Here is a 57,671-nt window from a genome sequence, read left to right as displayed (position 1 = left end):
ATGTATCGAATTATTGTGATTGGAAAAAACTAGCCTTATTCGGAACAATTTCGGTTTAGCTAATAAGAAAGAATAAACTTTCAAGGCTAATTAGGAAAGTTTATTCTTTTCTATCACGCATAAGGGCAACTACGCCTCTGTCTTCGCTCTTTGGGGCTTGCCAGTCGGCGAGTTTTCTTAAGAAAGAGATAAATAATAGAGCCGCAATAAAAGCGGCTTTTTGGGGGGATAAACATGGGTCATCACCACCATCATGGACATTCACACGGTCACTCACACGGACATTCACATACAGGAAACAAAAAAGCATTATTAAGTTCTTTCATCTTAATTGCCGCATTTATGGTCGTCGAAGTCATCGGCGGTTTCCTAACAAACAGTTTGGCTTTGCTATCTGATGCCGGCCATATGCTGAGTGACGCCGCTGCGCTTGGATTAAGCTTTTTCGCGATAAAGCTTGGGGAAAAGCAGGTTTCACAAGAAAAAACGTATGGCTACAAACGGTTTGAAATCATTGCCGCTGCGCTAAATGGATTAACGTTACTCGTCATATCCTTGATTATTTTCTATGAAGCCATCCGACGTTTTTTCTCTCCTCCGGAGGTGCAGAGCGCAGGGATGCTGGTCATTTCTGTCATAGGATTACTTGTAAACATCATTGCTGCCTGGATTTTAATGCAAGGTGATAAGGATGAAAACTTGAATGTTAGAAGTGCGTTTTTACATGTACTAGGTGATATGCTTGGGTCAGTTGGGGCCATCGTCGCCGCCCTCTTGATCATGTTTTTCGGTTGGGGCATTGCGGACCCCATTGCCAGCGTTATCGTGGCCGCCTTAATTCTTGTCAGTGGATTCAGAGTTACAAAGGATTCTTTTCACATCTTGATGGAAGGTGCTCCGACACAAATTGATTTCAGTCAGGTCAAGAAGGAACTGGGGAAAATTCCATTAGTGAAGGAAGTCCATGACTTGCATATTTGGACAATTACCTCTGGTTATCCGGTCTTAAGCTGCCATGTAACCATTTCTGATGAAGGGATTCATGATGAAATCCTGTCGCAATCGCAGCAGATTCTCCATGATGAATTCCAGATCGAGCACAGCACGATTCAGGTTGAAAAAGAAGCCAATGGCTGCCCAAGTCCGCATGGGACTTGTAACTAGTTTTTTGAAGGTCTTGTTTTCGCAGTTCGTGGAATTAAAGTAAATATCAGCAAAATACTAAGGGATCATCCAAAGGTTGATAAAATTTTTTGACCAAGGGCATCTAATCGAGGATGTCCTTTTCTGTGGAAAAGGGGCGGAGCGCCGCAAAAATGAATCACTTAAACCAGTTAAAGTGAAATACCCATTTCACTAGACGAAGGATGTGAAGTCTAGCTTTGCTCTCACCGCCTTTATTAGGTGACTACGGCTTGTTCTCTAAATTTATTTCCATGGTAGGGTTGGGAGTTGAGGCTCATGATAGTTTTTTATGGGTTTCAATATATTTCCAACAAGATGGTTAATCAACTAATTGAAACTATGGAAAAATTTTATTGATATAATAGTAGTACTGTTTTATAATTTTTACCAGTATTGGTAAAAATGGTCCTTAAAGGAAAAGGATATGAAGTCATATATAGCTATATTTCATATAAACATCATGTGAGGTACAGGAAATGGAACTGAAACTGAAAAAGATCACATTTATACTATTCTTTTTAACGAGTACTCTATTATTGTTTAACACCTCTGCAAGTGCAAAAGAAAATAGGAAACAGAGTGGTATCCCTATACTCCTATATCATAATATTTTAAAAAAGAATGAGAACTATTCTCCAAGAAATTCAAACATTATTAACCTAGATGCCTTTGAAGAGCAAATGAAATATTTACATGATCAGGGGTACTATACTGCCAGCTTATTTGAATTAGGTGCATATCTCCGTGGAGAAATGACTTTTCCAGGTAAAACAGTAGTGCTTACATTTGATGATGGACATAAAACAAATTCCGTTTATGCCTATCCCATTTTAAAAAAATACGGATTTAAAGCTACAGGCTTCTTGATTACAGACCGTATTTCCAATACCCCGGTACCTTTCGATGCGAAGGAATTACAATTTTTAAGCTGGTCAGAGGTCGATGCGATGAAGGACGTTTTTCAATATGGAAGTCATACTAAGGGCCTGCACCGTTTTATCAATGGAAAAGCAGCACTATTAACAGAATCTGAAGAGGTCATTTTGCAAGACTTTGAGACTAGTAGAAATTTATTAACTACTGATTACTTTGCATATCCGTTTGGAACTTATAATAAGCGAACAATCGAACTATTAAAAATGACAGGATATAAATATGCTTTTACAACAGTGGCTGTAAATGCCAAGATAGGAAATAATCCATTTGAGCTTGGAAGAAAGTCCGTAGTGCCATCTACATCATTGAAGGAATTTAAAGAAATGGTAAAAGGCGGCACTTCAATCGGAGGCTGGTCAAAGGTAAATAACAAATGGTATTACCTGGATGGAAGTGGGACAAAGAAGACAGGTTGGTTAAAGTTAGGGCAAAGCTGGTATTATTTTGATGAAAAAGGAGTTATGAAGACAGGTTGGACTAAGTCAGGAAAGTCCTGGGTTTATTTGGATAGTAGCGGAGTTATGAAGACGGGTTGGTTAAAATCAGGTAACAACTGGTACTATTTTGAGGAAAGCGGCGAAATGAAAACAGGCTGGTTAAATAAGGGCGGCAAGTGGTATTTCTTTGAATCGAGTGGCTCCATGAAGACCGGATGGCTTTCAAAAAGCGGGAAATGGCATTATTTTGATCAATCAGGTGTGATGAAAACAGGCTGGATATCTAATAAAAGTAAATGGTATTACTTTGATGAAACCGGAATGATGAAAACAGGTTGGTTTCAATCTGCTGATAAGTGGTATTACCTAACTGCTGATGGGTCGATGAAAACAGGCTGGACTTCCCATAAAGGTAATTGGTATTTCTTTGAGAATAGTGGAATCATGAAAATAGGCTGGCTGGACCTATCAGGGAAAAAGTATTTTCTTAACAATGATGGAGTTTTGGCAACCGGTTGGAATGAAATAGAAGGCAAAGGGTACTTCTTCTACAAAGAAGGACTAATGGCAGCCAACACTGTGATTGATGGTTATCAGTTAGGTAAAGATGGAGCGCGGATTGAAGTGTCTGCCTGACACCCTTCGTGGACAAATCCCCTTTTTGTCCGTATGGCGTGGACACCCTGATAAACGGAAGTGTCCACTCCACACGGACAAATTGCTTGAAATGTCTTTCTGTGGTGCCTGACACCACTTTCTTTAAAACCCTATTGAGCTGTGTCACGTGTATCGGGCACATCTTAATAGGTTTTTTTGTGCAAAATTCTTTAACAATCGTGTATGTTTGGTAAAATGTTCATTATTCGTTAAAAATAACGTGATTACATTTTTGAGGAGGCATACGGTTGAAAAAAACAGTTCATCCGTTGGATAAGCGTTTTAAGATTGCCCATAGAGAAGCATTGATCGGGGTTATCCTTGTATTAATCAATTTTATCTGGTGGTATGGTTTTGGTTATGGACTCGGTTCAGGAAAGGTTGAAAATTATACGTACATATTTGGATTACCGGCATGGTTCTTTTATAGCTGTGTTGTTGGATTTATCGTAATGGTTATTCTAGTGATTCTGACAGTAACATTCCTGTTTAAAGAAGTTCCCTTTGAAGAAGAAGAGGGGGATATCAAGTGAACTGGGCAGTTATTACACCATTGATTATTTTCCTCATGATTATTTTTGCAGTCGGCTTTTGGTCCAATAAATTTGTCATCAAATCCAATTCCTTCCTCGAGGAATATTTTTTAGGTGAGCGGCAAATGGGTGGCTTCATCCTGGCAATGACCATGGTAGCGACTTATGGTAGTGCCAGCAGTTTTATCGGAGGGCCAGGAGTTGCCTATACACAAGGGCTAGGCTGGGTTCTGCTGGCGATGGCCCAACTGGCAACGGGTTATTTCACGTTAATGGTGTTAGGGAAGAAATTCGCCATCGTTGCTCGTCAGTACAAGGCCATCACCTTGATTGACTTTCTAAAAGAACGCTATAAAAGTAAAACCGTTGTGCTATTATCGGCTGCAAGTATCATTATTTTTCTTTTTTCATCAATGGCAGCACAATGGATTGGCGGAGCGCGGCTCGTTGAAAGTTTAACAGGCCTGCCTTATACGGTTGCATTATTGATTTTCGCCTTTTCTGTTCTCGTATTTGTCATCGTCGGTGGCTTTCGAGCAGTGGCCTTAACGGATGCCGTTCAGGGTGTTGTAATGTTTATAGGGACATTAATTCTTCTCGTGGCAACGATTAAAGCAGGCGGGGGCATCCCAAGGATCATCTCCGATTTAGCGGCGGAAAATCCAAATTTAATTAGTCCGTTTGGGGCTGATAGAAGTTTAACACCCGCCTATGTTTCCTCGTTCTGGATATTAGTGGGGATTGGAGTTGTCGGTCTGCCGCAAATTACAGTAAGGGCGATGTCCTATAAAAATTCAAAGGCGATGCATAGTGCCATCATTATCGGGACGATTGTCGTCGGCTTTATTATGCTCGGTATGCACCTTATTGGTGTGTTCGCAAGGCCCGTGCTTCCTGGTATAAAAATTGGTGATACCGTCATGCCATTGCTGTCGATGAAAGTGCTGCCGCCATTTGTTGCCGGAATCGTCCTTGCGGCGCCGATGGCGGCCATTATGTCCACGGTAGATGCCTTACTTATCCTAGTAAGCTCGGCTTTAGTCAAAGATGTCTATTTAAATTACATTAAGCCCGATGCCGGGGATACTCATGTGAAAAAGGTCAGTTTCAGTGTCACAGCGATTATTGGCATCCTCGTTATACTGCTGGCTTTAAGTCCGCCAGATTTAATTGTTTGGCTGAATTTATTTTCTTTCGGTGGCTTGGAGTCCGTCTTTATTTGGCCAGTAATCCTAGGACTTTATTGGCGTAAAGGCAACAAATATGGCGCAATCACCTCGATGATTTTAGGAATGGGTTCCTATATATTATTAGACCGTTATTACCCAAATGCATTCGGGCTCCACACAGTGGTTGTGCCAATTGTGCTCTCATTGCTTGGCTTCGTGCTGATTAGCTTGATGACCCATCAAACACAGCAGCTTTCAAACTCGAAAAATAACTCTACCATTCAATGAGTGAGGACTAGAAAAAGAAACTTTTTGTTGCAATTTTGTTGATTAATTTCTAGAATTAATTAACAGAAAGCAATGAATGAGGTGTACCCATTGGTAGTGGTTATTGCATACTTGTCGGGCTTTATTTTGCCAGGGTTACTAGTTTTACTTTTTACACGGGTCACTTACAATCGATTCATCGGCCTTGTTTTAACCGTTGCCCTTATCGCGGCGTCTGTATATAAAGGTTATACCAACTCGTTCGTACTCATTGTAATTGACGCCTTCTCCTTAACCGCAGGGTTCTGGCTGGCAGCAAAAATGAAGCAGCGAGCGGCAAAAAAAAGTTAGTAATCCAGAGTCTGCCCGTTTGTGGCAGACTTTTTTTGATTGCGACGCAAATCTCCTTCGGGAAATTGGGACAAAATGTTAAAAAAGCCATAACTCCTAAAAAATGAGCCAATAATTTATAAAAATGAGCCAATCTTTCCAAAAAATGAGCCAAACCCTAATTTCTAACCATCGTTACAAACAAAAAGTCAACCTGAAAACCTTATTTTTCTTCTAAAAAATACAAAATCCCTTATTAATAAAAAAAACGAATACTAGTTCGCATATTGTTGGTTTGTTATTGGTTGAATGTGGTAGAATGTTAATATGAATTTTTACGATTCACTTTCCAGCGTCATCTCGGTCCATAAACAAGGTTATTAAGCTGAAAAGTGTCAACAAAATAGATTTGATTTTTTTTAAGCGGGGAGGAAACTATTTGTGAAGGACCAATTTGAATTAGTTTCAAAATATTCACCCCAAGGGGATCAGCCGGAAGCTATCAGGCAATTAGTCGAAGGCATCAACCAAAACAAGCGCCATCAGACACTCCTTGGTGCCACAGGTACAGGCAAGACGTTCACCGTTTCAAACGTGATTAAAGAGGTAAATAAACCAACGCTTGTTATTGCCCACAACAAAACACTGGCCGGACAGCTTTATAGTGAGTTCAAGGATTTTTTTCCAAACAATGCGGTTGAGTATTTTGTTAGTTATTATGATTACTATCAGCCTGAAGCCTACGTGCCACAAACCGATACATTTATTGAAAAAGATGCCAGCATTAACGATGAGATTGATAAACTACGTCACTCCGCAACCTCTTCCTTATTTGAGCGGAAGGATGTCATCATTATTGCCAGTGTCTCCTGTATTTATGGTCTCGGTTCGCCAGAAGAATATCGGGAAATGGTGTTGTCGCTTCGAACAGGAATGGAAATCGAGCGCAATCAACTGCTTCACCGTTTAGTTGACATTCAATACGAACGAAACGATATCGATTTTAAGCGAGGGACATTCCGAGTCCGCGGCGATGTTGTTGAAATTTTTCCAGTTTCGCGTGATGAGCATTGTGTACGTGTGGAATTTTTCGGTGATGAAATCGACCGCATTCGTGAAGTCGATGCGCTCACAGGTGAAATCATCGGCGAACGCGAACATGTCGCTATTTTTCCAGCCTCCCACTTTGTTACAAGGGAAGAGAAGCTGCGTGTTGCCATCGAGAATATTGAAAAAGAACTCGAAGAACGGCTTGCCGTGCTCCGTGAAGAGAATAAATTGCTTGAAGCACAAAGGATTGAACAGCGTACACGATATGACTTAGAAATGATGCGGGAAATGGGCTTTTGCTCAGGAATAGAGAATTACTCGCGCCATCTCACACTACGACCTGCAGGCTCGACACCATACACGCTGATCGATTACTTTCCAGAGGATTTTCTATTGATCATTGATGAGTCGCATGTTACCTTGCCACAGGTAAGAGGCATGTTCAATGGCGACAAAGCACGGAAACAGGTGCTTGTGGACCACGGCTTCCGTTTGCCATCGGCCCTTGATAACAGACCGCTCACCTTTGATGAATTTGACAAGCATGTTCATAATGCTATCTTTGTTTCGGCAACACCTGGTCCTTATGAACTGGAGCACACCCCGGAAATGATCGAGCAAATCATTCGGCCAACAGGACTTCTCGATCCAACGATTGAAGTTCGTCCAATTGAGGGTCAGATTGATGACCTAATTGGTGAAATTCAAGACCGGGTGAAGAAAAATGAACGAGTCCTTGTTACGACGCTAACGAAAAAAATGTCCGAGGACTTAACCGATTATCTGAAGGAAATCGGCATCAAAGTCCAATATTTGCATTCAGAAGTCAAAACGCTCGAACGGATTGAGATTATCCGTGAGCTTCGTCTTGGAAAATATGATGTTCTCATTGGAATTAACCTGCTCCGGGAAGGACTGGATATTCCTGAGGTTTCGCTCATTACTATTCTTGATGCCGACAAAGAAGGCTTCCTCCGCTCGGAACGTTCGTTAATTCAAACAATTGGCCGTGCCGCCCGGAATGCCAACGGCCACGTGATTATGTATGCCGACCGCATCACCAATTCCATGGAGCTGGCGATTGGCGAAACGAAGCGGCGCCGTGAGATTCAAGAGGAATACAACCTTAAATACGGAATCACGCCCCAGACGATTCAAAAAGAAATTCGTGATGTCATTCGCGCTACTCATGCGGCCGAGGATCAGGAAGAGTATAAACCAGCAGCATCATTTGGCAAGATGAGCAAAAAGGAAAAAGAGAAACTTATTGCTACCATGGAAAAAGAAATGAAATTTGAAGCCAAGGCCCTTAATTTTGAACGAGCCGCAGAGCTTCGTGATTTAATTTTGGAATTGAAAGCGGAAGGATGACGTATACAGATGGCGATGGAAAAATTAATTGTTAAAGGCGCCAGGGCCCATAATTTAAAAAATATCGATGTCACGATTCCGAGAGATAAGCTTGTCGTTTTGACGGGACTTTCCGGTTCGGGGAAGTCCTCGCTCGCGTTTGATACGATTTATGCCGAGGGACAGCGACGTTATGTCGAATCACTTTCGGCCTATGCACGGCAATTCCTTGGTCAAATGGATAAGCCCGATGTCGATGCGATTGAGGGTTTATCCCCAGCGATATCGATTGATCAAAAAACAACAAGCCGCAACCCGCGCTCAACGGTCGGGACGGTGACAGAAATTTATGATTATTTACGATTATTATTTGCGAGGGTCGGACACCCGACCTGCCCGATTCACCATATCGAAATCTCCTCACAAACGATTGAGCAAATGGTTGACCGGATTCTTGAATATCCTGAGCGGACAAAAATGCAAATCCTTGCCCCAGTCGTTTCCGGTCGTAAAGGAACTCATGTTAAAGTTTTCGAAGACATTAAAAAGCAAGGCTTCGTCCGTGTCCGCGTTGACGGAGAAATGGTCGATCTCGGAGACGACATTGAGCTTGAAAAAAATAAAAAGCACTCCATTGAAGTGGTCGTCGACCGGATTGTCGTCAAGGATGGGATTGCTGCCAGGATTGCAGACTCTCTTGAAACGGCTTTGAAGCTTGGAGGAGGAAAAGTCATCGTCGATGTGATGGGCGAAGAAGAGCTGTTATTTAGTGAAAATCATGCTTGTCCTCACTGCGGTTTTTCCATCGGGGAGCTAGAGCCACGAATGTTTTCCTTTAACAGTCCGTTTGGTGCCTGCCCAGAGTGTGACGGACTAGGTTCTAAACTTGAAGTCGATGTCGATCTTGTCATTCCCAATAAGGATTTAACGTTAAAGCAGCACGCAATTGCTCCTTGGGAGCCGACCAGCTCGCAGTATTACCCGCAGCTACTTGAGGCAGTTTGCAATCATTTCGGCGTTGATATGAATATTCCAGTTAAGGACATTCCAGAGAATCTTTTGGAGAAAGTTCTCTATGGTTCTGCTGGCGAAAAAATTTACTTCCGCTATGAGAACGATTTCGGCCAAATTCGCGAGGGACATATTGAATTTGAAGGTGTCATCCGCAATGTCGAGCGCCGCTATAAAGAGACAAGCTCTGATTATATCCGTGAGCAAATGGAAAAGTACATGGCCCAGCAACCATGCCCAACCTGTAAAGGCTACCGTTTGAAAAAGGAAACCTTGGCAGTTCTAATTAATGGTCACCATATTGCACATGTGACTGACCTTTCCATCGAAGAAGCGCAGCAGTTTTTTGCCGACTTAAAGCTTTCAGAAAAAGAAATGCAAATTGCGCGGTTAATTTTCCGTGAAATTAGTGAACGCCTTGGCTTCTTAATTAATGTCGGCCTCGATTATTTAACCCTTAGCCGTACAGCTGGCACACTTTCAGGTGGAGAGGCCCAGCGGATTCGCTTGGCAACACAAATTGGTTCAAGGCTTACGGGTGTGTTGTACATTTTAGATGAACCATCAATTGGACTTCATCAACGTGATAATGACCGCTTAATCGGGACACTACAAAGCATGCGCGATATCGGCAACACCCTGATTGTCGTCGAGCACGACGAGGATACAATGCTCGCAGCCGATTATTTGATTGATATTGGCCCAGGTGCTGGCGTACACGGTGGGGAAATTGTCTCAGCGGGAACTCCTGAAGAGGTGATGGCCGACCCGAATTCGCTGACGGGGCAATACTTGGCGGGTAAGAAATTTATTCCCCTGCCTTTGGAACGCCGAAAGCCGGATGGCCGTTATATCGAAATCAAGGGTGCTTCCGAAAATAATTTAAAAAATGTCAATGCAAAACTTCCACTAGGTATGTTTATAGCGGTGACCGGAGTGTCTGGATCAGGAAAAAGTACACTCATCAATGAGATTCTTCATAAATCGCTGGCACAAAAGCTTCATCATGCGAAAACCAAGCCTGGTGAACATAAGAGCATCAAAGGAATTAATTATTTAGAAAAAGTCGTTGATGTCGATCAGTCTCCAATTGGCAGAACGCCGCGCTCGAATCCGGCAACCTATACTGGAGTCTTTGATGATGTTCGTGATGTGTATGCTTCAACAAACGAAGCGAAAGTCCGAGGTTATAAAAAGGGTCGCTTTAGCTTTAATGTGAAAGGTGGACGTTGCGAAGCCTGCCGCGGTGATGGGATTATCAAAATCGAAATGCACTTTTTACCCGATGTTTATGTTCCTTGCGAAGTGTGTCATGGAAAACGTTATAACCGTGAAACGCTAGAAGTGAAGTACAAAGGGAAAAATATATCCGACATCCTTGATATGACCGTTGAAGCAGCAGTTGAATTTTTCGAAAACATTCCAAAAATCAGCCGTAAGCTGCAAACGATTTTGGATGTCGGACTTGGTTATATCAAGCTCGGTCAGCCAGCGACAACATTATCCGGGGGAGAGGCCCAGCGTGTCAAGCTTGCTTCCGAGCTGCACCGCCGGTCCACGGGCAAATCATTTTATATTTTAGATGAGCCGACAACGGGCCTGCATGTTGATGACATTTCTCGTTTGCTCGTTGTTCTGCAACGCTTGGTTGAAAACGGCGATACCGTTCTAGTCATCGAACACAACCTCGATGTCATTAAGGCAGCTGATTATCTTGTCGACCTTGGACCAGAAGGCGGAGATAAAGGTGGAACCATTGTTGCAACGGGAACGCCCGAAAAGGTCGCGGAAGTCCCAGCGTCCTACACAGGCAAATACTTAAAACCAATCCTTGAACGTGATCGCTTACGAATGAAACAGCAAATTGAAGAGAAAGAAATGACCGTAAAAAGCTAAAACCTTGTGTTTTAGCTTTTTTTTCGGCCTATGGAACGCCCTCGTTCTAAACTATATAGTGAATGCATGGCCTGTAATGCCGCTTTGTTTTTATGACGAAAGCTGACCTGATAGGGACTTTGGCTTCTTCCCGCTACCCCTGCCTCTGTGCTTTCCTTCAGTATCTAACCGTTTTTCCAATGCTCTGGCCACAAGCGATAAGGCGTAATTTACGATGAAATAAATTATGGCTACTAATAGAAAAAGTGGGATAACAAAGTTGAAATTTCCGTTGTAAATCCCTTGGGCGTTATGGAACATTTCCGGCAATGTAATCACGACGGCCAGTGAAGTATCTTTTAATAAGGAAATAAACTGACTTACCAGCGGGGGAATCATCCGCTTTAATGCTTGCGGAAGAATAATGTGCCACATGGTTTGGATGTAGGTTAATCCAGAAGATCTTGCTGCTTCGATTTGCCCTTTTTCAATCGAGTTCAAGCCGCTTCTTACGATTTCAGAAATCATCGCTGATTCGAAAATTGTTAATGCCATGATGGCGGCAGGAATAATTTCTAGCTTTAAGCCAACTTCACGCAAACCAAAATAAACGAAAAAAATAATAAGTAATAAAGGCAAATTACGGATTGTCTCGACAATAACTGCCACTACTTTTGAAAGAACAGGTATTTTAGCATAACGAATGGTCCCTAAGAGGCTGCCGATTAGAAAGCTTAAGATGATGGAAATAACAGCGACCTCGAGTGTGATTAGGAAACCTTTAAATAAATACCCAAGATTGCCGGATGAGTATGCACCAATAAAATCCATTTTTCATCTCCCCTTTTAATAGCTTCTCGCCAATCTTCGTTCCAAATAATTGACAAATAAGCTTAATGGGATGGTTAACACTAGATAAAACATCGCTGCAAAAATATAGGTATCAAAAGTTACATAGGTTTTTTCATGAATGTAATCGGCAAAATACATTAATTCCATCCCGGCAACAACCCCTAATATCGAGGAGTTTTTTACAAGGTTAATAAACTGATTCCCAATCGGAGGAATCACTATTTTTACCGCCTGGGGCAAAATCACGTATCTCATCGCTTGAATATATTTCAAACCTGAGGAACGAGCGGCTTCCATTTGCCCCTTATCAACAGACTGAATCCCTGCACGAACGGCCTCGGCAATAAAGGCAGCTGTATAAATTGACAGTCCAATCGTTCCCGCGGCAAACCCGCTTAAATTGATATAAACACTTAATCCGTGATAAAAGAAAAACACAATAATAATCAGCGGAATATTCCTGATAAACTCAACAAAACATGTCCCGAAATAGTTTAAGATTCGCAGCGGAGCAATGCGCATGACTGCGACAATAACTCCCAGGATAAAACTGCAAATCAGGCCAATAATACTGACCTCTATCGTCGTTAGGAAGCCTTTGAAAAACAAATCATAGTATGTTGTTAGTATGGAGAAATCAAGCATTTGCATCCTCCTCGTTCATTAAAGAGGATGGGGTATTTAAGCCCATCCTCTATTATGATAATCTTACTCTTTAATCCACTTTGCCTTAATTTTGGCGTATTCACCGCTACCTTGTAGATCTTTCAAAAATTTATTTACATAGTCAACAAATTCTTGATCGCCTTTTACCATCGCAATTCCGTATGGTTCTTCTGTAAAGGTACTGCCAACTACTTCATAATCTGAATCTTGAGCGGCCATCCCGTATAAAATTGAGTTATCAGTTGTAAGGGCATCTCCCTTACCGGATTTTAAGGCCGTAAACGCTTCAGCATAGTTTTCAAATTCTAATAGTTCTGTCTCAGGGGCTGCTTTTTTAACGTTATCACCAGATGTTGCTCCTTTAACGGCGATTACCTTTGTCCCTTTTTTCAAATCATCGACACTCTTGATTGAGCTGCCTTTTTTCACTAACAACGATTGACCGGCATCAAAATACACATCTGAAAAATTAACTTCTCTTTTGCGGTCTTCCGTAATCGTCATCGTCGCAATAATCGCATCAATATCCCCATTTTTTAGCTTCGGTATCCGCGTTTTCGATGTGATTTCTACTAATTCTACTTTCTTTTCGTCCCCTAAGATTTTCTTTGCAAGGGCCTTAGCAATATCGATATCAAAGCCGGTGACATCCCCTGATTTTGGGTCTTTATATCCGAATAAGTACGTATCGTATTTAACACCGACGACAAATTTTCCCCGCTCCTTAATTTTTGCTAAGGTGCCGTCACTCTTACTGCCTGAGGATGACTTCCCGCAACCAACCATCAAAGCCGCGATTAATGTAAAAATGACCCCTATAAACAACCATTTTTTCATACCAATTTCCCCCTTATTTAATGATTTAAGACACGTTTTAAAAAGAGCTGGGCTCGCTCAGCTTGCGGTTGGGCAAAAAACTCGCTTGGCCTTCCTTCCTCAACAATTTTCCCTTCATCCATAAACACAACACGATCGGCGACTTCTCGGGCAAAGCCCATTTCATGCGTGACTACTACCATCGTCATTCCTTCTGTTGCCAGCTGCTTCATTACTTCCAAAACTTCGCCTATCATTTCCGGGTCTAAAGCTGAAGTAGGCTCGTCAAATAACATGAGCTTCGGCTTCATTGCGAGCCCTCTGGCAATCGCGACCCTTTGCTGCTGTCCCCCTGATAATTGCGAGGGATATGAATTTGCTTTTTCAGGAATTCCGACCTTTTCCAAATAGAAAACGGCTGTCTCTTGCGCCGTTTTCTCATCCACACCCAGTGCTTTAATAGGTGCTAATGTAATATTTTCTAAAACTGTCTTATGAGGGTACAAGTTAAAATGTTGAAACACCATCCCGATATTTTTGCGAAGGTCGTTAATATCAGTTTGTTTTCCATTTACATGGATGCCACTGACAACCAATTCGCCGTCAGAAATTGTTTCTAAGCGGTTAATACATCGCAGCATCGTGCTTTTGCCAGAGCCTGAGGGTCCAATGACGACAACAACCTCGCCTTGATCCACTTCTAAACTAATATCCTTTAAAACATGAAAACTACCATAATGCTTATTTACATTGCGGAATGATATCAAAACAACCCCCTCCAAAACGTAAGAGTAGTTAAAAGTAAATTCTCTTTACACTATGAATAGGGGACAAGGTTTATTCAGTTTTCTCCTTATGAATGTAAATATGGTCGGTAATCCCTAGGTGATTATTCCTATTTAATATACAGGTTGGCGAGATCCAAAAGCTGGCGGAATCCCAGCTCAAATCGGCAATATTCCCCCAAAAGACCAACGTGAACCCCAGATGGCCACCGCTATACTATTTTCAAAAAAATCTTTACGCGAAATTATTTCGCAAAATTGAAAAAATTTTGAAATATTAGTAGAATGATAGGAGAATACCAACAAAAGGAGATAAAAAGATGGTTTTGCGTTCTATTTTCCAACAGACACTATTGTGGTTGATTACAATCATTCTGTTCCTATCATTGCTTCTCTTACCCCGCTCTACCACCTATCAAACTGGGGCAGGCGGGATGTATGTAAGTGCATCCTATAATTATTCCGTTGATGCGCATCTGAAACAATTTAAGGATTTTTTTCAATATATTAAGGATAAAAAAGGACTTGGCACTGTAAATAATGGATACTCGTTAACGGAAAATGTTTGGCGCACATTCCAAAAAAGCATGCTGATTACCATTCCAGCCCTACTTTTAGGCTTTTTCCTAGGAGTTGCCAAAGGAATTTTCGACTATCGAATTCGCAACCGTAGAGGGAGGTTGTTCGGTGTCAGTACGACTAGATTCTTCCTCTCGATTCCAGATTTATTTTTAATAATTGCCCTACAGTTGCTGATCATGGAAGGCTTTGAGGCCGGACTGCTTCCCCATATTATCGTTTACGGCAGTGACCAGCCTAGTGTCGTTCTACTAGATATTATCTTTTTATCGATTTATCCGCTATTTTACATAGCCAATATTACCTTTTTCAGCATCCGTGACGAGCAGGGGATGGATTACATCCGAACAGCTTTTTCCAAAGGAACATCCTCCTTTAAAGTATTGTATCGCCATGTCTTGAAAAATTGTTTTGTGAAAATATTGAGCCATACGAATACAATTACCCTTTATACGCTATCAAACTTATTTATTGTCGAGTTCCTGACAAATTACCGCGGGGCGGCTTTCTTTTTTTACGAAACGGTTATGTCCCCGAAATATTTCATGGTTGGTCAGGATTTCACAATCGGGGTTTACCCTGCAGCGGGGTATGTTATCCTCTTTACCGCAGTTATCTTTCTGGCGAAGGTCCTTAGTGTAATCGGCAGAGGATTGGTATCTCCGTTGGAAAGGAATGAATAGAATTGAAGAATTGGAAGCTCTGGATTAGTTCACTTTTTTTGCTCATTTTGTTGTTTTTCGTTTTTGCTGGACCGTCATTGCCATTTGTAGATAGTGATTTAAAAGAAACGGGAGTAATAAAAACGGAGAAAGGGAGCTTTCTCCTGCCGCCTTTTGCCCCAAGGGAAGGATACCCGCTGGGAAGTAATCACAAAGGTGTTGATATCTTAAGCCTTATTATTATGGGAGCGAAAGAAACATTGACCATCGTCGTCTTGGTCATTGTTATTCGTTATGTATTGGCCATTCCGTTAGCCATTGGCGGGTTCTATTCGAAACTGCTTGAAAAAATACTACAGGGCTGGCAACAGCTGTTTTCCTTTATGCCGCCAATCTTTTTTGTTACCTTTTTCGTGACACTGCCCTTAATCTTTTTTTCCAAGGATAGAGGATTGTGGGTTATTCTTATTCTTGCTGTTCTTGAAACGGGAAGGGTGGCTGAAATTATTCTGCAAAACATGAAGGAAACAAAGAAAAGACCGTATATTGAAGCGGGAATTGTCGCTGGTGGTACACCATTTCGAATGTTTAAAAACTATTATATGCCTGTCGTGATTCCGCATCTTATTATTTTAATTATCAATGATTTAGGTAGGGTGCTTTTCTTGCTTGCACAGCTTGGTATTGTCCATGTTTATGTTACCCATAAGTTTATTACGAATGAGTGGGGTGCCTATGAAGTGGTGAATACCTCCCTTGCCTGGCCAACGATGTTTTCGACGATTACGGCTGATATTTTTACCTATCAGTGGATTCCGTTTTCCGTTATTGCGGCGATTGCCGTGACAATATATAGCTTTAATATGTTTGCTGATGGCTTGCAAAAGTTTTTTGAACTAAAATATCGAACCTCTCGCGCTGATTTATAAGGTGAAACTTCCTTTTGTGGGGTTGTCCTTCATCCCCTGCCGATGTTAGTTGTCCCCTAACTATATTTTTCCCGAAATGTCTTCATTTGGGGGATTTACTGCCCGTTAATGCGGGATAAATACATAGTCGTTAGGCGAAGATAGGTATGACAGTTTAAAAAACAAAAATAATACGAAACTTTCAACCTGTCATTTCGTAAATTAAAGATAGAGGTGATGAATGATATGGATTCAAGAAAAGTTCTTTCAGGATTGTGCTATTTTAGTATATTTTTTGCGGGGTTTCTTTTTCCACTGGCTGTGTATTTTGCGACTGGGGATGAAATGACAAAGCAGCATGCGAAAAAGGCGCTGTTATCGCATTTAATTCCGCTGATTCCGACACCGTTGATTGTTTTTGCTGTCTGGTATGATTTTGCTACAATTCAAGACCAGATCCCTGTTTTTACCATTATTAGTATTGTTGTGTTAGTTCTCATTTGGATAATTGTCCTCATTTGGAATATTGTAAAAGGCGTAAAGGTCCTAACAGCTGAATAAGATTTAAGAGGGAAAAATTTTTATATCTGAGGTGGAGACGATGAAAGAGGAACGAAAACGAATTTTAAAAATGGTCGAGGAAGGAAAACTGGCAGTTGATGAAGCGTTAACCTTGCTGGATGAGTTGGAAAAGGCTCAGAAAACAATGGAAGAGAAGCAGGAGCAAATTGTTAACGAGCTGTCGACGGCCGTTCAATTTGAGGAAGCGAAAAAGGAGGACCCTTTTCAGGCGAAATACCAATCGACAAAGGATAAAATTTTTGACTTTGTCGATGGTGCTTTGAAAAAAATTAAAGACCTTGATTTTGACTTAAACTTCGGACAATCCGTGGATATTTCCCATATTTTTCAGCATGGGAATGTCGATTTGAAAGATGTGGATATTGATGTGGCGAATGGTTCGGTGAAGCTTGCTGTCTGGGATCAACCAGACGTAAGGATTGAGTGTCAGGCAAAGGTTTACCGGGTAGAAAATCAGGACCAGGCGCGGCAAAACTTTTTAAGAGATGTCATTTTTTCGGTGGAAAACCAGAAGTTACGATTTATGACCCAGCAAAAATGGATGAAGGTAGAGACAATCATCTATGTACCAAAGGCGCAATATGAGCGAGTTCGTATTAGAATGTTTAATGGTGCGGTTACCAGTGAAGAAATGAATGTCCAAGATTTGCGGGTGAAAACCGCCAATGGAAAAATAACTGTTAACCGTTTGAATGGGCAAAAGGCAGAGTTGGAAACCGCGAACGGAAAAATCAAGATGATTAGCAGTCTGTTCGATGATATTGAAGCAGAGACCATTAACGGTGCGATTATGCTTGAAGGTGATTTTAAAAGGGTTGAAACCCAGTCGTTTAACGGAAATATTAGCTACAACGTTCGCGGAAATCGATGCGAATTGCTTCAAGCAAAAGCAACAACGGGTGGCATTGACTTGTTTGTCCCAGAGAGTGCACCTGTCAATGGCGAATTCAGGACCAATCTTGGCGGCTTTAATTTGAACCTTGTCGGCGTCCAGGTTCTTGAGGAGAAAAGTGAAATGATTCAAAAATCGCTCCGCTTCCAATCCGTCAACCATCCTGATAAAATGGTAAGAATCGTTGCCGATACCAAAACAGGTTCGATTTCGATTCAAAAATCACATGAGGAATAAGTAGGAGACGGTAAAATGAGATGGCTGATTGGATGTTTGATTAATGCGGTTTTGTTTATGGCACTTGCGGGCTATTTTCACGAAAGCTTTTACATTACAGGGTTTATGGCCGCATTTCAGGCGAGCATTTTATTATCCATCTTAAATGTTCTGGTGCGCCCGCTCCTCATTCTCTTTACCTTACCAGTGACGGTCTTAACGATGGGTCTGTTTCTATTTGTCATCAATGCAATGACCCTCGAGCTGACGGATTGGTTAATGGGGGATGCCTTTGAGATCCATGGCTTTGGCATGGCCCTGTTTTTTGCGGTACTGATGTCGCTCGTCAACTTAGTGATTCAAAAAACAATTCTCGATCCATCAAGAAAATCGAAGCATTAAATAATCCGGTGCGCGCTGCTACTTAGTGGTGCGCATCTTTTTTTATTTGTCATTTTGAACAACTTCCTTTTGGTTCTTTTTCAAATAATGCTAAAATAAGAGATATGAATTTTTTTGAATCTTTTTCTATGGTAAAGGGGCAGAGCGTCGCAAACTTGATCAGTTTATCTAGTAATTGTTGACCCATATACTTTTTTCACTGAGAATGAAGTAAAGATCAGCTTTGCTCATACCGCCTTTATTATGTTGCTGTTCTCCTCCTATCTAGTTCATTTTCATGATTGGGTTGAGAGCTGGAACTCAAGATTTTTATTAAAAAAATTTAGTCTGTTTGAGGAGGAAGATTCTTGCCAAAAGTACGTACCAAAGATATATTGGAAAAATTCCAGCTTGAATTGGTCAGCGGTGAAGAGGGAATTAACCGCCCCATCACCACGAGTGATATCTCACGGCCAGGAATTGAAATGGCTGGTTATTTTGAATTCTATCCGGCTGAACGGATCCAGCTTTTAGGGAAAACAGAGCTGTCCTTTTTTGAAGAGCTACCTGAAGGTGAACGCATTTCCAGAATGGAACGGTTATGCACCGATATTACTCCGGCAATTATCGTCACGAGAGATATTGAAGTGCCGGTGGAGTTAATAGAAGCAGCGGAACGCGAATCTGTACCTGTTTTAAGGACGAGTATGAAGACCACCCGTTTTTCAAGCCGTCTAACCAATTATTTAGAAAGCAATCTGGCACCAACAACAGCTGTCCATGGCGTCTTGGTTGACGTTTATGGAATTGGTGTGTTAATTACCGGAAAAAGCGGCGTCGGAAAAAGTGAAACCGCCTTAGAATTGGTCAAGCGCGGTCATCGCCTTGTCGCCGATGATTGCGTAGAAATTCGTCAGGAGGACCAGGATACATTAGTCGGTACCTCTCCGGAATTAATCGAGCATTTATTGGAAATTCGCGGCTTAGGGATCATCAATGTGATGACACTTTTTGGTGCTGGTGCCGTTCGCAGTAATAAGCGCATCACGCTCATCATGGATTTAGAAATTTGGGATTCCAAAAAGCAGTACGACCGCCTTGGTTTGGATGAAGAGAAAATGAAAATTATTGATACTGAGGTAACAAAACTGACGGTTCCTGTCCGTCCTGGACGAAACCTGGCTGTTATTATTGAGGTTGCGGCGATGAACTTCCGTTTAAAACGAATGGGCGTGAATGCAGCACAGCAATTTACAGAGAGACTCTCTGATGTGATTGAAGACGTAGATCAGGAAGATATCTAAGAGGAAAGGTGATAGAGAGATGAACGAAAATATTCAGCCACTGAATCCAATTGCCTTTTCACTTGGCCCGATTGAAGTGCATTGGTACGGAATAATTATTGGCTCAGGTCTCGCACTGGCATTGTTTCTTGCCATTAGAGAAGGTGATCGCAGGGGACTCCCGAAAGACATCTTTGCCGATTTGATGCTTTGGGCGATTCCAATTGCGATTATCTCAGCGCGCATATACTATGTGATTTTTGAATGGAAGTATTATGTTAATCATCCGGTTGAAATTCCGCAAATTTGGAATGGTGGAATTGCCATTCATGGCGCCTTGATTGGTTCCGTAATAACAGCGCTTGTTTTTGCGAAAAAACGAGGAATTTCTTTTTGGAAAATTGTTGACATCGCCGCCCCAAGTATTATTCTTGGTCAGGCAATCGGTCGCTGGGGAAATTTTATGAACCAGGAAGCCCATGGTGGTGAAGTAACAAGGTCTTTTCTTGAAAACTTGCATTTACCGGACTTTATTATCAATCAAATGTATATTAACGGAGCCTATTATCATCCAACGTTCTTATATGAATCCGTTTGGGATTTTGCCGGCTTTATTCTATTAATTTTGCTTCGACGTGTGAATTTACGTCGCGGGGAACTCTTTCTTTCCTATGTCATTTGGTATTCAGTCGGCCGCTATTTCATTGAAGGATTAAGGACGGATAGTCTAATGCTAGGTAGCATGCGAATGGCGCAAATGATTTCGCTTGCCTTGATTGTTGGAGCAGCGGCGATTTTACTTTACCGCCGCCAAAAGAAACTTGCTGATGCACATTACTTAGATCAAGCGAATTTGTAGCAAATAGGGGGAACTTTGGGGATGCTGCAAAACTCATTGAAAAAGGGGTTATTGGTTGGCTTTAAGACTACGTGGACGCTAGGGAAAGTTATTTTTCCAGTTACCCTCATTGTGGCAGTGCTGCAGTATACACCAGTTTTGCCATGGGTAATAAAAATGATTTCCCCGCTTATGAAATTGCTAGGTTTGTCCGGGGATGCCGCGATTCCACTTGTTCTCGGGAATTTCCTCAACCTGTATGCGGCAATTGGTGCCATCTTGACGTTCGATTTTTCGGTAAAAGAAGTGTTTATATTAGCCGTAATGCTTTCCTTTTCCCATAATTTATTTATTGAATCAGGCGTTGCTTTGAAAGCAGGCGTGAAGCTGTGGGTGGTCCTGATCACAAGGCCTGGACTTGCGCTTCTGTCTGCTGTCGTGATTAATCTTGTTTGGCATGGAGGCAGGGAGACTGCTCAATATGGCTTGATTCAGCCGAGTGCGCAACATGCTGACGGAATCGCGGCCATCATAGTTGAAGCCATTCAAAAAGCGGGGCTGGGCATATTACAGTTAGCGATGATTGTCATCCCGCTAATGGTTGTGATTCAAATTTTAAAGGATTTACAATGGTTAAATAAGTTTTCAAGAACGATGGCCCCGGTCACGAAGACACTCGGAATGAAGGAGAACACCTCAACGACGATGGCCGCCGGTTTATTATTCGGCTTAGCTTATGGTGCCGGTGTGATGATCCAAGCCGTTAAGGAAGATGGAGTAAGCAAAAAGGATATTACGCTGGCGTTTATTTTTCTAATGGCCTGCCATGCGGTTATCGAGGATACGTTAATTTTTGCTCCGCTCGGCATCCCCGTTTGGCCGTTGTTTTTAATCCGGCTGGGGGTCGCGATTGTGTTAACTTTAGTTGTCGGCACCATTTGGAAGCGCTCGGGGCTAGCGAAAAGAAAGGATGCAACCTATGAACAACAAAATTACGACAATACTCTTTGATTTAGATGGAACGTTAATTGATACAAATGAATTAATCATTTCGACTTATTTGCATACGCTTGAAAAATATTATCCAAGCAAGTACCAGCGCGAGGATGTTTTACCATTTATGGGGCCCACCTTGCAAGAAGCCTTTAGTACAGTTGATCCGGACCGTGTTGAGGAAATGATAGTGGAATATCGTGCATTTAATCTCGCAAATCACGATGCACTGGTGAGAGAGTTTGAAGGTGTTTTCGACACGGTTCAAACTTTATTCGAAAAAGGTTACAAACTCGGAATTGTCACCACGAAACGTCATGACGTCGCCTTGAAGGGTCTGCGCCTGATGAATCTTGATAGCTTTTTTGAAGTGATTGTCGCACTTGATCATGTGACAAAAGTTAAGCCAGATCCGGAGCCCATTTTACATGCGCTTGAGCAATTAGATGCTGCTCCTGAGGAAACACTTATGGTCGGCGATAATTACCATGATATTTTAGCCGGGAAAAATGCCGGCACGCTGTCTGCAGGTGTGGCCTGGTCCATTAAAGGAAGAGACTATATTGCCAAATACGAACCGGATTACATCCTAGAGAAAATGGCTGATTTATTAACTGTTCTCGGAGTGTGAGAAGAATGAGAGATACGACTCGCTACCCAGTTGAAGGGGCGAACTCTTTATGGCATGTCTATAAGACTGTGCCATTTTGGAAGGTAGTCAAAAATTTTATTGTGATTCAGCTAGGACGTTACACGCCATTTTTGGGGATGAAGAATTGGCTTTATCGGGTATTTCTAGGACTTAAGGTTGGGGAGCAAACCTCTTTCGCGTTAATGGTCATGCTGGATGTGATGTTTCCTGAAAAAATTAGCGTTGGCCGTAACACGGTTATCGGCTATAACACGACCATCCTGGCGCATGAGTATTTAATTAAAGAGTATCGGCTCGGCCCTGTTTCGATTGGGAGCGAAGTAATGATCGGTGCCAATTCGACGATTCTTCCTGGAGTGACGATTGGCGATGGGGCGATTGTATCGGCCGGAACGCTTGTCCATAAGGATGTTCCTGCTGGGGCATTTGTCGGTGGCAACCCAATGCGGGTGATTTACTCGAAGGAAGAACTGACTAAGCGCTGGGCGGATGACCCGATTTATGGTGGGAAAAATAACATATGATGTTTGAATGGAGCCTGGTTTGCTGAAACCCGGGCTTTTTTTTATGGAGTTTTTTCGGGCTGATGAGTAATTTGTGGAGTTGGCGGAAATCCAGTCCGAGTTGGCGGAATACATTCAAAAACCGGCGGAAAAAAATCGCATTCGCGCGGAATAAATCCAAAAAATTAGCGGAATAAATCCAAAAAATTAGCGGAATCTATCCACATTCGCTCGGAATTCACCTTCAGCAGCATGTCCCATCCCTGGCGCATGATGATTTTTTCATTGACGAAAAGATTATCGAGGGGTAAAATACAACTAATTAACTTTAACTCACTACCGATTTATCAGACTAAAGCAAAATGAAAAAGGATGAGCATAATGAGTCGCTTGTTTATGTTTGAAAAGCCTTTAGGAATGCGCGATACGTTGCCAGAGTTATATGAAAAGAAGCTTCGCGTTCGGTCAGTCATGGCAGAAACGATGAAACTTTGGGGCTATCAATTTATCGAAACACCCACACTTGAATACTACGAGACTGTCGGGGCGGCATCGGCCATTGTCGACCAACAGCTTTTTAAATTGCTCGACAAAGAGGGGCATACGCTAGTACTCAGACCGGATATGACGGCTCCAATCGCTCGGGTAGCAGCCTCCAAGCTATTAGATGAGGATCTTCCAGTAAGACTAGCATACTCTGCTAATGTTTTCCGGGCCCAGCAGCGGGAGGGAGGGCGACCTGCTGAGTTTGAGCAAATTGGTATTGAATGTCTGAACGAGGATACCGTTTCTTGCGATGGCGAGGTTATTGCCTTACTGATTTCTTCCTTAAAAAAAGCGGGACTGAGGCAATTTCAAGTTTCGATTGGTCATGTCGGCTTTGCCCAGGAGTTGTTCATGCAAATCCTCGGAACGAACGGACGAGCAACAGCGCTACGAAAATTTTTATATGAAAAAAATTATGTCGGCTATCGAGAGCATGTGAACTCCCTCCAGCTATCATCAATCGATAAGCAGAGACTATTAATGCTACTCCAATTAAGGGGTGGTGAAGAGGTTATCGGCAATGCCCTCGATCTTATTGAAAATGGCAAGGGCAAGCAGGCCCTCCTCGAACTGAGGGAGCTTTGGGATGTTATCAAGGATTATGGCGTGGAGGAGCAGGTGAAATTCGATTTTTCAATTGTCAGCCATATGAGCTATTATTCTGGCGTTTTATTTGAGGCGTATGCTGGGAATGTCGGATTTCCTATCGGAAATGGCGGCCGTTACAGTTTAATTGAGAAGTTTGGAAAAAAAGCAACGGCGACCGGGTTTGCGGTTCGGCTTGATATGCTGCTCGAAGCCTTAGGAGAACTAGACGTAAAAAATTCCACTCACTGCATTTTTTTCAGCCAGGAGCGGAGAAAGGAAGCCTTTCAACTAGCCAAAGAAATGCATAGGCAAGGTAAGTCTGCCTTGCTTCAGGACATTACCGGTGTAAAAAATTTAGATGCCTTTACAAAAAAATTTGCCGGGACGACCTATTTAATCGGAGGACACACAGATGAGTAACATCCTAACGATTGCAATGCCAAAAGGGAGAATTTTTGAAGAAGCAGTGGGCTTACTGAGAAAAGCAGGCTACAGGCTGCCGCCGGAATTTGACGATTCAAGAAAATTGATCATTGAGGTCGCCGAGGAAGGCCTCCGATTTATTTTAGCCAAGCCAATGGATGTTGCTACCTATGTTGAGCACGGTGTTGCTGATGTGGGAATTGCCGGGAAGGACGTGCTGCTTGAGGAGGAGCGCGATGTTTATGAACTGCTTGATCTCAAGATCAGCTATTGCTATTTGGCGGTTGCCGGTCTTCCAGATACAAATATGAATGATGTGGCCCCAAGAGTCGCGACCAAATATCCGAATGTGGCGGAAGCCTATTTTCGCGAGCAAGGGGAACAGGTTGAAATTATCAAATTGAATGGCTCCATCGAACTGGCTCCATTAATCGGCCTTTCCGACAGAATCGTTGATATTGTCTCAACTGGCCGGACATTAAAGGAAAATGGGCTCGTGGAATACGAACGAATGGTTGATGTGACATCGCGCCTGATTGTCAATCCTGTCAGCTATCGAATTAAAGACACTCGGATTGACGAATTGGTAACAAGGCTACATGAAGTGGTTTCATAGGGAGGGCAAAATATGAAAATAGTTAAAGTGTCTGACCAGGTATCGCTTAAACGTTCGATTGAAACTGGCACCTTTGAACAGCAGTCTATCGTCAAAAACATTATCGCTGATGTACGTACTCATGGTGACGCAGCTTTAAGAACGTACACAGAGAAATTCGATCGCGTCAACTTGTCTTCTTTTTCCGTACCAGAAAAAGAAATTGAAGAGGCCTATGGTCAGATGAAGGATTCATTTGTGGCAATTGTTCGAGAAGCGGCGGATAATATCCGCTCCTTTCATGAAAAGCAACTCCGGCCATCGTGGATGACAACGGAAGAGAACGGAACAATTCTGGGACAAAAAATAACCCCGCTTGATTCGGTTGGAGTATACGTGCCAGGCGGTACGGCTGCCTACCCCTCATCGGTGTTGATGAACGTAATTCCAGCAAAAGTGGCCGGTGTCAAACGAATTGTAATGGTGTCGCCGCCTAACGTCCATGGGAAATTGCCAGCAGCGGTGCTCGTTGCGGCAAGGGAAGCGGGCGTCGAGGAAATATATAAGGTTGGCGGGGCGCAAGCAATTGCAGCCATTGCCTATGGAACGGAATCGATTGCCGCTGTTGATAAAATTACCGGCCCTGGAAATATCTTTGTGGCATTGGCGAAACGTGAGGTATTCGGCGATGTCGATATTGATATGATTGCCGGACCGAGTGAGATTGCGATATTAGCAGATGATACAGCAAGGGCTGACGAGGTTGCGGCCGATCTGTTATCACAGGCAGAGCATGACCCCCGAGCCTGTAGCGTTCTAGTTACTCCGTCGCTAGAATTGGCAGAAGCTGTGTCGTTAGAAGTCGAACAGCAGTTAGCATTGCTGCCGCGTAAGGAAATTGCGACACGGTCAATTGCAGATTACGGAGCCATCTATGTAACCGTTGATCTCGACGAAGCGATTGATATAGTTAACCAATTAGCGCCCGAACATCTTGAAGTTATCACTGAAAATGGACTTGAGCTTCTCGGGAAGATTCGTCACGCTGGAGCCATTTTTATCGGCCGATACAGTTCCGAGCCTGTTGGCGATTATTTTGCAGGGCCAAACCATGTGCTACCGACAAACGGAACGGCCCGTTTTTCAAGTCCACTTAATATCGATGATTTTCAAAAGAAATCGAGCGTGATCATCTACAGCAAAAAGGCTTTAACCGACAACGGAGCGAAGATAGCTGAATTTGCCAGAATGGAAGGGCTTGAGGCACACGCCCGAGCTGTCGAAATAAGACTCAACAACGATAAATAGCTTCTTTGCATGTCATGTTTGTAGGTTAATAAGGGCTCTTAAGGACAAGATACCTCAACAGAACAGGAAAATTGTCTATATCATTTTTTATTTTTGGAAATACATTCCAACCCAAAGAGTCTATAAAAGAAAGTAATCATTCAAGGAGGGCAGCTTCATGGAAAGAGTGGCAAGCATCGAACGGAAAACAAATGAAACAAAAATTCAACTATCGTTAGCAATTGATGGGGATGGCCAGTCCAATCTTGAAACAGGTGTCCCATTCTTAAGTCATATGCTGGATTTATTCACTAAACATGGCCAATTTAACCTGACTGTTGACGCCCAAGGCGATATCGAAGTTGATGATCACCATACAACGGAAGATATCGGTATTTGTCTGGGCCAGGCACTGCGCGAAGCACTTGGAGATAAAAAAGGCATTAAGCGTTACGGGAATGCGTTTGTACCGATGGATGAAGCACTAGCCCAGGTAGTGGTCGATCTCAGCAACCGCCCGCATCTCGAAATGCGAGCGGAGTTCCCAGGACAGAAGGTGGGTAGCTTTGATACCGAGCTTGTCCATGAATTTCTTTGGAAGCTTGCCCTTGAGGCGCGGATGAACCTCCATGTGATTGTTCATTGTGGAAAAAATACCCATCATATGATCGAGGCAGTTTTTAAAGCACTTGGCCGGGCACTCGACGAAGCAACCACGATTGACCCGCGCATTAACGGCATCCCATCGACTAAAGGGATGTTATAGAAGAAAGGCACCGTTTTTTCAAAATAAGAAAGTATAAAATTTTCGACTTTGAGAATTGTCCAGCTCCAGCGCCCAGCGGCTAGTGTACTTTGCCCTTTTCCCTACGATAAGTCAACATCGGAGCGCTAACGCTTTCCGTGTTTCCTTTAGCTAATCAGAATTTATTCCCTAAATTCTGAACGCATAAATTCAACTAAGCCTCTGTCTTCGCCTAACGGCTTGCCAGTCGGCGAGTTTACATTTATCTCAGTCAAAGTGCTCCAGTCCATACGCCGCTAAACGGCCGCTTCCGCTTTTCTTAAAATCGACAAAATCCGGGCGGTGTCAGGCACCGTACCAAAAAGGTGGTAACAACATGATTGGTATTGTTGACTACGGCATGGGAAATCTCTTTAGCGTAAGCAAGGCGTTAGAACGACTCGGTGCCGAATATTTTATTTCTGCTGATAAACATAAATTATGTCATGCCGATGCCTTGATTCTCCCAGGAGTAGGTGCCTTTCGTGATGCGATGGAACGGCTCCCAGGAGAAACGATTAAGGAATTTGCGGCAACGGGGAAACCGCTGCTCGGAATTTGTCTTGGCATGCAGCTGCTGTTTGAGCAAAGTGAGGAAAATGGCTTAACGGAAGGCCTAGGATTATTGCCGGGAAGTGTTCATCGTTTTCCGGGGCGAACGCTTGCAGGCATTCCATACAAAGTTCCACACATGGGCTGGAACCGGCTTGAATTTGTCCAGTCGTCACCTCTTTTGAACAATTTACAAGAGGATTATGTTTATTTCGTCCATTCTTATTTTGTAAATGCGGAAAATTCCGATGTACTCCTGGCAAAAACAGTTTACCATGAACAGGTTTCAGCAGTAGTAGGAAGAGACAATGTATTGGGGATGCAATTTCATCCTGAAAAAAGTAGCAAACTTGGGATGGCCCTTCTCGCAAATTTTTTAAAAATAGTTGAAGAAAGGAAGGCGGTTCGATGAGCTTCACGATCTACCCGGCGATTGATATGCGGGGCGGCAATTGTGTTCGTCTTCTTCAAGGGGATTATCGTAAAGAAACGATTTATGGAGAGTTGCCATTTGATATGGCTCGAAGCTTTGCAATTGACGGCGCTGAATGGATTCACATGGTCGACCTTGATGGTGCAAAGGATGGCAAGCGAGTCAACGACCGTTTTGTGATTGAGGCCGCGCAAAAACTAAAGACAAAAATTCAAATTGGTGGCGGTATTCGCTCCGAGGACGATATTCTTCACTATCTGGAAAATGGCGTGGACCGAGTGATTATTGGGAGCATTGCTGTTTCAAAGCCTGAATTTGCGATCGAAATGATTAAGAAATTTGGTAAAAAAATTGCAGTGGGTATTGATGCCAAAGATGGCTATGTTGCCACCCATGGCTGGCTGAATTCTTCAGAGTTAACAGCGGTTGAACTAGGCCAACGTTTTGCTGATGCTGGGGCTGAAACATTTATTTTTACCGATATTGCCACCGATGGAACCCTAACAGGCCCGAATATTGCAGCTGTTTGTGAAATGGCTGAAGTAACTGGAAAAAATGTCATCGCCTCAGGCGGGGTAAGCAGTCTTGCAGATTTACAGGCTTTAGCTGCAGCAAAAGGTGTAAACGGAGCAATTGTTGGTAAAGCCATCTATGAAGGTCGCTTTACATTAACGGAAGCATTGGAAGAGGTGGCTCCGATATGACATTAACAAAGCGAATCATTCCCTGCCTTGATGTAAAGGATGGTCGTGTCGTAAAGGGGATTCAATTTGTCCAGCTTCGTGATGCCGGTGATCCCGTTGAGCTTGCACGGTTTTATGATGAGCAAGGGGCAGACGAGCTTGTGTTCCTTGATATTTCTGCTTCCGTCGAGGGCAGGAAAACAATGGTTGAAGTCGTCAAGGCCATTGCCTTTGAGCTGGCAATTCCATTTACGGTTGGAGGAGGCATCAATTCTTTGGAAGACATGAAGAAAATTCTTCGCTCTGGAGCTGATAAAGTGTCATTGAATACAGCAGCTGTTCTAAATTCGGAGTTGATTAAGGAAGGTGCTGGCTATTTCGGTTCGCAATGTATCGTAGTGGCGATTGATGCTAAATTTGATGAAGAGTTAGGGACATGGCGAGTATATACCCATGGAGGACGGAAGCCTACTGATAAAAAAGCAATAGAGTGGGCAGTGGAGGCGGCCGATCTTGGTGCCGGAGAAATTTTATTAACTAGTATGGATAGCGATGGCGCGAAAAACGGATTCGACATTGAGCTAACGATGGCTGTAAGTGAGGCGGTACCGATTCCGGTAATTGCTTCAGGTGGTGCCGGGAATGCCGAACATTTTGAAAAAGCCTTTTTGGATGGAAAGGCCGATGCTGCACTCGCAGCCTCTATCTTTCATTATAAAGAAACTTCAGTCCATGAAGTAAAAGGCTATTTGCGGGAAAAAGGAGTTGTCGTTCGATGAACGTGAAATTTGATGAAAAAGGGCTTGTTCCAGCCATTATCCAGGATGCCGAAACAATGGAAGTACTAACGCTCGCCTACATGAACGAGAAATCTCTTGAGAAAACACTGGAAACTGGGGAAACGTGGTTTTTCAGTCGCTCACGTCAGGAGTTATGGCATAAAGGAGCGACTAGCGGGAACACCCAGTCAGTCGTTAGTATCCAGTACGACTGTGATCAAGATACAGTGCTCGTGCTTGTTAACCCTAGGGGCCATGCCTGCCACACGGGTGCGGTCAGTTGTTTTTCGAAAGGGGGTTTAGAGCGTCCTCCTAGCATGAAGGACTATCAAATATTATCAACACTTGAGAAGGTTATTTTGGAGCGCAAGCAGGAGCGTCAAGAGGGTGCTTATACCAGCTATCTTTTTGAAAAAGGCGTCGATAAAATTTTGAAAAAAGTCGGGGAAGAAGCAGCCGAGGTGATTATTGCAGCCAAGAATCGCGATCATGAAGAGCTGAAGTGGGAAACGGCCGATTTGCTTTATCACCTGCAAGTATTATTAGTGGAGCAAGGGCTACCATTTAAAGAAGTATTGCGTACTTTAGAAGAAAGACACAAAGACCGGTCCTAAAGAGGGGCTGGTTTTGTTGTGGGCTGTTGTATTCAGGAGGAATTTGTAGATACCCCCAAAAAATTGCAGATATTCTTCAAAAATTTGTAGATATCCCCAAAAAATTGCAGATACCCTTCAAATAGGTGTAGATATCCCCAAAAAAATTGCAGATATTCTTCAAAAATTTATAGATATCCCCCAAAAATTGTAGATATCCTCCAAATAGGTGTAGATATCCCCAAAAAATTGTAGCTATCCTTCAAATATGTGTAGATATCCCCAAAAAAATTGTAGATATCCATCAAAAATTTGTAGATATCCCCAAAAAAGGTGAAATATCCCCGAAAAATTGTAGCTCTCCTTCAAATATGTGTCGATATTTTCCCTGAATATGTTGATATCCTTACAGAAGTGTGGAAATAGGTCCCACAAAAATTTGCCATCAACAACCATACTGAATCCCTTCTCGTACAACCCCCAAATATGATATACTAGATTAGTTATGTTGAAAATTTGGAGGACTTCATGGGAAAGAAAGCGGAGGCAAGAATGCATAAGGGAAAGATACTTTCATTTGTTCCTACGGGGGAATATTATTTCACGAAGGGTTTAAAGGCATACCATCGACGTGATTTTATCAAAGCAAAAAAATATCTTGGGCGAGCGATGCAGCTTGAGCCGGGTGAACCGATGATTACATGCCAGCTGGCCATTGTGTCAACAGAACTTGGCGAGTTTGAAAATTCTAACCGACTCTTGCATCACATCCTTGAAGAACTAGACTCCGAAATGGTGGAGTGCCATTATTTATTGGCCAATAATTATGCCTATATGGGATTTTTTAAAGATGCTTATCACCATGCCAAGCTATATTTACAGCTGGATCCGGATGGTGATTTTTCGGAAGACACGGAGGATTTGCTTGAACTGCTTACCTTTGAATCAGAAGAGTTGGAGGATGAGCTGTTTTTACAGCAAGACGACCTGATATACAAACAAGAGCAGGCTCGCGATCTGTTAGAGTCAGGCTATTTTCCAAAGGCGATTGAGTTGTTAAAGGATGTCGTCAAGGAATATCCGGAATACTGGTCGGCTTACAACAATTTAGCACTCGCTTATTTTTATTTAGGCAAGTCGGAAAAAGCAGAATCTATCTTAGATGATGTGTTGGAGCGGAATCCGGGGAACCTGCATGCCCTCTGTAACAGGCTTGTATTTGCCCATTATCAGGGGGAAGTGGAAAATGTCACCAATTTACTTACGATATTAAAAAAAATTCAACCTCTTCTTAGTGAGCATCAATTTAAGCTTGGTACCAGTTTTGCTTTGGTAGGGGAATATGAGCTTGCTTATTTATGGTTAAAAAAATTATATAAACAAGGCTTTGATGGTGATGGACCGTTTTATTACTGGCTTTCCTATTCAGCTTATTTCACTGGCTATGAAAATTTTGCGAAAAGTATATGGAAAAAGGTGCTGGAAATCACTCCTGACAAAGAGGGCTCTGAACCATGGAATGGTGAAAAGGCATCAGTAAATGGGTTTGAAGATCATTCTGGATCAATTTTTCAAAAGCTTGAGAGCGAATATGTTGAGGAGCGATTATTTGCGCTGTTCCTCACGACTGTTTCGAAGAAAAAAGAGGAAATCATTACATCGAAGCGTCTTTTTCAAAATCAGAAATTGACGACTTTAGAGAAAGAATATATCTCGTTAATCAGGTCAGGAAAACCATCTATAACGTCCGATGCACAGGAAATTGCCGAGCTTTTTTATGAGAATCATCAACCGATTGGCGCAATTGAATCTGGTTTGTATTTAATGTGGTTCTCTGTGTTTGTGGAAGTTTCCAAAGCCAATATCCACTTGAAAAATAAACGTGCTTGGGCGGGGGCAGTTGAGTATGTGTGGCACAAGCTACGCCATGAAAAGGTTTCCCAGCAGGAGGTTGCCACTCGTTACGGATTGTCCATTGGGACGATTGGGAAATATGTCAAGATTGTGAATGATATACTGAATTGAATTGTAATAACTATCTAGCTATAGCACCGAGCAACTGGTGTAGTGCACGCTAAGGGAGCGTGCTTTCATATTTTTGAGCAGATATTTGAGCAGATATTTGGACTATAATACGATTGTTTAATACGATTAAGTAGGGAATGTTATACTTAATCGTTTTTTTTATATATTCTAGCTGTAGCGCCTAGCCCTTTGAGAGCAAATAACCTCGTCTATATGAAGTCAAAGTGTATATTTCGTATACTCGAGAACATTTGTTTTCGGGGCTGCCCAGGGCAAGGTGCTTCCGCTTTTAAAATAAGGAGTGAAACCAACAATGTCTGAAGAGAAAATTTATGATGTCATTATTGCCGGGGCTGGACCTGCGGGGATGACGGCGGCAGTTTATACATCACGTGCCAATCTTTCAACACTGATGATTGAGCGTGGCATGCCGGGCGGGCAAATGGCCAATACCGAGGATGTTGAAAACTATCCGGGCTTTGAGAGCATATTAGGACCTGATTTATCAACGAAAATGTTTGAACATGCGAAAAAATTTGGCGCCGAATATGCTTACGGCGATATTAAGGAAATCGTTGATCATGGTGACTACAAACTCGTTACCGCTGGATCGAAGCAATATAAAGCTTACTCTGTCATTATCACTACTGGTGCCGAGTATAAAAAAATCGGCGTTCCAGGCGAAAAAGAACTGGGCGGCCGCGGTGTATCTTATTGTGCCGTTTGTGATGGCGCCTTTTTCAAAGAAAAACAACTATTTGTCATCGGTGGTGGCGATTCTGCTGTTGAGGAAGGCGTTTATTTAACACGTTTTGCTTCCAAAGTTACCATTGTTCATCGCCGTGATCAGCTGCGCGCACAAAAGATTCTTCAAGATCGTGCTTTTGCCAATGAAAAAGTGGACTTTATCTGGAGCCATACGATTAAGTCGATTAATGACAAAAATGGCAAAGTCGGCAGTGTGACCCTGGTTTCAACGCAAACTGGAGAAGAACAAGAACTGCCGGCAGATGGTGTTTTCATTTATGTCGGAATGCTGCCGCTTTCGAAGCCATTTGTAAGCCTTGGTATCACGAACGAAAATGGATATATTGAAACAAATGAACTTATGGAAACGAAGGTGCCTGGTATTTTCGCAGCCGGTGATATTCGTGAAAAAACCCTGCGCCAAATTGTTACAGCCACTGGGGACGGCAGCATTGCAGCGCAAAGTGCCCAACATTTTGTCGAAGAGCTTAAGGAAGAGATGAAACTAAAGAAATAAACAACAATTGAATAATATGGGTCACGGATTGTTAATTTTCTTATGCGTTTCATTTACAAAAAAGTAACTCTGTTTTAATTCTTCTGTAACAAAAGTGAAATAAAGATAGGGTATGATTAAGTAAATTGACCCCCTTTAAAATATATACCTTATGGTGCACAAGCCCAGCAGCTTGTGCCATTTTTTTTGGGCTAAATAGAAACGTAATAAAAGCAACGGATCAATGTGTCTTTTCGACTTAAACGCTAGCCAATCAGTGAGGTTTCCATATCCATGGAAGAATGGAAGCTAACCAAGCTACATAGGAAAAAATTTTAACAGAAATATCAATTTTGTATTCATTGTGACTGTATCTTAAAAATAGTATAATGGATAGAATAAATTATTTGTTAGACTGGGGTTTTGTCATTCTAGTTTAATACCAAGGCATTATGCTTTTTAAAGAGGGTGAGTGTTGTGCAGCGGGTCACCAATTGTGCATTGATAAGAAATAATCAAATGTTGTTGCTGCAAAAACCGCGTCGGGGCTGGTGGGTGGCTCCAGGTGGAAAAATGGAGCCGGGCGAATCGGTACGGGATTCCTGCATCAGGGAATACCGTGAAGAGACGGGTATCTATCTAAAAAACCCACAACTAAAAGGAATATTTACGATGATTATGATGGAAGGCGACGAGCTTCTTTCCGAGTGGATGATGTTTACCTTTACGGCAACGGATTCAGATGGCATTGATTTAGTTGAATCTGAAGAAGGAAAGCTGGCATGGCATCCGATTGAACAGATAAATAGTCTGCCAATGGCTGGCGGTGATTATCATATCATTGATTACATGATTCATGGAAAAGGGATTATTTACGGTACTTTTACCTATACAAAAGATTTTCAACTAATCAGTTACCGATTAGATCCGAGTTAATTAATATAATAGGGGGAATTGAAGTGAGTACCGGTGCGATAAGTGAAACCCAGATGGTGATTATTACCGGTATGTCTGGGGCTGGAAAAACGGTAGCCATTCAAAGCTTTGAAGATTTAGGATTCTTCTGTGTCGATAATTTGCCGCCGACGCTGCTCCCAAAATTTCTTGAACTTATGAAGGAATCTGGGAATAAAATGAATAAAGTTGCTTTGGTTATGGACCTACGCGGTCGAGAGTTTTTTGACCATTTATTTAAGGGACTAGATGAACTGGCGGAAACTTCATGGGTGACGCCGCAGATATTATTTTTAGATGCGGATGATTCAACATTAGTCCGTAGATATAAGGAAACAAGGCGGTCCCATCCGCTAGCCAAGTCAGGGCTGCCTCTAGAGGGCATCACGCTTGAGCGGGAGCTGCTGGAGGAATTTAAGGGCAGGGCCCAATTAATTTACAACACTTCCCAGATGAAACCACGTGAATTGCGTGAGAAGATATTAACGGAATTTACTGCGAATAAACAAATAAGCTTTACTGTCAATGTCATGTCCTTTGGCTTTAAACATGGGCTTCCCATCGATGCGGATCTTGTTTTTGATGTGCGCTTTTTGCCGAATCCTCATTATATTGAACATATGCGGCCAAAAACAGGACTGGATGAAGAGGTTTCCAGCTATGTTTTAAAATGGAACGAAACGCATAAATTTTTGGAAAAAGTAACAGATTTGTTAAGCTTCATGCTTCCTCATTATAAAAGGGAAGGGAAAGCACAGCTGGTGATTGCGATTGGATGTACAGGTGGGCAGCACCGCTCTGTTGCTTTAGCTGAATATCTAGGACGATTTTTCCAAAATGATTATAATACATGTGTATCCCACCGTGACATTGAGAGGAGAAAGGATAAAACTACATGAGAGAGTTAGGACAGCCTCGTATTGTCGTCATTGGTGGAGGAACAGGATTACCTGTGTTATTACGCGGATTGAAACAGTATCCTGTTGATATTACCGCCATTGTGACAGTCGCGGATGACGGCGGCAGCTCTGGACGCTTGCGCGATGACCTGCACATTCCTCCTCCTGGTGATATTCGCAATGTGTTAGCATCACTGTCAGATGTGGAACCGTTGGTTGAGGAAATGTTTCAGCATCGTTTTAAAACGTCAAATGAACTTTCTGGACATTCGCTGGGTAATTTAATCCTGGCTGCGATGACCTCCATCACCGGAAACTTTGTTCATGCCATTCAAGAGATGAGCAAGATTTTGAATGTCCGTGGAAAGGTGTTACCTGCCGCTAATCAAAGTGTCGTTCTGCATGCTGAAATGGAGGACGGTGCGATTGTTTCTGGGGAATCGAAAATTCCTTATTCAGGGAAAAAAATTAAAAGAGTTTTTTTAACGTCAAAAAGTACAATTCGCGCCTTGCCAGAGTCGATTCAAGCGATTCGTCAGGCGGATTTAATCATTATTGGCCCTGGAAGCTTGTATACAAGTATTCTGCCAAATCTGCTTGTTCCGCGTTTAGGGGATGAAGTGTGCCACTCCCAAGCGAAAAAGGTGTACATTTGTAATTTGATGACACAGGCTGGCGAAACGCACGGCTATACCGCGAGCGATCATGTGAAGGCCATTTATGATCATATGAACTATACGTTTATCAATACGATTCTTGTGAATAACGAAGAAATTCCACAGCATATTCAGCTTCGCTATAATGAAGAGCTGGCCGACCCAGTGATATACGATTTACCACAGCTTTTTGAGCTTGGACTTGAAGTAGTTCATGCAGATATTGCTTATCAGGAAAATGGCGCCCTTCGGCATGACCCAAAAAAAGTGGCGAAAATTTTATATAATATACTGTTAGATGAAACCAAAAAGCGGTATGAAGCGTAGATAGTAGTGTGCAGTTAATAAACGTTATTTTGATAGTGTCTTTAGAAAAAACAAATAGTGGGTTTTTATAAAGGGGTGAAGGGATGTCTTTCGCTTCGGAAACGAAAAAGGAATTAACCAATTTGGAAGTGAAAACATGCTGCATTCAAGCAGAGCTTTCGGCTTTAATCCGCATGAACGGTTCCCTTTCCTTTTCAAACCGTAAGTTAGTCGTAGATATTCAAACGGAAAATGCAGCAATAGCGAGAAGAATATATACATTATTGAAGAAGAGCTATGAGATACAGGTAGAGCTGCTTGTCCGAAAAAAAATGCGCCTTAAAAAAAACAACGTCTATATTGTCCGTTTATCTCAGGCGGCCAAGGAAATTCTTGAGGACACGAAAATCCTTGGTGAAGGATTTACCATCATTCACGATATTTCGCAGGACCTTGTAAAGAAGAAATGTTGTAAGCGTTCTTATTTACGCGGTGCTTTTCTAGCAGGAGGATCCGTCAATAATCCGGAAACATCCTCTTATCATTTGGAAATTTCTTCGCTCTATAAAGAACATAATGATTCTTTATGCGAATTAATGAATACATTTGGTCTTAATAGCAAAACGCTTGAGCGTAAAAAAGGCTTCATTACTTATTTAAAAGAAGCCGAGAAAATTACCGAATTTTTAAATATTGTCGGTGCTCATAATGCCCTGCTCCGTTTTGAAGATGTCCGGATTGTTCGGGACATGCGGAACTCAGTTAATCGCTTGGTAAACTGTGAAACCGCCAATCTGAATAAAACCATCGGCGCTTCTATCAGACAGGTTGAAAATATCCGGTTGATTGATTCGACAGTCGGTCTGCAAATTTTACCTGATAAGTTAAGGGAAATTGCCGAACTTCGGGTGCAATATCCGGATGTTACTTTAAAAGAACTTGGTGAAATGGTTTCTGGTGGTGCCATTAGTAAATCAGGCATTAATCACCGCTTGCGAAAGATTGATGAGATTGCGGAGAAGCTACGTGCCGGGGAAATAGCCCCGAGGAATTAGCGGAAGCGGCAATGATTGCCCAAAGTATTGCCCTTTATTAGGGTCGAGTAGAGTTAACTTTGTGAAATGATGAATTTGTTTTAAGAATATAGAATTAAAACATAGGGAGGAAATGTGTAATGTTGGAGAAACAGGTAGAAGTAAAATTGAAAACGGGTCTTCAAGCCCGCCCAGCCGCACTTTTTGTGCAGGAAGCGAACCGCTTTTCAGCTGATATTTTTCTAGAGAAAGATGGCAAAAAGGTAAATGCAAAAAGTATAATGGGATTAATGAGCCTTGCAGTCGGCTCAGGAATCGTGATTAATATTATCGCAGACGGTGATGATGAGGATAGAGCCATCAACGTTTTATCTGACTTTATTCAAAAAGATCATTAATTAGGAAGGGTTTGGCTCAAATTTGAGGGCAAACCCTTTTTTAGTGTGAATGAACAGAGGCATCGGTCAAGGAGTGTTTATTTTTTTTGTAATAAATGGTAAAACAGCCGTAACATACGAAAAATGAGCCAATAAAGTGAAAAAATGAGCCAATAAAGTGAAAAAATGAGCCAATAAAGTGAAAAAATGAGCCAATAAATTGATAAAATGAGCCATAACTCATAAAAAATTGAGCCATAACTCATAAAAAATTGAGCCATAACATAAGAAAAATATGCCAATCCCCCCAAATAGGGGAGGTAATCCGTAAATTTACCGCTAAAAAAGAAAAAAGCAACCGGCCCGGAAGCCGATTGCTGTATTCATTACTTTTTATCAGTAGTTTCATTAGGTTTACGAGTGATGATGCTGTCAATAAGGCCGTATTCTTTTGCTTTTTCAGCAGTCATGAAGTTATCACGATCGGTATCTTTTTGAATCACTTCAAGTGGCTGGCCAGTGCGCTCTGATAAAATTCCATTCAACTTTTCACGAAGGAACAAGATCCGCTTTGCAGCAATTTCAATTTCGGTTGCTTGCCCTTGAGCACCACCAAGTGGCTGGTGAATCATGACTTCAGCATTAGGTAGCGCAAATCGCTTTCCTTTTTCCCCTGCGGCAAGTAGGAAGGCACCCATAGATGCAGCCATTCCGATACAAACGGTTGATACATTTGCTTTAATATATTGCATGGTATCGTAAATCGCCATTCCAGCTGTGATGCTTCCGCCTGGGCTGTTGATGTAAAGTGTAATGTCTTTTTCGGGATTTTCCGCTTCTAAAAATAATAATTGTGCTACAATACTGTTGGCAACATTATCATCAATAGCGCTGCCAAGCATAATAATCCGGTCTTTTAACAGACGAGAATAAATGTCATATGCACGTTCACCGCGGTTTGTTTGTTCAATAACTGTAGGAATCAAATTCATATTTCTTCCTCCTCCTGAGTGTGAAAGTTAAAAATAATATGTATTGTTATCATACACCGATGGTCAATAAAGGTCAAACAATTCAACTTCTAAATGTTCGACAACTTTCCCTATTTCAGCATAACCATTCCAGCCAACTTTAAAACCTATTCTTTACTTGCCAAGTGAACAAATCTGGCATATAATATGTAAGTCGCTAATATTTAGCGCTCGTGGTGCAACGGATAGCACGTAAGATTCCGGTTCTTAAAATGGGGGTTCGATTCCCTCCGAGCGCGTCATGAAAGCCTCCTGTTTTGTGTAAACAGGGGGTTTTTATTTTATTAATATTATTACTAAACAAACTAGATATCAATTTCCATTACCCGAAAACCCTTCTTTCATGTAAAATAGGATCATAGGGGGGAGACAAATGAACTTGAAGGCGAGTTTATGGCAGCAGCAAACATTGAAATTGGCGATGACGCAGGAGTTATCACAGGCGATTGCCTTATTGCAGTATTCGGCTCAAGAACTTGCTGATTTTTTAGAAAATAAGGCACTCGAAAATCCCCTTATGCAGATTGAGAGTGGGAATGTTCAGCCGATGAATCCCCTCATTGACCGTAATCGAAGGAAGCACCGCAAGGCGGAAAATGACTGGATTGAGCAAATTGCCGATAAGCCATTTTCACTGGAAGATTATCTAATTTCGCAATTAAATATAGCAAACCTATCGGCGGAGCAATTAAAGGTTATCCGCCATCTTATTCAAAACCTTGATGAAAACGGTTACTTTTTTGGTGATCTTGCCAATATTGCTGAAAAACTACGGGTATCAGAGGAATTGGTAGAAGAGGGCCTTGCCGTTATTCAAACACTTGAACCTGCGGGAATCGGTGCAAGGAACCTTCAAGAGTGTCTGTTAATGCAAATTTATTATAAAAATCCAGATAACGAGCTTGCCCAAAACATAATTTCCAACTATTTCATCCCGTTTGCCGAAAAGAAATGGAAGCAAATTTCGAAGGAATTACAGGTATCACTTAAGGAGATTCAAAATGTATCTGACGAAATACAATTGCTTGATCCAAAGCCTTGTGCCATCTTACGTACAGAGTCCACGACGTATATTATTCCCGATGCCATCGTGGAACAGTCGGCTTCCGGTCTAACGGTCCGCATGTTTGATGATGCCCTGCCAAGGATAAGCTTTAATGAGCAATATTATAAAAAATTCAAGGACCAGGATCAACAGGTCAGTAGCTTTTTACAGGATAAGCTCCAGGATTATCAATGGATTATAAAAAGTATTGAACAGCGAAAAGAGACATTAACAAGGGTTGTTGCTAAAATCGTTGAAAAACAAACATCCTTTTTTCAAAAAGGCTTGCAATATTTAGTTCCGATGACGATGAAGGAAGTCGCCGCGGAACTCGATGTTCATGAATCGACTGTCAGTCGAGCAGTTCGGGAAAAATATGTGCAAACCCCAATTGGGACCTTTCTATTAAAATCATTTTTCACTAGCACCATCCAAACGGTCTCCGGGGATGAAAATACCTCATCGACACAGGTGAAGAATACAATTAGACAATTAATAGACCAAGAGAAAAAAGAAAAACCGCTTTCTGATCAAGAAATTGTCGAACAATTGAAGATGGAACAGGGAATTGTTGTCTCAAGGAGAACCATCGCTAAGTACCGCGACCAGTTGGGGATCCCCTCTTCTTCTAAAAGAAAAAGGTTCAACTGAGAAAGGAACAGAACAATGGCGCAAACAATTATCACGTTATATACCAGAAATCGTTGCCCGCTATGCGATAAAGCAAAAGCGACACTTCTGGAACTGAAAGAGGACTGGAATTTTCGACTGGAAGAAATTGATATTGAAACAAGTGATGAATTAACCGAACACTATGGATTAATGATTCCAGTCGTTCATATCGACGGGGAAGAGGTCGGATTTGGCTTTGTTGACAAATTTGACATAAGTAATCGTTTACAAGAAAAAAACGGATAAATTTAGGTTGAAATAGGTTGAAATAGGTTTTTACTCCTGCTACAATGAAAATTGTAGTAGGGGTGATTTTTTTTAGAGTAGGCGGGACATAATATGTCTACGGTGGACATTTTACGACCAACTACACAGAATAAAGGAGCTTGCGATTCATGCAGTCATTTATCGATATCCAAAAAAGATTATTACCCGATCTACTTCAAGTCTTGCAAAAAAGATATTCCATCCTTAGGTACATAGGATTTATGCAGCCGGTGGGAAGAAGGAGTTTAGCTGTTAGTCTTGGATTTACAGAAAGAATCCTTCGTAGTGAAGTAGACTTCCTCAAAGAGCAAAACCTTATTTACCGTAATAATTTGGGGATGATTTTAACCTCGGAAGGAAAAAATTTACTTGAGGATTTGGAAGGCTTAATGCGCGAGTTAAAGGGTATTGATGTAATGGAATTAGAATTGAAGCATCTGCTCGGTATTAAGAAAGTCGTTATAGTACCCGGTGATAGCGACGAATCAGCAATGGTTAAAGGTGAACTTGGCAAAGCTAGTGCTATTTGCATGAAAAAGCTGCTAAGCGGGAAAAATATCATCGCTGTTACGGGTGGTTCAACCATGGCTGCTGTCGCAGAAAGATTAACGCCAGAGTTGAATCAGCAGGAGTTACTTTTTGTTCCAGCACGAGGCGGAGTTGGTGAAGATGTTGCTAATCAAGCAAACACGATTTGCTCGAATATGGCGAAAAACACCGATTCTAAACATCGCGTTTTCTACGTTCCCGATCAGGTCAGTTCAGAAATTTATCAATCTCTGATTAGAGAGCCTGATATTCATGAGGTTCTAAAGCTAATAAAATCAGCAAGCATGGTTCTCCATGGAATTGGAGATGCTATCACAATGGCTGAGCGGCGAAAAACCAACCCCGAAATCAAAGAAAAGCTTGAAAGTGGGGAGGCAGTCGGCGAAGCTTTTGGCTATTATTTTAATGAACAGGGCGAGATCGTTCACAAGGTATCAACAATTGGACTTCAGCTTCAAGACTTGGCCCACATTCCAAATGTCATTGCCGTTGCAGGCGGGACCTCAAAAGCAAAGGCTATCAAGGCATACTTTAAACAAGCACCAGCATCGACGATTTTAATTACCGATGAGGGTGTGGCAAAAAGGTTATTGAAAGGGTAAATCCTTTTAAAATAATACATCTTTACCCAATAAAAGGAGGAATTTTATCATGGCAGTAAAAGTTGGTATTAATGGATTTGGACGTATTGGTCGTAACGTATTCCGTGCGGCTTTAAACAATAGCAATGTGGAAATCGTTGCAATCAATGACTTAACAGATGCAAATATGCTTGCACATCTTTTAAAATATGATACTGTTCACGGAACTCTTGCTGAAGATGTTACGGTTGACGGTGAATACTTAGTAGTTGGTGGTCACAAAGTAAAGGTTATCGCTGAGCGTGACCCTGCACAACTTGGCTGGGGCGACCTTGGTGTTGAAGTAGTGGTTGAATCAACAGGCCGTTTCACAAAACGTGAAGATGCCGCGAAACACCTTGAAGCAGGTGCGAAAAAGGTTATTATCTCTGCACCAGCATCAAACGAAGATATCACAATTGTAATGGGTGTTAACGAAGATCAATATGATGCAAATAACCACCACGTATTATCTAACGCTTCTTGTACTACAAACTGTCTTGCACCGTTTGCAAAAGTGTTGAATGATACTTTCGGAATCAAGCGCGGTATGATGACAACTATTCACTCTTATACAAATGACCAACAAATCCTTGACTTGCCACACAAGGACTACCGTCGTGCTCGTGCAGCAGCTGAAAACATGATCCCAACATCAACTGGAGCTGCAAAAGCAGTTGCTCTTGTTTTACCTGAACTTAAAGGTAAATTAAACGGTATGGCAATGCGCGTTCCAACTCCAAACGTTTCTATTGTGGACTTAGTTGTAGAATTGGATAAAGAAGTAACAGCTGAAGAAATTAATGCAGCATTGAAAACAGCTGCTGAAGGTCCATTAAAAGGAATTTTAGCATACAGCGAACTTCCATTAGTTTCTAGCGACTACAACGGTTCTACTGTTTCTTCTACCATTGATGCCTTATCAACAATGGTTCTTGAAGGCAACATGGTAAAAGTACTTTCTTGGTATGATAACGAAGTTGGTTACTCTAACCGCGTTGTTGACCTTGTAGATTACATCGTTTCAAAAGGACTTTAATCTTCTAGTTTAAATTGGTTTTTTATCTAGAATATGATTATAATGAAATGGTATTTCCAAAGGGGAGTGGGGAGGATTCCCCCTCTCCTTTTTTAATGTAGTTTTCCACAATCCAATACATTAGGAGGATCCTTTACAATGAACAAGAAAACACTTAAAGATGTTGATGTGAAAGGTAAACGCGTTTTTTGCCGGGTAGATTTTAACGTGCCAATGCAGGATGGGAAAATTACCGATGAAACGAGGATTCGTGCAGCGCTACCAACGATCCAATACTTAATGGAACAAGGCGCGAAAGTGATTTTAGCAAGCCATTTTGGTCGTCCAAAAGGCAAAGTGGTTGAAGAAATGCGCTTAACTCCAGTCGGCATCAGACTTGCTGAACTTCTTGGTAAAGACGTGAAAAAGGCAGATGAAGCTTACGGTGATTCTGTGAAATCCTTGATTGAGACGATGAAGGAAGGTGACGTGCTTCTTCTTGAAAACGTCCGCTTCTATCCTGGTGAAGAAAAGAATGACCCAGAGTTAGCGAAATCATTCGCTGAGCTTGCTGATGTGTATGTGAACGACGCATTTGGAGCTGCTCACCGTGCCCATGCCTCAACGGAAGGAATTGCTCACAATCTTCCTGCTGTTTCCGGCTTCTTAATGGAAAAAGAACTTGAAGTACTTGGTAAAGCCCTTTCTAATCCGGAACGTCCATTTACAGCGATTATCGGCGGTGCTAAGGTAAAGGACAAGATTGGTGTTATTGAAAATCTGTTAGAATTAGTCGACAACTTAATCATTGGCGGCGGTCTTGCTTATACGTTTGTTAAAGCGCAAGGCCATGAAGTCGGGAAATCGCTGCTTGAAGCAGACAAGATTGACCTTGCTAAATCATTTATTGAAAAAGCAAAAGAAAAAGGCGTTAATTTCTATATGCCAGTTGATGCGGTAGTAGCCGATGATTTCTCAGCAGATGCCAATTCTAAAGTAGTGGCAATCGAAGAAATTCCTGCTGATTGGGAAGCACTCGATATCGGACCAAAAACAGCAGAAATTTATCGTGATGTCATTCAAAAATCAAAATTGGTTATTTGGAACGGACCGATGGGCGTGTTTGAAATTGATAAATTTGCCGACGGAACAAAAGCTGTTGCCGAAGCACTTGCCGAAGCGGAAGGTACATATTCAGTAATTGGCGGCGGCGATTCAGCAGCAGCAGTCGAAAAATTTGGCTTAGCAGATAAAATGAGTCATATTTCCACAGGTGGCGGCGCTTCCCTTGAGTTTATGGAAGGAAAAGCATTGCCAGGCGTAGTTGCTTTGAACGACAAATAGTTTTTTTCGTAAAAATAATTTATATTTGTAAATTTAATGAGATATCTACAAATTGCATAGCGAATATCTACAATTTTCAGAGCGATATCTACAAATTGCGTTTTAACAACCCATGAAAGGATGTGCCACTCATGCGTAAACCAATCATTGCAGGGAACTGGAAAATGAACAAAACACTCTCCGAAGCAAAGAGCTTTGCTGAGGAAGTAAAAGGACTTGTGCCTGCCGCAGACAAAATGGAATCTGTCATTTGCGCGCCAGCTTTATTTTTACAAAGCCTTGTGGAAGCAGCCCAAGGTAGCGATGTGAAAATTGGTGCTCAAAACATGCACTTTGAAGAAAGCGGTGCGTTTACAGGTGAGATTAGCCCGAAAGCACTCGAGGACCTCGGTGTTCAATATGTTATCATCGGTCACTCGGAGCGTCGGGAAATGTTTAATGAAACAGATGAAGCTGTTAACAAAAAGACGCTTTCTGCTTTTAAATACAATCTAACACCAATCGTTTGCTGTGGTGAAACTCTAGAGCAACGTGAAAATGGCGAAACCAATAACCTAGTCGGTGACCAAGTTGCAAAGGCACTAGCAGGATTAACAGACGATCAAGTAAAACAAACGGTGATTGCCTATGAACCAATATGGGCAATTGGTACAGGAAAATCGTCGACATCGAAGGATGCAAATGATGTTTGTGCCCACATCCGCCAAGTTGTGGTCAAACAATTTTCCCAAGATGTTGCTGATGCCGTACGAATTCAATATGGTGGCAGTGTGAAACCAGAAAATATTAAAGAATACATGGCACAATCTGATATTGATGGTGCGTTAGTGGGCGGAGCCAGCCTAGAACCACAATCATTTTTACAATTACTGGAGGCAGGTAAGTATGAGTAAATCTCCAGTTGCTCTCATCATCCTTGATGGCTTCGGCTGCAGGGGTGAGACAAAAGGGAACGCGGTGGCACAGTCCAAAAAGCCAAATTTTGACCGTCTTTGGAACACCTATCCCCATTCTCATTTAACCGCATCGGGTGAGGCAGTTGGTCTTCCAGAAGGACAAATGGGTAACTCGGAAGTAGGACATTTGAATATCGGTGCCGGACGCATAGTTTACCAAAGCTTAACCCGCGTCAACATTGCCATTCGTGAAGGCGAATTTGAAAAAAATGAAACATTCACTGGTGCAATGGAACATGTAAAGAAACACGGTACAGCCCTTCATTTATTTGGCCTACTTTCAGACGGCGGTGTTCACAGCCATATTCAACATATGTTTGCCTTGTTGAAGCTTGCAAAAGAAGAAGGCATTGAAAAGGTATATGTCCATGCCTTCCTTGATGGCCGCGATGTTGGTCAGAAAACAGCAGCAACATATATTCAGCAAACACTGGATAAAATGAAGGAGTATGGCGTTGGCGAATTCGCTACCGTTTCTGGCCGCTATTACTCGATGGATCGAGACAAGCGCTGGGAACGTGTGGAAAAATCATACCGTTCGCTGGTGTATGGCGAAGGTCCTGCTTACAATAATCCATTAGAGGTTGTTGAAGATTCCTACTCACATGGCATTTTTGATGAATTCGTCATCCCGTCTGTGATCACAAAAGAAGATGGCCAGCCAGTGGCAACAATTAAAGATAACGATGCAGTTATTTTTTACAATTTCCGTCCAGACCGTGCCATCCAGATTTCGAATACGTTCACAAACAAAGACTTCCGCGCGTTTGACCGCGGACCGAAGCATCCAAAGGATTTATTCTTTGTCTGCTTAACACATTTTAGTGAAACAGTTGATGGTTATGTTGCCTTTAAACCATCGAACTTGGATAATACTTTAGGTGAAGTTCTTTCACAAAATGGGCTGAAGCAATTAAGAATTGCTGAAACAGAGAAATATCCGCACGTCACCTTCTTTATGAGCGGCGGCCGTGAAGAGAAATTCCCTGGCGAAGAGCGGATTCTAATCAACTCACCAAAGGTTGCGACTTACGACCTTCAACCTGAAATGAGCGCTTATGAAGTAACGGATGCCTTATTGAAGGAAATACAAGAGGATAAAGTTGATGCCATCATTTTAAATTTTGCTAACCCTGATATGGTTGGCCACTCAGGCATGCTTGAACCAACGATTAAAGCGATTGAAACCGTGGATGAGTGCTTAGGAAAAATTATTGATTTAATCCTTGAAAAAGGTGGCTCAGCGATCATCACTGCTGACCACGGAAATGCCGACGAAGTTATTACACTAGAAGGCGAGCCAATGACCGCGCACACGACTAATCCGGTACCAGTAATTGTCACCAAGCAAGGTGTGGAATTACGTGACGGCGGTATCCTTGGAGACTTAGCTCCAACTATGTTAGACTTATTAAAGCTTCAACAACCAGCAGAAATGACTGGAAAATCATTAATTAAATAATCATATTATTTTTAAGGAGAGATTTGAATGCCATTTATTGCAGATGTATACGCTCGTGAAGTATTAGATTCCCGTGGGAACCCAACAGTTGAAGTTGAAGTATTTACAGAATCAGGCGCTTTTGGTCGCGCATTAGTTCCAAGTGGTGCTTCTACTGGTGAATATGAAGCAGTGGAACTTCGTGACGGTGACAAAGGACGCTACCTTGGTAAAGGTGTTCTTAAAGCAGTAGACAATGTAAACGAAATTATTGCGCCATATCTTGTTGGCGAAGAGTTCAGTGTGTTAGATCAAGTTTCAGTTGATCACGCGTTAATCGAGCTTGATGGAACAGACAACAAAGGTAAATTAGGTGCCAACGCTATCCTTGGTGTGTCCATGGCCGTTGCACATGCAGCAGCAAACTACCTAGATATTCCTTTATACCAATACCTTGGCGGCTTCAATTCTAAACAGCTTCCAGTACCAATGATGAACATCGTTAACGGCGGCGAACATGCTGACAACAACGTTGACATTCAAGAGTTCATGGTTATGCCTGTTGGTGCACCAAACTTTAAAGAAGCACTTCGCATGGGTGCGGAAATTTTCCACACTTTAAAAACAGTTCTTAAAGGCAAAGGTCTTAATACAGCTGTTGGTGACGAAGGCGGTTTTGCACCAAACTTAGGCTCAAACGAAGAAGCACTGCAAACAATAGTGGAAGCAATCGAAAAAGCAGGTTACAAGCCTGGCGAAGAAGTTATGCTTGCAATGGATGCAGCATCTTCAGAGTTTTACAATAAAGAAGATGGTAAATACCATCTTGCAGGTGAAGGTGTTGTGAAAACTTCTGCAGAAATGGTTGATTGGTACGAAGAGCTTGCTAATAAATACCCTATCATTTCAATTGAAGACGGTCTTGATGAAAATGACTGGGAAGGTCACAAGCTTTTAACAGAACGTCTTGGTAAAAAAGTTCAATTAGTTGGTGATGATTTATTCGTTACGAACACGAAGAAGCTAGCTGAAGGTATCGAAAAAGGAATTGCAAACTCCATCCTCATTAAAGTTAACCAAATTGGTACTTTGACTGAAACTTTCGATGCAATTGAAATGGCAAAACGTGCTGGCTACACTGCCGTTATCTCACACCGCTCTGGTGAAACTGAAGATAACACGATTGCTGACATCGCGGTGGCAACAAATGCAGGTCAAATCAAAACGGGTGCACCATCTCGTACAGACCGTATCGCAAAATACAACCAATTGCTTCGCATTGAAGATAATTTAGGTGAAACAGCTCAATTCAACGGAATTAAATCTTTCTATAACTTAAGCAAATAATTTTTGCATCCAAAGGGCACTCAGCATATTGAACTGCACCCTCATTGTTGGACACATTCTAACAATGAGGGGTGCAGTTCACAAATGAGTGCCTTTTTTCTACCACAATCCTCGATATTGTGGTATTTTTTGTATAAAGAGGAGGCGAAAAATATGAAACGTTTGTTAGATTGTACAGCATCTGATTTTGAAAAAATGAATGGAAGGGATTTGCGGCAATCGATCCTCGCATCGGAAGGAAGAACGATTGTTGCTGAGGTAATCGGTGCTGTTACCCCTTATTATCCTGCGGTAACCAACGCGGAAATGGCTGCTGCCTTTGGTGCCGACCTTATTTTACTAAACTACTTTGATGTATTTAACCCGAGCATGGAGGGATTAGAAGTTGAGGTGCCTGACACCCTGGTTCAGACCTTGAAAAAGCTTGTTGGACGTCCAATTGGTCTTAATTTAGAGCCGGTTGATGTGGATGCTGAGACGGTAGAAGCCTTAAATAAGCTCCCAGAGGGTAGACTGGCAACGGAAAAATCACTGCAAAAAGCGAAGGACCTCGGGTTTGATTTTGTCTGTTTAACAGGAAATCCGAAAACGGGTGTCAGCAATGCGGAAATAACAAAGGCAATTCAGAGGACACGGAGGATTTTCGGTCCAGAGGGCTTGATCATCGCAGGAAAAATGCATAGTGCTGGAGTGGCTGGCGAGGTTGGCAGTAGCCTTATGTCCACGGAGACACTGCATTCGTTTATCGAAGCAGGAGCGGATATTATCCTTATCCCTTCACCGGGAACAGTTCCGGGCTTCACCGTCGAAAAAACGGCAAAATTAGTAGACGTAGTTCATGAGAAGGGCGCGCTGGCCATTCTGACAACAGGTACGAGTCAAGAAGGCGCGGATGAAGCGACGATTAAGCAAATTGCCTTAAATAGTAAAATGGCTGGGGCAGATTTATTTCATGTAGGTGATGCTGGTGCCGCAGGTATGACGATTCCAGAGAACATTACAGCCTATTCGATTGTCGTAAGAGGCAAGAGACACACATATGTAAGGATGGCAGCCTCGATTTTACGATAACCAATAGGGATTATCACATCATTCTTATAGCCTTTTACAAATAACTCTATTGTTAAAAGGGAAATATTATGGTAAATTTAATATACTGTGAAATGTACGTCTAACAGGAGGTGGCCTTCATGCATACATTTATCGTAATCTTATTAGTTATTGTAAGTATTGGACTTATTGGGGTTGTCTTACTTCAATCAGGTAAAAGCGCTGGATTATCCGGTGCCATTTCTGGTGGTGCTGAATCCCTATTCGGCAAGCAAAAAGCACGAGGTATTGACTTGATTCTACATCGTATTACGGTTGTATTATCAGTATTGTTCTTCCTTCTTGCCCTAGCCGTTACTTACTTTAAAATCTAATATTAGACAGTTAAAACCCGGCCGCGAGCCGGGTTTTTGTTGTTGTGGATCGTTTTTTGCTGTGATACCTAAGGGGATTTTAAGCGTTGGGATAAGTCTTAGTTGGCGGAATCCCATCTCGGGTTGGCGGAATAAATCCGATAGACGGCGGAAATAATCCGAGATGGCGGAATCCCGTCCCGAGTTGGCGGAATCCCGTCCCGAGTTGGCGGAATATATCCAAAAGTTGGCGGAATAATCCCCAAAGTTAGCGGAATCCCGTCCCAAGTTAGCGGAATCACAACACATACCAGCGATATCTAAATTTCAATCTGTTTTGAAAAATAATTTTCAGCAGAACATATCTCCGTCAAAAGTCTTTTTTCTAGCATGTTCACCACTTCATTGCTTAAACTAAAATAAGCTAATAGTAATTAAGGGAGTTTTTTTACATGAAAGTCACTATACCGAAACCATTTACTTTTAAAGGAGGAAAAAGGGCAGTCCTCTTGCTTCACGGTTTTACTGGCAATTCGGCAGATGTCCGGATGCTTGGACGTTTCCTTGAAAAAAAAGGCTACACCTGCCATGCACCTCATTACAAAGGTCATGGAGTACCTCCTGAAGAACTTGTACATACTGGCCCTGAAGACTGGTGGCAGGACGTCATAAATGGATATGAATTTTTAAAAAATAAAGGCCATGAAGAAATCGCTGTTGCTGGACTCTCTCTTGGCGGCGTATTTTCCTTGAAATTGGGATACACTGTACCTATAAAAGCAATTGTACCGATGTGCGCACCCATGCATATAAAAAGTGAAATAGTTATGTTTGAAGGAATTCTCGAATATGCTCGTGAATTTAAAAGTCGAGAAGGAAAAACGGACGAGCAAATCGAAATGGAAATGAATGAGTTTAAAAAGACACCAATGAAAACATTAAAGGCACTTCAACAATTAATCGCCGATGTCCGAGAAAATGTCGATATGATTTATGCACCTACCTTTGTGGTTCAGGCTCGTCACGATAAAATGATTAACACGGAAAGTGCCAACATTATTTACGAGAACATAGAGTCAGTAATAAAGGAAATCAAATGGTATGAAGAATCCGGCCACGTCATTACGCTTGATAGGGAACGTGATCAACTGCACGAGGATATTTATGCCTTTTTAGAAAAGTTAGACTGGCACGATTAATAAAGTACCCTAAGGAGGGATCAGTTTGGAAGATAACATACAAAAGCACATTGATAAGCTTTTGCAATATATGAGGGACGAGGCATATAAGCCATTAACCGTCCAAGAGCTGGAAGAGGCATTTGGCATCCAGGACTCAAGTGATTTTAAAGAGTTTGTCAAAGCACTCGTCCAAATGGAAGAAAAGGGGCTGGTGGTTCGCACCCGCAGCAACCGTTACGGTCTGCCGCAAAAAATGAACTTAATTCGCGGAAGGTTGATTGGCCACGCGAAAGGCTTTGCGTTTGTGACGCCGGATGAACCGGGAATGGATGATATTTTTATACCCCCTAATGAAACAAACACGGCCATGCATGGAGATACCGTTTTAGCTCGAGTTTCATCAGAAACCTCAGGGCAGCGCCGGGAAGGCAGTATTATTCGCATCATTGAACGAGGCGTCCAGCAAGTCGTGGGAACATATGTCGAAAGCAAAAGCTTTGGCTTTGTCATTCCTGATGATAAAAAATTTGCCAGTGATATTTTTATTCCCAAAACCGCATCTAAGGGAGCGGTCGAAGGACATAAAGTCGTTGTAAAGCTCATCACGTATCCCGAGGGTAGAAAAAGTGCGGAAGGTGAAGTCATTACGATTCTTGGTCACAAAAACGACCCAGGAGTGGACATTCTATCCGTCATACATAAGCACGGCTTGCCGATGGCTTTTCCCGATGATGTACTAGAGCAGGCAAATAACACGCCAGATACAATTGATGATAGTGAATTGGCCAATCGTCGCGATTTACGGAACGAAACAATTGTTACCATTGATGGGGCTGATGCCAAAGACCTTGATGACGCTGTTACCGTTACCAAGCTTGGAAATGGCAACTTCAAGCTTGGTGTTCATATCGCCGATGTTAGCTATTATGTAAAAGAAGGAACGCCAATCGACCTCGAGGCAGAGGAGCGGGCCACAAGTGTTTATTTAGTAGACCGAGTGATTCCGATGATTCCGCACCGATTGTCTAATGGAATTTGCTCATTAAATCCAAAGGTTGACCGTCTAACGCTGTCATGTCATATGGAAATTTCACCAGAGGGCACCGTTGTCTCTCATGAAATTTTTCAGAGTGTGATCAAAACAACGGAGCGGATGACCTATCATGACGTGAATCTGATTCTTATTGATAAAGATGAGGAAGCTCGGTCACGGTACGAACCGCTTGTGCCGATGTTTGAAATGATGGAAGAGCTGGCAGCCATTCTCCGCAATAAACGGATGAAGCGTGGCGCCATCGACTTTGACTTTAAAGAATCAAAGGTATTGGTCGATGAGGAAGGCAAACCAACCGATGTTATTCTCAGAGAACGTTCCGTTGCTGAGCGCCTTATTGAAGAGTTTATGTTAGCGGCAAACGAAACGGTGGCTGAGCATTTCCACTGGCTGGATGTTCCGTTTATTTACCGTATTCACGAGGATCCAAAGGAAGATAAGCTCCGGAGATTTTTTGAGTTTATCACCAATTTTGGTTACATTGTGAAAGGGACGGCCAATGATGTACACCCTAGGGCCCTTCAAGAAATTATTGAAGAGGTACAAGGTAAGCCGGAAGAAATGGTGATTTCGACCGTTATGCTGCGTTCGATGCAGCAGGCAAAATATGACCCTGAAAGTCTCGGACACTTCGGATTATCGACCGAGTTCTATACCCATTTCACCTCACCGATTCGTCGTTATCCTGATACCATCGTTCATCGTTTAATTCGTACGTATTTAATCGAAGGAAAGCTCGATGAATCAACAAGGGAAAAATGGAATGCCCGCTTACCTGAGATTGCCCAGCATTCTTCGAAAATGGAGCGCCGTGCTGTGGATGCCGAGCGCGAAACCGACGAATTGAAGAAAGCGGAATACATGGAAGATAAGATTGGCGTCGAATATGACGGGATCATCAGCTCGGTAACCAACTTCGGAATGTTCGTTGAGTTACCGAATACGATTGAAGGCCTTGTCCATGTCAGCTATATGACCGATGATTACTACCGCTTTGACGAGCGGCATCTCGCAATGATTGGCGAGCGGACCGGAAATGTGTTCCGAATAGGAGATGAAATTACCGTTCGGGTGGTAAAAGTTAATAAGGATGAGCGCTCGATTGATTTTGAAATTGTCGGTATGAAGGGTACACGTCGCGAGCGGTCTGAGACGCCGAAGGTTTTTAAAACAGGCAGTGATACGCATAAACCGCGCCGAAATAAGCAGCAAGGTGACCGCAACCAAGGACGAAATCAAAATGGCCAAACACCGGAATCAGCTGGCGGTCAGGGGAACAAAAAGAAAAAGAAACGAAAATTTTACGATAATGTTCCTAAGTCAAAAAGTACAAAGCGAAAAAATAAATAATAAATGTAAGGGGCCTTTGCACAAGGCCTCTTTTGATTGTATGGCTATCATAATTCTGCTAAAATAAAATCCATAGATGAGGTGGAAAAAATGCCAAAAGGTGAAGGAAAAGTAGTCGCACAAAACAAAAAGGCTTACCATGACTATTTTATTGAAGAAACGTACGAAGCAGGCATCGTTCTCCAGGGGACGGAAATCAAGTCGATTCGTGCTGGTAAAGTGAATCTTAAGGATTCCTACGCTCGGATTCAAAATGGAGAAGTCGTTTTATTTGGGATGCATGTCAGCCCATATGAGCAGGGAAACCGCTATAATCACGACCCATTAAGGACACGAACACTGTTGCTTCATAAACGTGAAATTAATAAGCTGATCGGAGAAACGAAAGAGGCAGGCTACGCCCTTATCCCATTGAAGCTTTATTTAAAAAATGGTTTTTGTAAGGTGTTAGTTGGCTTGGCAAAAGGGAAGAAGAATTATGATAAGCGTGAAGCCTTAAAGCAAAAAGAAGCGAAACGTGAAATCGAACGAGTCTTCCGTGATCGTCAAAAGATGTAATATTTCGGTTGCTTGGGCAAAACGCGAAACTTACAAATACTTACAATTGAAAAATCCGTAAAATGTGTTATAATAAGTTTGTCGCTTTGGTGAGCGGCAGAAATTTTTGCTCAAATAATTGTTGAGCATCCTAACGTCTGATGCTAGAATCTTTAACTAGATTTCAGCTCATTTTATAATGGGGACGCTACGGATTCGACAGGGGTAGTTTGAGCTTAGGTTGCGAGTCGAGGGGATCGGCCTCGTTAAAACGTCAAAGCCATAACTGGCAAAACTAACAACAACCTCGCTTTCGCAGCTTAATACTGCATAGCGGTTCCTCCCTCCATTGCCCATGTGGTAGGGTAAGGGACTCACTCTAAGTGGGCTACGCCGGATTCCACCGCCTGAGGATGAAGGAAGAGAACAACCAGGCTAGCTGACCGGACGCCGGTCGATAGGCAGAAGACTCAGCGAAATGCCAATATATCGACTACACTCGTAGATGCTTAAGTGGCGATATCTTTGGACGCGGGTTCGATTCCCGCCGTCTCCACCAATACATATTTGGTGGTTTTTTTATTTTTGTGTAACTTAAAGCATAAAAATGTCACAATGACATCCTTATGCTTAAAAATGATTGGTGACAATATTATGCTTTAAATTGTCACGAGAGTTTTTGTTGATTACTTAAATATGACTGTGAAATAACGCATAAAGTTTCTATTTGGAAACTTTATGCGTTATTTTTTTGAAATTATTTGCTTGATTTCTATAAATGAAAAGGAAAATTGCTTTTTTAAGGTAAAAAATGTTGCATTTTTCTTCTTTAATGTGGTTTTGAAATAAAGTCGCGATGTTTGTAAAAAAGATGCGATGTTTAAAACAAAGTCACGACGTTTATAAAAATGTTGAGAAGATTCGCCCCTTTTGGATAACCCTTTATCTAAATAAAGGGGTGTTTTTATCGTGAAAAGATTATTCCGTTAAAGGGCCATATTGTTGAACAGCACTAGGTTAAAGTTTAGGCGAATTGTAGTCAGGTACATGAAGAAGGAATTTAAACTGGATGAGACGAATAAGTCATAGTGAACTTGGTTTTGTTGTATTCTCAAAATAAATGATTGGAGGATTTCATTGAGAACATTTTTTCGTTATATGATCGACAGTAGCAAATGAAGATGATTTTGATGCGTATGAATGGCTGTTTTCGAAATCGATTGAGGATTATTGTTATCGTCACCCGGAAGATTCGGATTACCCTGCCATGTTGGAGAGAATTAGAAGCTGGAGAGAAATGTATCCCCAATATGGAAGGGACACACTTGGTTTTGGTTTATACCTTTTTAGGAACGATTATTTATACTATACTCAGATTTTTTCATGTCTTTTAACTTTGAAAGATTACACTAAACAGTGAGGAGATTGGTTTTATGCAAGTTGTAGCCAAAATGTTTTTAGAACAACTCGACATGCATTGCTATAAGAATGAGTGGTTTGCATCTATGGATCAGGCGCTTCATGGAGTCATCGCAGCTGAGGCAGCATGGACAAGTTCGGGAATCAGCAATTCGATTTGGCAGATTGTCAACCACTTGACATTTTGGAATGAAGACGTGATCCATCGAATTAAGGGCACAGAGAATCCGCATAAAGCAGAAGGCAATGATGAAACCTTTGGAAATCCGGGGGATCCAGAAGACGAAATTGGGTGGGCCCAGACAGTGCAGCGCCTTTATGAAGTCATGAATAAATTAAAAACGGTCATTGCGGACCTTGACGATGAAAAGTTATCAGCTCCGTATGCAGCTAACAGTTACTCTATTGAGCGTTTACTCAGCAATATCATGATGCACGATACGTATCATCTCGGCCAAATTGTTCTGTTGCGAAAGTTGCAATCCTCTTGGAGTGGCGTTGATTGGTCCTAACGAAATGAATGAGCTGTTTCTGTTAATGCAAAACTTAAATACTTGTTTCTTTTTTTGGTCTTGGCCGATTTCCTCTTACCTGCACTTTCATTCTGTTCTGGTACAAGGCCGGCCCAGGAACACATATGGACTGCACTCGGAAACTGGGATTTCTCATTGGTTCCGACTTCCGACAGAATCTGTTCGGCCATTCTCCTTGCGATTCCGGGAATGGAATCGAGTCTTTCGATATCTTCCTCTTGAGGGACGAGTCTTTTCGCAACTTCCTGATCGAGCAGCTCGATTTGTTGAGTAAGAAAATCAATGTGGCCTAAGATGGTTTTCAACATTAATCGCTGATGAGGGCCAATATAACCTTTCAAGGCCAGTTCTAATTCATCTTTTTTCTTTTTCATGGTGCACCGTGGTCGGTGAAGTCAGACTAACGGATAACGCACCATAGTTCATCGACCTTCCTCTCCCCAGCCGTAGAAGCAGTATTGACGGTTGAAACCCTTTTCATTCTCTGTGGTGAAGCAGTGATTTTACTGCGTCATGGATGGCTAAACGGGTGTGTTAGTCAAATAAATTAGAACTCATGTTTGCAACTCTTTCGCATATTTCATTGTTCAACAATCGGGCGCTTTCCTGTAATAAGGAACAGTGCTTTTTTCATTATAGGGCAATTTAATTGAATAAGACTACACAAAAAGTCGCTTTCCCTTACGTAAGGAAAGCGACTTTTTAGATTGATTTTTCCCTTGTTATCAAGCTTTTTTCTTTAAGTTCCTTTGACTAATTTTGAAAATGTTGTTGACTATTCAGTTGAACTGTACTATGTTATTATTAAGTTGAACTATATAGTCGAACTGAATAGAGGGTGAGGATATATGAAACATAAATTATTACCGTTGTCTGAAACCATGCATTATATTTTATTAGCTCTGCGTGAGCCACTCCATGGCTATTCCGTAATGCAGAAGATAGAAAAGATAAGTAACGGTACTGTTATTTTAGCAGCTGGTACATTATACGGTGCGATTGAAAACTTGAATAAGCATGGTTGGATTGAACCTGTTGGAGAGTCAGGTCGGAGAAAAGTTTATATGATAACTGCGGAAGGAAGCGCCATTTTGAAAATGGAACAAAACAGGTTATTGCATATTTTATCCCTGTACGAAGGAAGTGAATCGAATGAAGAAATTTAAGATGTTTTTTGATATTGAAAAAGAGGAGCAATGGCTGAACGAGCAATTACAAAAAGACTATCGTTGTACAAATATTAGTGGATTAGGAATATACACTTTCGAAAAAACCGACAAGAGATATGTGATGCGACTGGATTATCAAGATTATTTATCAAAGAAAAAGTTCAAAGATTACAAAGGGATATATGAAGACTTCGGTTGGATTTATATAAATGACTCCTGGCTTGGTGGAATTCGATATTGGCAAAAAGAAGATGATGATCAAAATGAAATCTTCTCGGATCGCCAATCAAAGAGTAATTATTATAAAAGATTGATGGGTTATTCATCTGGTTTAGGTATGCTGTTATTGCCTTTTTCTTATATGTTTTACAAGGATTCAGGTTTATATTTAGCTGAAGGTCTTTGGAGTATGAAAGGTGCATTATTTTGGAAAGCATTTTTATTTGAAACTCCATTTGCCCTTTTGAGGTCGCTTCCCGCCCTTATGGTTGTTTTCTTTGGTACCAGTTTCTATAAAGCTTATCGAAAGTATTCAATGTTAAAAGAAAAATAATGCGAGGAGGTTAATTATGAACTTTTTTTAATTCAAAGAAGTAATTGAGGATAATGTATCTACCACAGTCGGGCGCTTTAACGGAAAAAAAAGAAGCGCCCTAAATTTCATTATCGGGCCAAATAATTGAACAACAACTTTATTGAAAAAATGGTAATGTTGTATTAACTCATTAACAATAAAGGGGATTTTAAGATATGCATAATAAAAATAAAGAAAAAGTCTATTATGAACGAGGCACAGAGGAGTTAAAAAAGAAAAACAATCGTGCAAATAAACTTATTCAAGAATTTAATAAAATCGTTGTTGATGAAGCAACAAGGAAAGAGGAAATTATTAAGGACTTGTTTGGGAGTGTGGGCATGAACCCTAGTATAGAACATAATTTCCATTGTGACTTGGGTTATAACATTCATGTTGGCAATGATTTTTATGCTGGATATAATTGCACTATTTTAGATATGGCTGAAGTTAGAATTGGTGACAACTGCATGATAGGACCTAACGTCGGAATATATACTGCTGGTCATTCAATTGAACCTAAAGGTAGGAATAAAAGTGGATATGCAATACCAATAGAAATTGGTAACGATGTATGGATTGGTGGAAGTTGTGTAATCTTAGCTGGAGTTACTATTGGTGATAATTCAATTGTAGCTGCTGGTTCTGTTGTTACAAAAGATGTTCCTGCAAATACAATAGTGGCTGGAAATCCAGCAAAAATATTAAAAAGCATTTAATTTTCAAGCCATAACCATTCAATTAAAGGGCGCTTATCTGTAACAAGGATAGACGCTCATTTTTTTCATTATAGGGCTAGATTGTTGAGTAACTCATTATCAAAACAAATGTATATTTTAGAAGAGATTGTGAAGAAATGTACTTAAACTAAAGAAGCAGTTTAGTTAATTAAGAACCAAGGTAAATAAACCCATAATATAAAAAAACTTTTAGCATAATTTCTATTTTTTTGTTAAAGAATATCATTTGTACTTATTCCATGAAAAGGAGAATAGT

At 41.8% G+C, this 57,671-nt stretch carries 55 protein-coding genes, 1 tRNA gene and 1 other RNA gene; 51 read left to right on the top strand and 6 right to left on the bottom strand.

Annotation, left to right across the window (positions count from 1 at the left end):
- Nucleotides 1-234: 234 nt before the first annotated feature.
- The 7 genes from M5A78_RS18195 (at nt 235) to uvrA (ending at nt 10,821) form a co-directional block, all read left to right on the top strand.
- A complete protein-coding gene (locus M5A78_RS18195; RefSeq protein WP_248736704.1) occupies nt 235-1,164 on the top strand; it encodes a cation diffusion facilitator family transporter in 930 nt (309 codons plus the stop codon).
- Nucleotides 1,165-1,661: 497 nt separating this feature from the next.
- Complete coding sequence (locus M5A78_RS18190; protein WP_248736703.1) at nt 1,662-3,194, top strand: polysaccharide deacetylase family protein; 1,533 nt, start codon at nt 1,662-1,664, stop codon at nt 3,192-3,194.
- Between the two features lie 269 nt (nt 3,195-3,463).
- Nucleotides 3,464-3,748: a YhdT family protein gene (locus tag M5A78_RS18185; RefSeq protein ID WP_248736702.1), complete on the top strand. Its 285-nt coding sequence runs from the start codon at nt 3,464-3,466 to the stop codon at nt 3,746-3,748.
- Nucleotides 3,745-5,205 carry a sodium/pantothenate symporter gene (panF, locus tag M5A78_RS18180; RefSeq protein ID WP_248736701.1) on the top strand — a complete coding sequence of 487 codons (1,461 nt, stop codon included), beginning with the start codon at nt 3,745-3,747 and terminating at the stop codon, nt 5,203-5,205. Before M5A78_RS18185 ends, panF begins: the two co-directional genes overlap by 4 nt.
- Before the next feature lie 96 nt (nt 5,206-5,301).
- Nucleotides 5,302-5,535: a CsbA family protein gene (locus tag M5A78_RS18175; protein ID WP_248736725.1), complete on the top strand. Its 234-nt coding sequence runs from the start codon at nt 5,302-5,304 to the stop codon at nt 5,533-5,535.
- Nucleotides 5,536-5,955: 420 nt separating this feature from the next.
- Nucleotides 5,956-7,935 carry an excinuclease ABC subunit UvrB gene (gene uvrB, locus M5A78_RS18170; RefSeq protein WP_248736700.1) on the top strand — a complete coding sequence of 660 codons (1,980 nt, stop codon included), beginning with the start codon at nt 5,956-5,958 and terminating at the stop codon, nt 7,933-7,935.
- A gap of 9 nt (nt 7,936-7,944) precedes the next feature.
- The gene (gene uvrA, locus M5A78_RS18165; RefSeq protein ID WP_248736699.1) at nt 7,945-10,821 is read left to right on the top strand and encodes an excinuclease ABC subunit UvrA; all 2,877 of its coding nucleotides are present in this window, start codon (nt 7,945-7,947) and stop codon (nt 10,819-10,821) included.
- A gap of 90 nt (nt 10,822-10,911) precedes the next feature.
- On the opposite strand, the gene M5A78_RS18160 is transcribed toward uvrA, so the two are convergent.
- The 4 genes from M5A78_RS18160 to M5A78_RS18145 all read right to left on the bottom strand — a co-directional run bounded on the left by M5A78_RS18160 (nt 10,912) and on the right by M5A78_RS18145 (nt 13,901).
- Nucleotides 10,912-11,631 (bottom strand): amino acid ABC transporter permease, encoded by a 720-nt coding sequence (locus M5A78_RS18160; protein ID WP_248736698.1) that lies wholly within the window; start codon nt 11,629-11,631, stop codon nt 10,912-10,914.
- A gap of 15 nt (nt 11,632-11,646) precedes the next feature.
- Nucleotides 11,647-12,297, bottom strand: a complete 651-nt coding sequence (locus M5A78_RS18155) for an amino acid ABC transporter permease (RefSeq protein WP_248736697.1) — start codon at nt 12,295-12,297, stop codon at nt 11,647-11,649.
- A gap of 63 nt (nt 12,298-12,360) precedes the next feature.
- Nucleotides 12,361-13,155, bottom strand: a complete 795-nt coding sequence (locus M5A78_RS18150; RefSeq protein WP_319942317.1) for a glutamate ABC transporter substrate-binding protein — start codon at nt 13,153-13,155, stop codon at nt 12,361-12,363.
- A gap of 17 nt (nt 13,156-13,172) precedes the next feature.
- Nucleotides 13,173-13,901, bottom strand: coding sequence for an amino acid ABC transporter ATP-binding protein (locus tag M5A78_RS18145; protein WP_248736696.1), 729 nt, complete (start codon nt 13,899-13,901; stop codon nt 13,173-13,175).
- A 338-nt stretch (nt 13,902-14,239) separates the two neighbouring features.
- Between M5A78_RS18145 and M5A78_RS18140 the strand changes: the two genes are divergently transcribed.
- The 25 genes from M5A78_RS18140 to M5A78_RS18020 all read left to right on the top strand — a co-directional run bounded on the left by M5A78_RS18140 (nt 14,240) and on the right by M5A78_RS18020 (nt 37,186).
- Complete coding sequence (locus tag M5A78_RS18140) at nt 14,240-15,181, top strand: ABC transporter permease subunit (protein ID WP_248736695.1); 942 nt, start codon at nt 14,240-14,242, stop codon at nt 15,179-15,181.
- A 2-nt stretch (nt 15,182-15,183) separates the two neighbouring features.
- The gene (locus M5A78_RS18135; protein WP_248736694.1) at nt 15,184-16,089 is read left to right on the top strand and encodes an ABC transporter permease subunit; all 906 of its coding nucleotides are present in this window, start codon (nt 15,184-15,186) and stop codon (nt 16,087-16,089) included.
- Between the two features lie 225 nt (nt 16,090-16,314).
- Complete coding sequence (locus M5A78_RS18130; RefSeq protein ID WP_248736693.1) at nt 16,315-16,629, top strand: DUF4870 domain-containing protein; 315 nt, start codon at nt 16,315-16,317, stop codon at nt 16,627-16,629.
- Between the two features lie 40 nt (nt 16,630-16,669).
- Nucleotides 16,670-17,779, top strand: a complete 1,110-nt coding sequence (locus M5A78_RS18125) for a DUF4097 family beta strand repeat-containing protein (RefSeq protein ID WP_248736692.1) — start codon at nt 16,670-16,672, stop codon at nt 17,777-17,779.
- Nucleotides 17,780-17,794: 15 nt separating this feature from the next.
- Nucleotides 17,795-18,160, top strand: a complete 366-nt coding sequence (locus tag M5A78_RS18120) for a phage holin family protein (RefSeq protein WP_248736691.1) — start codon at nt 17,795-17,797, stop codon at nt 18,158-18,160.
- Between the two features lie 347 nt (nt 18,161-18,507).
- Nucleotides 18,508-19,443, top strand: coding sequence for an HPr(Ser) kinase/phosphatase (gene hprK, locus M5A78_RS18115; RefSeq protein WP_248736690.1), 936 nt, complete (start codon nt 18,508-18,510; stop codon nt 19,441-19,443).
- Nucleotides 19,444-19,462: 19 nt separating this feature from the next.
- Nucleotides 19,463-20,281, top strand: a complete 819-nt coding sequence (gene lgt / locus M5A78_RS18110; RefSeq protein ID WP_248736689.1) for a prolipoprotein diacylglyceryl transferase — start codon at nt 19,463-19,465, stop codon at nt 20,279-20,281.
- Nucleotides 20,282-20,302: 21 nt separating this feature from the next.
- Entirely contained in the window at nt 20,303-21,271 is a 969-nt protein-coding gene (locus M5A78_RS18105) for a nucleoside recognition domain-containing protein (RefSeq protein WP_248736688.1), read from the top strand.
- Nucleotides 21,240-21,884, top strand: coding sequence for a pyrophosphatase PpaX (gene ppaX / locus M5A78_RS18100; protein ID WP_248736687.1), 645 nt, complete (start codon nt 21,240-21,242; stop codon nt 21,882-21,884). Before M5A78_RS18105 ends, ppaX begins: the two co-directional genes overlap by 32 nt.
- 5 nt (nt 21,885-21,889) lie before the next feature.
- Nucleotides 21,890-22,429, top strand: coding sequence for an acyltransferase (locus tag M5A78_RS18095; protein WP_248736686.1), 540 nt, complete (start codon nt 21,890-21,892; stop codon nt 22,427-22,429).
- A 360-nt stretch (nt 22,430-22,789) separates the two neighbouring features.
- On the top strand, nt 22,790-23,962 hold the full coding sequence (locus M5A78_RS18090; RefSeq protein ID WP_248736685.1) for an ATP phosphoribosyltransferase regulatory subunit: 1,173 nt from the start codon (nt 22,790-22,792) through the stop codon (nt 23,960-23,962).
- Entirely contained in the window at nt 23,955-24,581 is a 627-nt protein-coding gene (gene hisG / locus M5A78_RS18085) for an ATP phosphoribosyltransferase (RefSeq protein WP_248736684.1), read from the top strand. The genes M5A78_RS18090 and hisG overlap by 8 nt, the downstream gene beginning before the upstream one ends.
- A 12-nt stretch (nt 24,582-24,593) precedes the next feature.
- Nucleotides 24,594-25,868 (top strand): histidinol dehydrogenase, encoded by a 1,275-nt coding sequence (gene hisD / locus M5A78_RS18080; RefSeq protein WP_248736683.1) that lies wholly within the window; start codon nt 24,594-24,596, stop codon nt 25,866-25,868.
- A gap of 157 nt (nt 25,869-26,025) precedes the next feature.
- Entirely contained in the window at nt 26,026-26,613 is a 588-nt protein-coding gene (hisB, locus tag M5A78_RS18075; protein WP_248736682.1) for an imidazoleglycerol-phosphate dehydratase HisB, read from the top strand.
- Between the two features lie 355 nt (nt 26,614-26,968).
- On the top strand, nt 26,969-27,595 hold the full coding sequence (gene hisH / locus M5A78_RS18070) for an imidazole glycerol phosphate synthase subunit HisH (RefSeq protein WP_248736681.1): 627 nt from the start codon (nt 26,969-26,971) through the stop codon (nt 27,593-27,595).
- The gene (gene hisA / locus M5A78_RS18065; RefSeq protein WP_248736680.1) at nt 27,592-28,320 is read left to right on the top strand and encodes a 1-(5-phosphoribosyl)-5-[(5-phosphoribosylamino)methylideneamino]imidazole-4-carboxamide isomerase; all 729 of its coding nucleotides are present in this window, start codon (nt 27,592-27,594) and stop codon (nt 28,318-28,320) included. Before hisH ends, hisA begins: the two co-directional genes overlap by 4 nt.
- Complete coding sequence (gene hisF / locus M5A78_RS18060) at nt 28,317-29,078, top strand: imidazole glycerol phosphate synthase subunit HisF (protein WP_248736679.1); 762 nt, start codon at nt 28,317-28,319, stop codon at nt 29,076-29,078. The genes hisA and hisF overlap by 4 nt, the downstream gene beginning before the upstream one ends.
- Nucleotides 29,075-29,692: a bifunctional phosphoribosyl-AMP cyclohydrolase/phosphoribosyl-ATP diphosphatase HisIE gene (gene hisIE, locus M5A78_RS18055; protein ID WP_248736678.1), complete on the top strand. Its 618-nt coding sequence runs from the start codon at nt 29,075-29,077 to the stop codon at nt 29,690-29,692. Before hisF ends, hisIE begins: the two co-directional genes overlap by 4 nt.
- 507 nt (nt 29,693-30,199) lie before the next feature.
- Nucleotides 30,200-31,696: a tetratricopeptide repeat protein gene (locus M5A78_RS18050; protein WP_248736677.1), complete on the top strand. Its 1,497-nt coding sequence runs from the start codon at nt 30,200-30,202 to the stop codon at nt 31,694-31,696.
- Between the two features lie 313 nt (nt 31,697-32,009).
- Nucleotides 32,010-32,960 carry a thioredoxin-disulfide reductase gene (gene trxB / locus M5A78_RS18045; protein ID WP_248736676.1) on the top strand — a complete coding sequence of 317 codons (951 nt, stop codon included), beginning with the start codon at nt 32,010-32,012 and terminating at the stop codon, nt 32,958-32,960.
- Nucleotides 32,961-33,416: 456 nt separating this feature from the next.
- Nucleotides 33,417-33,875 carry an 8-oxo-dGTP diphosphatase gene (locus M5A78_RS18040; RefSeq protein ID WP_248736675.1) on the top strand — a complete coding sequence of 153 codons (459 nt, stop codon included), beginning with the start codon at nt 33,417-33,419 and terminating at the stop codon, nt 33,873-33,875.
- Between the two features lie 23 nt (nt 33,876-33,898).
- Nucleotides 33,899-34,792 (top strand): RNase adapter RapZ, encoded by an 894-nt coding sequence (gene rapZ, locus M5A78_RS18035; protein WP_248736674.1) that lies wholly within the window; start codon nt 33,899-33,901, stop codon nt 34,790-34,792.
- The gene (locus tag M5A78_RS18030) at nt 34,789-35,775 is read left to right on the top strand and encodes a gluconeogenesis factor YvcK family protein (RefSeq protein ID WP_248736673.1); all 987 of its coding nucleotides are present in this window, start codon (nt 34,789-34,791) and stop codon (nt 35,773-35,775) included. The genes rapZ and M5A78_RS18030 overlap by 4 nt, the downstream gene beginning before the upstream one ends.
- Before the next feature lie 83 nt (nt 35,776-35,858).
- Nucleotides 35,859-36,809, top strand: a complete 951-nt coding sequence (gene whiA / locus M5A78_RS18025) for a DNA-binding protein WhiA (protein WP_248736672.1) — start codon at nt 35,859-35,861, stop codon at nt 36,807-36,809.
- Between the two features lie 119 nt (nt 36,810-36,928).
- Nucleotides 36,929-37,186 carry an HPr family phosphocarrier protein gene (locus M5A78_RS18020; RefSeq protein ID WP_248736671.1) on the top strand — a complete coding sequence of 86 codons (258 nt, stop codon included), beginning with the start codon at nt 36,929-36,931 and terminating at the stop codon, nt 37,184-37,186.
- 365 nt (nt 37,187-37,551) lie between these two features.
- On the opposite strand, the gene clpP is transcribed toward M5A78_RS18020, so the two are convergent.
- Nucleotides 37,552-38,157, bottom strand: coding sequence for an ATP-dependent Clp endopeptidase proteolytic subunit ClpP (clpP, locus tag M5A78_RS18015; protein ID WP_248736670.1), 606 nt, complete (start codon nt 38,155-38,157; stop codon nt 37,552-37,554).
- Nucleotides 38,158-38,363: 206 nt separating this feature from the next.
- Here clpP and M5A78_RS18010 point away from each other — a divergent pair.
- The 16 genes from M5A78_RS18010 (at nt 38,364) to M5A78_RS17935 (ending at nt 54,911) form a co-directional block, all read left to right on the top strand.
- Nucleotides 38,364-38,435: transfer RNA gene (locus tag M5A78_RS18010), tRNA-Arg, on the top strand.
- A 134-nt stretch (nt 38,436-38,569) separates the two neighbouring features.
- The gene (gene rpoN, locus M5A78_RS18005; protein WP_248736669.1) at nt 38,570-39,892 is read left to right on the top strand and encodes an RNA polymerase factor sigma-54; all 1,323 of its coding nucleotides are present in this window, start codon (nt 38,570-38,572) and stop codon (nt 39,890-39,892) included.
- A gap of 15 nt (nt 39,893-39,907) precedes the next feature.
- Nucleotides 39,908-40,159, top strand: coding sequence for a glutaredoxin family protein (locus tag M5A78_RS18000; RefSeq protein WP_248736668.1), 252 nt, complete (start codon nt 39,908-39,910; stop codon nt 40,157-40,159).
- A 149-nt stretch (nt 40,160-40,308) separates the two neighbouring features.
- Entirely contained in the window at nt 40,309-41,331 is a 1,023-nt protein-coding gene (locus M5A78_RS17995) for a sugar-binding transcriptional regulator (RefSeq protein WP_248736667.1), read from the top strand.
- A gap of 49 nt (nt 41,332-41,380) precedes the next feature.
- Nucleotides 41,381-42,388 (top strand): type I glyceraldehyde-3-phosphate dehydrogenase, encoded by a 1,008-nt coding sequence (gene gap / locus M5A78_RS17990; protein ID WP_248736666.1) that lies wholly within the window; start codon nt 41,381-41,383, stop codon nt 42,386-42,388.
- 138 nt (nt 42,389-42,526) lie between these two features.
- Entirely contained in the window at nt 42,527-43,711 is a 1,185-nt protein-coding gene (locus M5A78_RS17985) for a phosphoglycerate kinase (RefSeq protein ID WP_248736665.1), read from the top strand.
- Nucleotides 43,712-43,842: 131 nt separating this feature from the next.
- Nucleotides 43,843-44,604 (top strand): triose-phosphate isomerase, encoded by a 762-nt coding sequence (gene tpiA, locus M5A78_RS17980; protein ID WP_248736664.1) that lies wholly within the window; start codon nt 43,843-43,845, stop codon nt 44,602-44,604.
- On the top strand, nt 44,597-46,129 hold the full coding sequence (gene gpmI / locus M5A78_RS17975; RefSeq protein ID WP_248736663.1) for a 2,3-bisphosphoglycerate-independent phosphoglycerate mutase: 1,533 nt from the start codon (nt 44,597-44,599) through the stop codon (nt 46,127-46,129). Before tpiA ends, gpmI begins: the two co-directional genes overlap by 8 nt.
- A gap of 27 nt (nt 46,130-46,156) precedes the next feature.
- Nucleotides 46,157-47,455, top strand: coding sequence for a phosphopyruvate hydratase (gene eno / locus M5A78_RS17970; RefSeq protein ID WP_248736662.1), 1,299 nt, complete (start codon nt 46,157-46,159; stop codon nt 47,453-47,455).
- Between the two features lie 153 nt (nt 47,456-47,608).
- The gene (locus tag M5A78_RS17965; protein WP_248736661.1) at nt 47,609-48,526 is read left to right on the top strand and encodes a DUF7916 family protein; all 918 of its coding nucleotides are present in this window, start codon (nt 47,609-47,611) and stop codon (nt 48,524-48,526) included.
- A gap of 119 nt (nt 48,527-48,645) precedes the next feature.
- Nucleotides 48,646-48,879: a preprotein translocase subunit SecG gene (secG, locus tag M5A78_RS17960; protein ID WP_248736660.1), complete on the top strand. Its 234-nt coding sequence runs from the start codon at nt 48,646-48,648 to the stop codon at nt 48,877-48,879.
- Between the two features lie 431 nt (nt 48,880-49,310).
- On the top strand, nt 49,311-50,057 hold the full coding sequence (locus M5A78_RS17955) for an alpha/beta hydrolase (protein ID WP_248736659.1): 747 nt from the start codon (nt 49,311-49,313) through the stop codon (nt 50,055-50,057).
- A gap of 25 nt (nt 50,058-50,082) precedes the next feature.
- The gene (gene rnr / locus M5A78_RS17950; protein ID WP_248736658.1) at nt 50,083-52,443 is read left to right on the top strand and encodes a ribonuclease R; all 2,361 of its coding nucleotides are present in this window, start codon (nt 50,083-50,085) and stop codon (nt 52,441-52,443) included.
- A gap of 90 nt (nt 52,444-52,533) precedes the next feature.
- A complete protein-coding gene (gene smpB / locus M5A78_RS17945) occupies nt 52,534-53,001 on the top strand; it encodes an SsrA-binding protein SmpB (protein ID WP_248736657.1) in 468 nt (155 codons plus the stop codon).
- Nucleotides 53,002-53,181: 180 nt separating this feature from the next.
- Nucleotides 53,182-53,539, top strand: a transfer-messenger RNA (tmRNA) gene (gene ssrA, locus M5A78_RS17940).
- An 874-nt stretch (nt 53,540-54,413) separates the two neighbouring features.
- Complete coding sequence (locus tag M5A78_RS17935) at nt 54,414-54,911, top strand: DinB family protein (RefSeq protein ID WP_248736656.1); 498 nt, start codon at nt 54,414-54,416, stop codon at nt 54,909-54,911.
- On the opposite strand, the gene M5A78_RS17930 is transcribed toward M5A78_RS17935, so the two are convergent.
- Nucleotides 54,908-55,306 carry a transposase gene (locus M5A78_RS17930; RefSeq protein WP_248736655.1) on the bottom strand — a complete coding sequence of 133 codons (399 nt, stop codon included), beginning with the start codon at nt 55,304-55,306 and terminating at the stop codon, nt 54,908-54,910. The genes M5A78_RS17935 and M5A78_RS17930 overlap by 4 nt on opposite strands.
- A 474-nt stretch (nt 55,307-55,780) precedes the next feature.
- Between M5A78_RS17930 and M5A78_RS17925 the strand changes: the two genes are divergently transcribed.
- The 3 genes from M5A78_RS17925 to M5A78_RS17915 all read left to right on the top strand — a co-directional run bounded on the left by M5A78_RS17925 (nt 55,781) and on the right by M5A78_RS17915 (nt 57,394).
- A complete protein-coding gene (locus M5A78_RS17925; protein WP_248736654.1) occupies nt 55,781-56,098 on the top strand; it encodes a PadR family transcriptional regulator in 318 nt (105 codons plus the stop codon).
- On the top strand, nt 56,085-56,654 hold the full coding sequence (locus tag M5A78_RS17920) for a DUF2812 domain-containing protein (protein WP_248736653.1): 570 nt from the start codon (nt 56,085-56,087) through the stop codon (nt 56,652-56,654). The genes M5A78_RS17925 and M5A78_RS17920 overlap by 14 nt, the downstream gene beginning before the upstream one ends.
- A 197-nt stretch (nt 56,655-56,851) precedes the next feature.
- On the top strand, nt 56,852-57,394 hold the full coding sequence (locus tag M5A78_RS17915) for a sugar O-acetyltransferase (protein WP_248736652.1): 543 nt from the start codon (nt 56,852-56,854) through the stop codon (nt 57,392-57,394).
- Nucleotides 57,395-57,671 lie beyond the last annotated feature (277 nt).

This window comes from Neobacillus rhizosphaerae, from assembly GCF_937468385.1.
Taxonomy (GTDB): domain Bacteria; phylum Bacillota; class Bacilli; order Bacillales; family Cytobacillaceae; genus Neobacillus; species Neobacillus rhizosphaerae.
Note: the sequence above shows the minus strand (reverse complement) of the source record. Positions and strands in the feature narration are given on the sequence as shown.

What these genes read in the sequence shown, in the direction of transcription:
- M5A78_RS17935 (WP_248736656.1), top strand. Translation starts at nt 54,414, where the DNA reads ATGCAAGTTGTAGCCAAAATGTTTTTAGAACAACTCGACATGCATTGC.
- hisG (WP_248736684.1), top strand. Translation starts at nt 23,955, where the DNA reads ATGAGTAACATCCTAACGATTGCAATGCCAAAAGGGAGAATTTTTGAA.
- M5A78_RS18150 (WP_319942317.1), bottom strand. Translation starts at nt 13,155, where the DNA reads ATGAAAAAATGGTTGTTTATAGGGGTCATTTTTACATTAATCGCGGCT.
- M5A78_RS18020 (WP_248736671.1), top strand. Translation starts at nt 36,929, where the DNA reads ATGTTGGAGAAACAGGTAGAAGTAAAATTGAAAACGGGTCTTCAAGCC.
- M5A78_RS18125 (WP_248736692.1), top strand. Translation starts at nt 16,670, where the DNA reads ATGAAAGAGGAACGAAAACGAATTTTAAAAATGGTCGAGGAAGGAAAA.
- M5A78_RS18190 (WP_248736703.1), top strand. Translation starts at nt 1,662, where the DNA reads ATGGAACTGAAACTGAAAAAGATCACATTTATACTATTCTTTTTAACG.
- M5A78_RS18030 (WP_248736673.1), top strand. Translation starts at nt 34,789, where the DNA reads ATGAGAGAGTTAGGACAGCCTCGTATTGTCGTCATTGGTGGAGGAACA.
- hisB (WP_248736682.1), top strand. Translation starts at nt 26,026, where the DNA reads ATGGAAAGAGTGGCAAGCATCGAACGGAAAACAAATGAAACAAAAATT.
- M5A78_RS17965 (WP_248736661.1), top strand. Translation starts at nt 47,609, where the DNA reads ATGAAACGTTTGTTAGATTGTACAGCATCTGATTTTGAAAAAATGAAT.
- hisA (WP_248736680.1), top strand. Translation starts at nt 27,592, where the DNA reads ATGAGCTTCACGATCTACCCGGCGATTGATATGCGGGGCGGCAATTGT.
- rpoN (WP_248736669.1), top strand. Translation starts at nt 38,570, where the DNA reads ATGAACTTGAAGGCGAGTTTATGGCAGCAGCAAACATTGAAATTGGCG.
- eno (WP_248736662.1), top strand. Translation starts at nt 46,157, where the DNA reads ATGCCATTTATTGCAGATGTATACGCTCGTGAAGTATTAGATTCCCGT.
- M5A78_RS18155 (WP_248736697.1), bottom strand. Translation starts at nt 12,297, where the DNA reads ATGCTTGATTTCTCCATACTAACAACATACTATGATTTGTTTTTCAAA.
- hisH (WP_248736681.1), top strand. Translation starts at nt 26,969, where the DNA reads ATGATTGGTATTGTTGACTACGGCATGGGAAATCTCTTTAGCGTAAGC.
- M5A78_RS18140 (WP_248736695.1), top strand. Translation starts at nt 14,240, where the DNA reads ATGGTTTTGCGTTCTATTTTCCAACAGACACTATTGTGGTTGATTACA.
- secG (WP_248736660.1), top strand. Translation starts at nt 48,646, where the DNA reads ATGCATACATTTATCGTAATCTTATTAGTTATTGTAAGTATTGGACTT.
- M5A78_RS17930 (WP_248736655.1), bottom strand. Translation starts at nt 55,306, where the DNA reads ATGAAAAAGAAAAAAGATGAATTAGAACTGGCCTTGAAAGGTTATATT.
- M5A78_RS18105 (WP_248736688.1), top strand. Translation starts at nt 20,303, where the DNA reads ATGCTGCAAAACTCATTGAAAAAGGGGTTATTGGTTGGCTTTAAGACT.
- gap (WP_248736666.1), top strand. Translation starts at nt 41,381, where the DNA reads ATGGCAGTAAAAGTTGGTATTAATGGATTTGGACGTATTGGTCGTAAC.
- lgt (WP_248736689.1), top strand. Translation starts at nt 19,463, where the DNA reads ATGAACGAAAATATTCAGCCACTGAATCCAATTGCCTTTTCACTTGGC.
- M5A78_RS18130 (WP_248736693.1), top strand. Translation starts at nt 16,315, where the DNA reads ATGGATTCAAGAAAAGTTCTTTCAGGATTGTGCTATTTTAGTATATTT.
- clpP (WP_248736670.1), bottom strand. Translation starts at nt 38,157, where the DNA reads ATGAATTTGATTCCTACAGTTATTGAACAAACAAACCGCGGTGAACGT.
- M5A78_RS18090 (WP_248736685.1), top strand. Translation starts at nt 22,790, where the DNA reads ATGAGTCGCTTGTTTATGTTTGAAAAGCCTTTAGGAATGCGCGATACG.
- ppaX (WP_248736687.1), top strand. Translation starts at nt 21,240, where the DNA reads ATGAACAACAAAATTACGACAATACTCTTTGATTTAGATGGAACGTTA.
- M5A78_RS18120 (WP_248736691.1), top strand. Translation starts at nt 17,795, where the DNA reads ATGAGATGGCTGATTGGATGTTTGATTAATGCGGTTTTGTTTATGGCA.
- gpmI (WP_248736663.1), top strand. Translation starts at nt 44,597, where the DNA reads ATGAGTAAATCTCCAGTTGCTCTCATCATCCTTGATGGCTTCGGCTGC.
- M5A78_RS17985 (WP_248736665.1), top strand. Translation starts at nt 42,527, where the DNA reads ATGAACAAGAAAACACTTAAAGATGTTGATGTGAAAGGTAAACGCGTT.
- smpB (WP_248736657.1), top strand. Translation starts at nt 52,534, where the DNA reads ATGCCAAAAGGTGAAGGAAAAGTAGTCGCACAAAACAAAAAGGCTTAC.
- M5A78_RS17995 (WP_248736667.1), top strand. Translation starts at nt 40,309, where the DNA reads ATGCAGTCATTTATCGATATCCAAAAAAGATTATTACCCGATCTACTT.
- hisD (WP_248736683.1), top strand. Translation starts at nt 24,594, where the DNA reads ATGAAAATAGTTAAAGTGTCTGACCAGGTATCGCTTAAACGTTCGATT.
- whiA (WP_248736672.1), top strand. Translation starts at nt 35,859, where the DNA reads ATGTCTTTCGCTTCGGAAACGAAAAAGGAATTAACCAATTTGGAAGTG.
- M5A78_RS17915 (WP_248736652.1), top strand. Translation starts at nt 56,852, where the DNA reads ATGCATAATAAAAATAAAGAAAAAGTCTATTATGAACGAGGCACAGAG.
- M5A78_RS17955 (WP_248736659.1), top strand. Translation starts at nt 49,311, where the DNA reads ATGAAAGTCACTATACCGAAACCATTTACTTTTAAAGGAGGAAAAAGG.
- M5A78_RS17920 (WP_248736653.1), top strand. Translation starts at nt 56,085, where the DNA reads ATGAAGAAATTTAAGATGTTTTTTGATATTGAAAAAGAGGAGCAATGG.
- M5A78_RS17925 (WP_248736654.1), top strand. Translation starts at nt 55,781, where the DNA reads ATGAAACATAAATTATTACCGTTGTCTGAAACCATGCATTATATTTTA.
- M5A78_RS18195 (WP_248736704.1), top strand. Translation starts at nt 235, where the DNA reads ATGGGTCATCACCACCATCATGGACATTCACACGGTCACTCACACGGA.
- tpiA (WP_248736664.1), top strand. Translation starts at nt 43,843, where the DNA reads ATGCGTAAACCAATCATTGCAGGGAACTGGAAAATGAACAAAACACTC.
- trxB (WP_248736676.1), top strand. Translation starts at nt 32,010, where the DNA reads ATGTCTGAAGAGAAAATTTATGATGTCATTATTGCCGGGGCTGGACCT.
- uvrA (WP_248736699.1), top strand. Translation starts at nt 7,945, where the DNA reads ATGGCGATGGAAAAATTAATTGTTAAAGGCGCCAGGGCCCATAATTTA.
- M5A78_RS18095 (WP_248736686.1), top strand. Translation starts at nt 21,890, where the DNA reads ATGAGAGATACGACTCGCTACCCAGTTGAAGGGGCGAACTCTTTATGG.
- hisIE (WP_248736678.1), top strand. Translation starts at nt 29,075, where the DNA reads ATGAACGTGAAATTTGATGAAAAAGGGCTTGTTCCAGCCATTATCCAG.
- M5A78_RS18000 (WP_248736668.1), top strand. Translation starts at nt 39,908, where the DNA reads ATGGCGCAAACAATTATCACGTTATATACCAGAAATCGTTGCCCGCTA.
- M5A78_RS18160 (WP_248736698.1), bottom strand. Translation starts at nt 11,631, where the DNA reads ATGGATTTTATTGGTGCATACTCATCCGGCAATCTTGGGTATTTATTT.
- hisF (WP_248736679.1), top strand. Translation starts at nt 28,317, where the DNA reads ATGACATTAACAAAGCGAATCATTCCCTGCCTTGATGTAAAGGATGGT.
- M5A78_RS18050 (WP_248736677.1), top strand. Translation starts at nt 30,200, where the DNA reads ATGGGAAAGAAAGCGGAGGCAAGAATGCATAAGGGAAAGATACTTTCA.